Here is a 56,212-nt window from a genome sequence, read left to right as displayed (position 1 = left end):
CTTCTCCAGGACACCCTCGGGGAGGGTGACCGTGCCCGAGGCGAGGGCGATCAGGTCGACGCGGGCGCCGAGCCCCGCCGCGAAGGCGGTGAGCCGCTCCCGGTCGGCCGGGGCGCGCATATCCACCAGGGCGACGATGACATAGCGGTCGCGCGGATAGCGCTCGTGCAGAGCGCGGACCGTGTTGAGGACGGTGTTGCCGGTCGAGAACTCGTCGTCGACCAGGACCAGCGGACCGGCCCCGGCCAGCAGCTCCGGGTTCTCCGGCAGCAGCAGATGGGATGTGTGGTGGGAGTGGGACTCCTCGAAGCCTCCGGCGGCCGCGACACCCGGCACCGGACGGCGGGTGGAGTGCAGATAGGGGGCGAGGCCCAGGCCGTCCGCGACCGCGTGGCCGAGCCCGGTGGCGGTCTCCGCATAGCCGAGGACGACCGCCTTCGCGGCCTCCTCGTCGCCGAGCAGCGCCCGGACCCGGGCGCCCAGGCCGTGCCCGGACCCGTACACCAGGGCCGGTGACTGGGGGACGTGCTTGCCGAGCACGTTGGAGACGAGCAGATGGGCCCGCTTCGGGTTGCGGCGCAGCGCCAGTCCGAGCAGGGAACGCAGCTCCTCGTCCCCGTCGAGCCCGACGCCGAGCCGCTCGGCGACCCATCGTCCCGACCACACCATCGCGTCCGATCCCTCCGTCACCGCGTTCTCCGCCGCCTTGGCCCTGTGTGCCGTACCCGCCATGCCCGGTATGTTCGTCCTATTCGACTTATCTGGTCTGCTCGCCGCGTCCCCGCCGGTGCGCGGCGCCCCGGGACCGGTCATGAAGCGGAGTGCCCGGCCGTGAGCAGCTCCACGAAGCCGACGTCCTCGCGGGCCACACCGAAGGCGGCGGCCCGCAGCAGGGTCCGCTCGGCCCAGGCCCGGTGCGGCTTCACCTCGTTCATCTTGTTCGTGTACGCGGAGCGCATCACCCCTCCGCCGCCGCGCTCCGGGCGGAGGATGTCCTGGGCATCGCTGAATTCTTCGTGGCTGACCACGGAGAGTGCGTGCACGGGCAGAACGTGCGAGGGGTGGATGCACGTCTTGCCCATGAGTCCGTTGGCGCGGTCCAGTTCGATCTCCCTGAGCAGTCCGTCGAGGTCGTGCTCGATCAGGGCGGTGCGCAGTTCGTCGGCGCGGCCCTCCATGAAGGGGCTGCGCCGGAGCTGGGGTTTGAACATCCGCTCCTGGAGGCGGAAGTACTCCCAGACGGGGCCGGTGACGGTGTAGCCGGTGCCGTCGGCGCGGCCGAGGACATTGACGACGTCCGCGATCACGGCCGCCACGATCTGGACGTCGTAGGCGGTCATATCGGGCGAGCGGCGCAGTCCGTACGCGGAGCAGAAGTCGGTGACCCCGAGCCGCAGGGCGAGCACCCGGTCGCGGTATTTGTCGACGGTGGCGGCTATTCCGCCGAGGGTCCGGCGGCGGGTCTCCAGATGGAGCAGCTCCGGGGACTCCAGGACGGGCATGGCGAACAGCCGGTGGCCGCTCGCCGCCTCGGCGGCGGTGAGGGCCTCCAGAAAGGGGGTGCCGCGCTCCTCGGTGAACTTCGGCAGTACGAATCCGGACACCAGGCGAATGGATTCTCCGAACCGTCGAGCCAGATCGGGGATCTGCGAGGGCTCCCGGACGCGGATGAACAGCAGGGGTGGTTCCGCGCCGGCCGCGGCCCGGGCGTCGAGATCGGCGAACTGCCGGACGAGGTTCTCCTCGGCCGCGGGCACCTCCGCGTCGTCGATGGAGTCTTCCAGGCAGACGACCATCGAGACGACACCGGCCGCGACCTGCTTGAGGACATCGTCGGCGAGGCGGGGGCGGGTGGCCGGGCTGTAGAGGGTGGCCCCGAGGGCGGCGGCGAGGATCCCGGCAGGGGAAGCCGCGGTGAATTCGGCCGGTTCACGGTGGAACAGGCGCTGCCGGACGGCAGGCGAGAGCTGTCCGAAATGACGCATCAAAGTCCCCCGTACTGGATGGCGGCCCGCCGGAACGACGTGGCCGGTAATAGTACGTACGAAAGGGTGACGGCGGTTCCCCGACCCGGTGAACGCGGGGTAACGCGGAGTGGTCGTCCGTTCCGTCCGGCGCGGCACCCGGGCGGGACGGACGCCTGCCGTCCGAAGGCCCTTCCGGCCGCCCCGGAGGCCCTTCCGGCCGCGGTGGAAGCGCCTCCTCCGGGAGCCGTACCGGTCCGTGGAAGGGCCCCGGTATGGGCGGTCCGGCCGGGGGCCCGCATTGTCCGCCCGGCCCCGGGGGAGGCAGGATGGCGGGCATGACGCACGCGATGGTGAAGGGCTCGAACTGTGCTCTGGACGCCCCGGCCGTACGGGCGGTGCTGCGGTGGACCCCGGGGACGGGGGTGCCCGATGTGGACGCGTCCGCGCTGCTGCTGGGGGCGGACGCCCGGGTCAGGACCGACGAGGACTTCGTCTTCTACAACCAGCCACGGCACCCTTCCGGCCTGGTGCGCCGGCTGTCGAAGAAGCGGGTCGGGGAGCATCTGACGGACACCGTCGAGGCGGATCTCGCCGCGCTGGACGGCTCGGTCGACCAGATCGTGCTGGCCGCCTCCTCGGACGGCGACACCTTCCGGCTGGTGACCGATCTGCGGATCGCGCTGTACGACGCTTCGACCGCGGACGCGGGTGCGGAGCCGCTCGCGGTGTTCGACGTGATGCCGGAGACCGGCGCGGAGAACGCGATCATCTGCGGTGAGCTGTACCGGCGCGGCGACTCCTGGAAGTTCCGGGCCGTGGCCCAGGGGTACCCGACCGGTCTGGTGGGGCTGGCCACGGCCTTCGGGATCTCGGTGGACGAATCCGAGCCGGCCGCCGCCGCACCGGGGCCGGAGCCGGGGACCATCGCCCGGCCGGCGGTTCCGCAGGCACCGCCGCCCCCGGCCGGACCGCCGGCCGCGAGGCCCGCCCCCGCCCACCGGGTTCCGGCCCGTACCCCCGGCGTCCCCGGCGGGCAGGAGTTGCGGATGCCGCCGATGGGTCCGCAGTTCCTCCGGGTCTGAGGGGAGCCGGGCGGGGCGGCCGGGCGGCCGCGCCGGGGAGTTGTACGGCCCGTGGCGGCCCGGACCGGCGGAGGGCGCCCGGCACCGGGCCCCGGCACCGGTCGCTGCGGTGTCCCGTGCGCAGGGTCCACGGGGGCCGCGGCCCCCGCTTCCGGTGACGGTCCGGGCGACCGGCACGGTCTTCCGCCGGACGGGCGGGGCCGGCGGCTCCCCCGGCCCTGCGGCCGGGTCGCGGCACTCCCCCCGGGCCACCACCCGGGGAGGCCCCCGCCGTGCCCCGAGGGCACGGCGGGAGAGTGTGCGTACCGGGCCTCGCGGGCCGGGCGGGACTCCACGGTGACGGCCCGGTCCCGGTTCTATGCCTTGGTCTTGTAGCCGCGACCCCATTGGAGACCCCATCCGTACAGCCGGTCGAGCTCTGCCTGGAAGCCGTAGACGAACTTCACCTCGCGGCGGACGATCATCTGGCCCTTGACGTTCTCCATGCTGAACACGGCGCAGGAGCGGGCCTGCGGTGCCCGTTCGTCGAGTTCGACGATGACCCGGGGGCCGCTGCTGGGGTAGAGGGTGACGATGGCGTGCGTACGGTCGAAGGCCGGGGTCTGGTCGTAGATGTAGACGAAGAAGAGCAGTCGCTTGATCTCCGCATGATGGTCCAGATTGACGTAGATCGTCTCGCCGGAGCCGGAGCCGAACCGGTCGTCGCCGCTGCCCTTGACGTACGGCGGCTCGTTGGTGGAGCCGAGGAAGCCGCCGAGCGGCTGGACCACGCCCTTGGTGCCGTCGGCGAGTTCGTACAGACAGCCGAGGTCCAGGTCGACGTTGACCATGCCCTGGGTATGGGCCTGGACCACCTCGGGCTGGAAGAGTTTGAAGGGATGCCGGAAGAGCTGTCCGCTCTGCCGGGAGCGGCCATCGATGTCCGAGGTCCGCATCCGCCAGGACAGGTTGACCCGCAGATGGCCGGTGGCCGCGCCCTGTTCGGTCAGGGAGACCGAGGGTCGCCGTTTGGTCAGGGCTATCGCGTTCGCCGCCGCGGTGCCCAGGTCGAACTGGTCCGACCGGCCCCGCAGGAGACCGTCCCAGAAGGCCATGTGTCGCCACCCCCAGTGGTGTGTCGGTGGGCCCCTCGCCCACGAACCGTCCGATGAACCCTTCGTCCCCGCTCTGCGCGCCGGCCGCCGCCCCCTGGCGGGCGCTGCGCGGGGCGGCCCCGGGACCCGAGCCCCGGGGCCGCCCCGCAGAGAGCGTTCCGCAATACTCCGGCCGTCACACCCCGGCTTCGGAGTGTGGCCGGGCCTTTTCGTCCTCGGCGGCCAGCCGCCTGTTGCGCTGGACGGAGGACCAGAAGGACCAGCCGATCAGCACCACACCGATGAGACCGGTGATGATCTCGTTGATCTCGAAACGGATGGTGATCAGCAGGATGGTGGCGAGCGCGCCGATGGCGTAGTGCGCGCCGTGCTCCAGGTAGACGTAGTCGTCGAGGGTGCCCTGGCGGACCAGGTAGACCGTCAGCGAACGGACGTACATGGCACCGACGCCCAGCCCGATGGCCATCAGCACGATGTCGTTGGTGATGGCGAAGGCGCCGATGACCCCGTCGAAGGAGAACGAGGCGTCGAGGACCTCCAGATAGAGGAACATGAAGAAGGCGGCCTTGCCGCCGACCTGGAGGGCCGTGACCCGCTTGCCGCTCTTGCGGGCGGCCTCCTCCGCCTCGTGCTCGCGCTCCTCCTGCTCTTCGAGTTTGTTCTCGAAGTAGCCGGAGAGACCGCCGACGACGAGGTAGGTGATCAGACCGGCGATACCGGAGAGCAGTACGGTCTCGGTCTTGTCCTGCGGTCCGCTGTGGGTGTGCGCCTCGGGGGCCAGGAAAACCGCGCTGACCAGCAGCACGATCAACGAGATACAGACCGACAGCATGTCGACCTTGCCGAGCTTGGCCAGCGGGCGCTCCAGCCGGCCGAGCCACTTGATGTCCCGGTCCTCGAAGATGAAGTCCAGGAAGATCATCAGCAGGAACATGCCACCGAAGGCGGCGATGGACGCATGGGCGTCCGTGACCAGCTGCTCGTACTTCTCCTTGTCGTTGAAGGCCAGTTCGACGGCCTCGACGGGGCCGAGACTGGCCGAGACGGCGACGATCACGACCGGGAAGACGAGCCGCATACCGAAGACGGCGATGAGAATGCCGATGGTGAGGAAGATGCGCTGCCAGAAGGCGTTCATCTTCTTCAGAATTCCGGCGTTGACCACCGCGTTGTCGAACGAGAGCGAGATCTCCAGGATGCAGAGGATCGCCACCAGACCGAAGGCGGTCCATCCGTCGTAGAGAACCGCTGCGGCCAGGCCGAGCGCGGTTACCGCGAACGACCAGCCGAACGTTTTCAGAACCACTGCTACCCAATCGTGTTAAGTGGGGGTCCCCCGAAGCCCCCCGGGCAGCCCGTGGGAGGGTTCTCCCCGCACAGCCAGGGCGAGTTGACATTCCGCCCCGCCCCGTGCGCGGCTTTACGAAACATTGACCCCGAAGTCTAGAGCGATGCCCCGCAGGCCCGATGCGTACCCCTGGCCGACTGCACGGAACTTCCACTCGGCGCCGTAGCGGTACAACTCGCCGAAGATCATCGCAGTTTCGGTGGAGGCGTCCTCGCTGAGGTCGTACCGCGCGAGTTCCTGACCGTCGGCCTGATTGACCACCCGGATAAAGGCATTGCTGACCTGGCCGAACGTCTGACCCCGGTGATCCGCGTCATGGATGGAGACCGGAAAGACGATCTTGTCGACGGCGGGCGGCACCTGGCTGAGGTCCACGATCAGTGATTCGTCGTCACCGTCGCCCTCGCCCGTGAGATTGTCACCGGTGTGCTCGACGGAACCGTCGGGGCTCCTGAGGTTGTTGTAGAAGATGAAGTAGTCGTCCCCCATCACCCGGCCGCTGTTGCACATCAGCGCGCTGGCGTCGAGGTCGAAATCGGCCCCGGTGGTGGAACGCGCGTCCCAGCCGAGCCCGATGAGCACCTGGGTCAGATTCGGTGCGGCCTTGGAGAGGGAGACATTGCCTCCCTTGGCGAGTGTGACGCCCATGATCTTGTCCTCCCCAGAAGACGTATGTCGGCCCTGCATGCCCCTGCCCCGCATGCATGCCCCCCGAAGTCGCGACCGCAACGCGACCGGCCGCGAGAGGACGTCCGGCGCCGCACGCGGAGGGTGCGGCGCCGGACGGTGCGGAGCTGCGGTCAGACGTTCACGCCGAAGTCCTGGGCGATCCCGCGCAGACCGGAGGCGTACCCCTGGCCGATGGCACGGAACTTCCACTCGGCGCCGTGGCGGTACAGCTCGCCGAAGACCATGGCGGTCTCCGTCGAGGCGTCCTCGGTGAGGTCGTAACGCGCCAGCTCGTTGTTGTCGGCCTGGTTGACGACGCGGATGAACGCGTTGCGGACCTGGCCGAAGGACTGCTGGCGGCTCTCGGCGTCGTAGATCGACACCGGGAAGACGATCTTGTCGACATCGGCGGGTACGCCCGCGAGGTTGACCTTGATCTGCTCGTCGTCGCCCTCGCCCTCGCCGGTGAGGTTGTCACCGGTGTGTTCGACGGAACCGTCGGGGCTCTTGAGATTGTTGAAGAAGACGAAGTTCCCGTCGCCGGCGACCTTGCCCTCGGCATTGGTCAGCAGGGCGCTGGCGTCCAGGTCGAAGTCCGCGCCGGTGGTGGTACGGATGTCCCAGCCGAGACCGACCGTCACAGCGGTCAGTCCGGGCGCGGCCTTGGTCAGCGAGACGTTGCCGCCCTTGCTGAGGCTGACTCCCACGAGTCCCTCCATAAGTGATCAGGGGCAGCGCCCCCGTAGTGCGTCGCGTGTCGGATCAACAAGGGGATCCTAATGACCGGTTCCCCCGCGAAACAGGTTCCGGGACGGTCGGCCGTCCGATCCGTCCCGGTTGTTACATCAGGTTTTGCCCGTTCGTCACAGTGCCTCAAGGGCCTTGATGTAGTCGTTCAGGTCCCGGGCGTCCGGCAGGGCGTTCTCCACGCTCCAGCGGACGGTGCCCTCCTTGTCGATGACGAAGGTGCCGCGGACCGCACAGCCCTTCTCCTCGTCGAAGACGCCGTAGGCGCGGGACACATCGCCGTGCGGCCAGAAGTCGGAGAGCAGCGGGTATTCGAGGCCCTCCTGCTCGGCGAAGACCCGCAGGGTGTGGATGGAGTCGTTGGAGACGGCGAGGAGCTGGGTGGTGTCGTTGACGAACCGGGGCAGCTCGTCGCGGAGCGCGCACAGCTCGCCGGTGCAGACGCCGGTGAAGGCGAACGGGTAGAAGAGGAGGACCACGTTCTTCTCACCGCGGTAGTCGGCGAGCCGCACCGTACGGCCGTGGTTGTCCTTGAGGGTGAATTCGGGGGCCTGGGTGCCGACCTCGATGGCCATGACGCGTGGGTTCCTTCCGCCGCTGCCGTTCGGATACGGCCCGGGGCGCCGCTCCCGGTGTCCGGGACGGCCCTGGGCGGGCCCGTACCCGGCACGGCGGCCGGGGCGGGGCCGACTCCAGCCTAGGGCGTGTCCGCGGAGCGGTATCGGGCCGGGGTGGCGGGCCCGGCTCCCCCGGGCCCGGCGGCTCCCCCGCCCCCCTGTGGCTCCCGGCCCCCACGGCTCCCCGGGACCTCGTGGCTCCCCCGGACCGCTCGGGCGCGGCGGGGGTACCCCAGGGCCCCGGAATGCGGCGGACCCCCTCGGGCAAGGCCCGAGGGGGTCCGGTACGCCGTCCGGGGCGCACGGCCGCCCGGCTGGGCGGTCGTGCGGGACACGGGCGGCGGCGAGCGGTGCGGCGCAGACGCCGCGCCGGTCAGCGCTTGGGGGCGATCAGCTTGGTGCCGACCCAGTCCTTGGCGACGCTGATGCTCTTGGTCTGCGACAGTCCGGCCGTCTGAGCGGCGTCGTTGATGTCGCTGGGCTCCACATAGCCGTCCCGCCCCGTCTTCGGGGTGAGCAGCCAGATCAGCCCGCCCTCGTCGAGCAGGCCGATGGAGTCCACCAGGACGTCCGTCAGATCGGCGTCTTCGTCCCTGAACCAGAGGACGACGACGTCTGCGACATCGTCGTAATCCTCGTCCACCAGCTCCTGGCCGATGACGGACTCGATGCCTTCACGGAGATCCTGGTCGGCGTCGTCGTCGAAGCCGATCTCCTGGACCACCTGTCCGGGCTCGAACCCCAGCCTCGCTGCCGGGTTGGTCCGCTCCTCCGCGTGGTCCGCGGTCGCGCTCACGGCTTGCCTCCTGATCATGTTCGGTAGATGCTGCTGCCGCGCGCACGCGGCGTTGGCCGTAGTCCACACGGGCGGGACGGATCGCGCAAGTACCCGGCCGTGCAGACCGCCGAAACGGTGACGTTTGCGCCCGTCTCGACGCAACTCCCGACACGTGCGACGGGCCGCCACGACGCGTTCCGGAGCATTCGGCCGCCTTTGCAGCATACGTCGCATTCCCTCCCGGCTCCCGACGGCCCTCTGCCCCAGCCACCCGAACGGCGTGCGCCGGGAGCCGCGGGCCCCCCGGCGCACGCCGGAATACCCGGATTACCCGTAATAAACAGCATCCCGGCACCCGGATCCGGCCCCCTTGGTTACCTTTCGGTAGAGATGACGTTTCCCGCGCCGAGGTACACGATGGGAGGCGGTGTCGTGTGCCCGGCGCGGCCGGTTACGGCCCGTGACCGTCCCGGCCGGCTCCCGCGGTACGGACGGCACCGCCAGTACGCCCGGATTCTCCGGGACCCCCCGGGGTCCGGGATCCCCGCGGGGCCCGGACCGTCGACCCTCCGAGAGCGAAGGAACAGCGTGGCTTCCGGATCAGATCGCAATCCGATCATCATTGGCGGCCTTCCCAGCCAGGTCCCGGACTTCGATCCGGAGGAGACGAAGGAGTGGCTGGACTCACTGGACGCGGCCGTCGACGAACGGGGCCGGGAACGGGCCCGCTATCTGATGCTGCGGCTCATCGAGCGGGCCCGTGAGCGCCGGGTGGCCGTCCCGGAGATGCGGAGCACCGACTACGTCAACACCATCGCCACCAAGGACGAACCGTTCTTCCCCGGCAACGAGGAGATCGAGCGGAAGGTCCTCAACGCGACGCGCTGGAACGCCGCGGTGATGGTCTCCCGGGCCCAGCGCCCGGGAATCGGCGTCGGGGGGCACATCGCCACGTTCGCCTCCTCCGCCTCCCTCTACGACGTGGGCTTCAACCACTTCTTCCGGGGCAAGGACGCGGGCGACGGCGGGGACCAGATCTTCTTCCAGGGGCACGCTTCGCCGGGCATCTACGCGCGGGCGTTCCTGCTGGACCGGCTCTCCGAGACCCAGCTCGACGCCTTCCGGCAGGAGAAGTCGAAGGCGCCGAACGGGCTGTCCAGCTATCCGCACCCGCGGCTGATGCCGGACTTCTGGGAGTTCCCGACGGTGTCGATGGGCCTCGGTCCGATCAGCGCGATCTACCAGGCGCGGATGAACCGCTATCTGCACGCCCGGGGCATCGCGGACACCTCCCGCTCCCGGGTCTGGGCCTTCCTCGGGGACGGCGAGATGGACGAGCCCGAGTCGCTCGGCCAGCTCTCCATCGCGGCCCGCGAGGGCCTGGACAACCTCACCTTCGTGGTGAACTGCAACCTCCAGCGGCTGGACGGCCCGGTGCGGGGCAACGGCAAGATCATCCAGGAGCTGGAATCGCAGTTCCGGGGCGCCGGCTGGAACGTGATCAAACTGATCTGGGACCGCTCCTGGGATCCGCTGCTGGCACAGGACCGGGACGGTCTGCTGGTCAACAAGTTGAACACCACGCCGGACGGACAGTTCCAGACGTACGCGACGGAGACCGGCGCGTATATCCGGGACCACTTCTTCGGCGGTGACCAGCGGCTGCGCGCGATGGTCGCGAACATGTCCGACGAGCAGATCCTGCATCTGGGGCGAGGCGGTCACGACCACCGCAAGGTGTACGCGGCGTTCAAGGCGGCCGAGGAGCACCGCGGGCAGCCGACGGTGGTGCTGGCGCAGACGGTGAAGGGCTGGACGCTGGGCCCCAACTTCGAGGGGCGCAACGCCACCCACCAGATGAAGAAGCTGACCGTCGACGATCTCAAGCGGTTCCGGGACCGGCTGCACATCCCGATCCCGGACGCGCGGCTGGAGGACGGGCTGCCGCCGTACTACCACCCGGGGCGGGAGTCCGAGGAAATCCAGTACATGCACGACCGCCGCCGCTCGCTGGACGGCTACGTACCGAGCCGGGTGGTGCGGTCGAAGCCGCTGGCGCTGCCGGGCGCGCAGACGTACGCCGGGGTGAAGAAGGGGTCGGGGCAGCAGTCCATCGCGACCACAATGGCGTTCGTACGGCTGCTGAAGGACCTGATGCGGGACAAGGAGATCGGCCGCCGTTTCGTGCTGATCGCGCCGGACGAGTACCGCACCTTCGGTATGGACTCCTTCTTCCCCAGCGCCAAGATCTACAACCCGCTGGGGCAGCAGTACGAGTCCGTGGACCGGGAACTGCTGCTGGCGTACAAGGAGTCGCCGACCGGGCAGATGCTGCACGACGGCATCTCGGAGGCGGGCTGTACGGCGTCGCTGATCGCGGCCGGTTCGTCGTACGCGACCCATGGCGAGCCGCTGATCCCGGTCTATGTCTTCTACTCCATGTTCGGATTCCAGCGCACCGGTGATCAGTTCTGGCAGATGGCCGATCAGCTGGCACGCGGTTTCGTGCTGGGTGCGACCGCCGGACGTACGACTCTGACCGGCGAGGGCCTCCAGCACGCGGACGGCCACTCCCAGTTGCTGGCCTCCACCAACCCGGGCTGTGTCGCGTACGACCCCGCCTTCGGCTTCGAGATCGCCCATATCGTCGAGGACGGGCTGCGCCGGATGTACGGCGCGGACGCGGAGCATCCGCACGGCGAGGACGTCTTCTACTACCTGACCGTCTACAACGAGCCCATCCGGCATCCGGCGGAGCCCGCCGATGTGGATGTGGAGGGCATCGTCAAGGGCATCCACCGCTACCGGGCGGGCGACGCGGGCCGGATCCCGGCGCAGATCCTGGCGTCGGGAGTGGCCGTCCCGTGGGCGGTCGAGGCGCAGCGGATGCTCGCGGAGGACTGGGACGTACGGGCCGACGTCTGGTCCGCGACCTCGTGGAACGAGCTGCGGCGCGAGGCCGTCGCGGTCGAGGAGCACAATCTGCTCCACCCGGAGGAGGAGCAGCGCGTCCCGTATGTCACGCGCAAACTGAGCACCGCCGAAGGTCCGTTCGTGGCCGTTTCCGACTGGATGCGCTCGGTTCCGGATCAGATCTCACGGTGGATCCCCGGTGCGTACACCTCACTGGGTGCGGACGGCTTCGGATTCGCCGACACCCGGGGCGCGGCCCGCCGGTGGTTCCACATCGACGCGCCGTCGATCGTGCTGGCGATCCTCACCGAGCTGTCGCGGGCGGGTCTGGTGGACCGCTCGGTGCTGAAGCAGGCCGTGGACCGCTATCAGCTGCTGGACGTGGCGGCCGCGGATCCGGGTCCGGCGGGCGGCGACGCGTAACGCCTCCCGCTGCGGGCAACCGCCGGTGCCGGCTGTGGTGCTGCTCCCCGCAGGCGCGGGGAGCAGCACGGCCCCGGCGGCGACGGAGCGGCTGCCGTCAGCGTTCCCAGATCCGGAACGCCCTGATCAGATACGGCGAGCGGGGTGCCCAGACCCCGCTGCCGGGGTAGGTGTCGAAGGCGCCGTGCTCGGCGCACTCGCCGGACTGGTAGGTGGTCACCGGGCGGCCCGTGCGATTGGCGAGGGCGGCGGCCGTGGCGCCGGGCGGCAGGGCCGTACAGGAGTCCACGTCGGTCCCGGCCAGCTCGTGGACCCGGCGGGGGCCCCGGAAGTCCTCGTCGGCCCAGAGGCAGAGCGCCCCGGGCGGGCAGGCCGGGAGGAGGGCCGGGGCCGCCGCCGCACCGGCGGGCAGGGGCGCGAGCCCGAGGGCGAGCGCCAGGGCCAGCGCCGGAGGAAGGCTGCCCAGGAGGGTCTTCGTCCGCATTCCCGCACCCTGGCCCCGCGGCGTACCGGGGAGGAAGGACCGGACGGCGACCTCACCCGAACGGGCGAAAGAGGCGGGCGGGCGAGCGCGGCCGGGTGCGCGACGGCCCGGCGGCCCGCCCGTACAGGAACTCGTACCGGACTCGTACAGGCGTCGTCGTACGGGGGCGTACGAGGTCGTACGGAGGGCGCCTTGCACGGTGCCGGGCCGCCGGGCCGCCGGGCCGCCGGGCCGGAACTGAACCGGACCGGACCGGACCGGACCGGGATACGGCAGGGCCCCACCGGAACCGCGCGGGTTCCGGTGGGGCCTTGAGGTTTCCCTGGGCGGGGCCTGCGCGCCGGGACGGGCCCGTGCGCAGGTTCGCCGTACGGCTCAGATGTGGCCCACGCCCGCGCCCGCCTCGGCATTGGCACCGCGCTTGGTCAGCAGGGCGACGAAGACCGCGACCACGGACACCCCGGCGGCGACCAGGCACGCCAGGCCCATACCGGAGATGAAGGTCTCATGGGCGACGTCCGCGATCTTGGCGGCGAGCTCCGGCGGAGTGCCCGGGGCCACCGGCGGCACACCGACCTGGACCGCCTCGGCGGCCTTGTCCAGATCGTGCCCGGCCAGCGGCGGGAGCTGTGCGTCGGCCCAGTTGCCCGGCAGGTCACTGCCGACCTTGGAGGCCATCACGGCGCCCAGGACGGCGGTGCCGAGCGCGCCGCCGATCTGCATCGCGGCCTGCTGGAGACCGCCCGCGACACCGGACAGCTCCATCGGCGCGTTGCCGACGATGACCTCGGTGGCACCCACCATGACCGGCGCGAGGCCGAGGCCCAGCAGGGCGAACCAGACGGACATCAGCCCGCTGCCGGTGTCCTTGTCCAGGGTCGACATGCCGAACATCGCGACCGCGGTCAGCACCATGCCGCCGGCCAGCGGGATACGGGGGCCGGTCTTGGTGATCACCGCGCCCGCCAGCGGGGAGCCGACGATCATCATTCCGGTGAGCGGCAGGAGGTGGAGACCGGCGTCGACCGGGCTGAGTCCGTGCACGTTCTGGAGGTAGAAGGTGACGAAGAACAGTCCGCCCATGAAGGCGATGGCCATCAGCACCATCAGGACCACACCGGCGGACAGCGGCACCGAGCGGAACAGCTTCATCGGGATCAGGGGCTCGGCGACCCGGTTCTCCCACCAGGCGAAGACCGCGAAGAGCACGAAGGACCCGACGATAAAGCCCCAGGTCTTGGCACCGCCCCAGCCCCAGCCTGCCTCCGGGGCCTTGATCAGCGCCCAGACCAGGCAGAACATCGCGGTCGACAGCAGGGCGATACCGGGGATGTCGAAGGAGCGCGAGGCGTTCTCCGCGCGGTGGTCCTTGAGGATCACCAGACCGAGGGCCAGGGCGACGATCCCGACCGGGACGTTGATGAAGAAGACGGACTGCCAGCTCACGTTCTCCACGAGCAGACCGCCGACGATCGGGCCGCCGGCGGTGGAGGCGCCGATGACCATGCCCCAGATGCCGATGGCCATGTTCAGCTTCTCGGCGGGGAAGGTGGCGCGCAGCAGTCCGAGCGCGGCCGGCATCAGCAGCGCACCGAACAGGCCCTGGAGGACCCGGAACACGATCAGCATCGCGATGGAGTCCGAGAAGCCGATCGCGGCGGAGGCAGCGGCGAAGCCGACGACACCGACGAGGAAGGTCTGGCGGTGGCCGAAGCGGTCACCGAGCTTGCCGGCCGTGATCAGGGCCACGGCGAGGGCCAGGAAGTAGCCGTTGGTGATCCACTGGACGTCGGCGAAGGTGGCGTCCAGATCGTCGGCTATCGCGGGGTTGGCGATGGCGACGATGGTGCCGTCCAGGGCGACCATCATCACACCGATCGCCACGGCGAAGAGCGTCAGCCAGGGGTGGCCGCGCAACCCGCCTGCCGGGTCCGGAAGGTCGTTCTCGGGATCCTTCGGCGCCTTGTGGATGGTGGTCTGACTCGTCATTCCGCCAGACTAGTGACAGCCTCTGACAATTCATAATTGATTCTTTTATTCGGAGGCTGTCACTTCGGTCACAGGTACGCTGACCCCGTCCGCGGCACCGGGAAACCGGACGGAGACGGGGTTGGAAGCCCGGGGCCGGCCGTGCCTCCGGGGCGGTGCGGACGGTACGGGGCGGGCAGAGCGCGGGGACCACGGGGTTCCCTCGGTCCGGCCCCGGCGGGCGCAGGCCCAGGGCCCATCCGATCGTCGGGCCCCGAGGACGATCGACGACCAATGAATGAGGGCATGAAGTGACGGTCGGGCCGGCGGGCGCCGGCGGGCTGCGCGAACGGAAGAAGCAGCGGACCCGGGACACCCTGGTACGCGCGGCGCTGGAGCTGTTCACCACGCAGGGTTTCGAGGAGACGACGGTCGACGAGATCGCCGACGCGGCGGACGTCTCCCAGCGCACCTTCTTCCGCTACTACGCGAGCAAGCTGGAGGTCGCCTTCGCCGTACAGGAGATCGTCGAGGACCACTTCCTCGCATCGCTGCGGAGCCGTCCACCGGAGGAGGACCCGTTCGAGGCGATGCGGAACGCGGCCCTCTCCGCCTGGGACACGGTGGAGGAGGTGATCGCGGAGATCGTGCCGGTCGAACTCCATCTGCGGACCTATCTGATCATCGAGTCCACGCCCGCACTGCTGGCCGTCCACATCCGCCGGTCGCTGGCGACGGAGGAGACCCTCAGCCGGATCCTCGGCGAGCGCGAGGGCCTCGACGTCGACACGGACCCGCGGCCGCGGCTCGCGGTGGCGGCGATGAGCGGTGCGATGCGGGTGGCGGGCCGGCTCTGGGGCGAGGGGTCGGACCACAGTGTTCAGGCGATCCGCGAGCTGATCGCGCACTATATGGACCATCTGACACCGACGCTCGTCGGACCGTGGCGGAGCTGACGTGGCAGGGGCGGGCGTCGGCCACACCGAGCATTTCCGGCCATAACCGGAAGCGAGGGTTTCCGGCGGTTGCCCCGGACCGGACGAGGTCGGGGGCATCCGCCGTCCCGGCACCCACCGGCCCACCGCCATGACATTTTCGGTGAAGTAGCGGCCTGACGCGCGTAGAACATCGGAGAGACCGCTCCCTCCCGAAGGGGCGACGCGAGCGCCCCCGACCCCTACGATGAGGCGTATGGGTGATGTACTGGCCGGAATTCAAGCCACATGGGAGTTCACGTCCGACTCCGTGCACATCCGCTTTGAACGGGGACACCGCACGCCGAGGCTGCTCTCGGCGCTCCGCGAACGCCGCATCCCCCACGAGGCGTTGGCGTCGGTGGCGCTCTCCCCGGGCAAGCGGGGGACCATCGTCCTGCACGCCAGACCCCGGCCCGGCGCGGATCCGCTGATGGCCGCGGCGGCGGGCCAGCTGAAGGAGGAGTGCGATCCCTACCGGCTGGTGCTGCCCGCCGACCGGGAGGACGCCGCCGTGTACTACCGAGACGCGCTCCGCGCCGCCCTGCCCGCGGACGCCGCCCGGCCCGCCGCGCGGTACGTGGTGGCCGCGCCCGGCTCGCCCATCGCCTTCAAGGCGCACGACGGCCGGGCCTCCTTCGACGGCCGGTACGTGGACTTCCGCTGGTCGCGCACCGGCGCCTCGTCCGCCAAGTGGAAGGCCGGCGACCAGAGTTTCGCCGTGGGCGAGCTGAGCGGGGTCGAGTGGCGGACACCCGAGAGCCTCGACGGCTATCTGCGGCTGCTGCGCCGGATCCCGGATCCTTCGCCGCCCGCCGGGGCTGCGAAGGATCCGGCGGCGGTGGTCTTCGGGGTACGCAGCGGCTCGGTGCACGAATCGCTGCCGTTCGCCGCGGCGGTACTGGAGTCGGTCCAGCGCTCCGGACCGGCACCGGCGCTCGCGCTGAGCACGGCCCGCCGGGACCCGGCGGATATCGCCGAGCGGATCCGGCACCTCGGGGAGCTGCGGGACGCGGGCCTGGTCACGGACGAGGAGTTCACCTCGAAGAAGACGGAGCTGCTGGCGGAGCTGTGAGCGGTCCGAGGCGGCCGGGGCCGGAGGGGGCCCGCCCCGGGGCCGGACCGGGGCAGGCCGGGCGGCGGACCGGGGCAAGCCGGGCGGCGGGCCGGGGCAGGCCGGGCGGCGGGCCGGGGTAGTACCCGGGTATGACCCCGTACGGACCCCGGGGTATGACGCCGCTGCTCACAGCGCTGCATAGCCTGGCAGGGTGACTCCCTCCTCCCACCAGAGCCCGTTGTGGCCGACCGCCCGCGCGCAGGCACGGCTCGTCCTCAGGGCCCTGCGGACACCGTCCCATCCGGCCACCCCGCTGCTCGGCGATTCCCCCCGGGGTTGGCTGCGCTATCTGCCGTACCTCGTGGTCACCGCCGCGGTCGCCGCGCTGCTGCCGGTCACCGTGAACGTGCTGACCACGGCCTACGGGCTCAAGGCCGATGCGGCCTGGCCGCTGGCCGTCGCCCAGACGGCACCGCTGCTGATGGCGCCGACCCGGCCGTTGCAGGCCTGGTGGCTGGTCTTCACCGCCGACGTGATCGGGGCGGCGTCCCTGATCGGAGCGGACATCGCAGGCAGCCCGTGGCCCTGGCCCCCGCCGGTGGTCATCGGCTATCTGATCCTGATGGCCTTCCTCGGCCTGCGGGAGTCCCGCCCGGCCCTGATCGGGGTCTGGCTGACGACCGGAATCGCCGGATTCGCCTTCGAGCTGCTGCGCTCGGAGCTCAGCGACGGCGTCTGGGTGCTGCTGTTCGTCCTCACCGGAGTGGTGCTCGTGGCCACCGGCGCACTGCGCGAACGCGGCGACGCCCAGCGGAAACTGGCCGCGCAGGAAAGCATCAGCGAGGCCGAGCGGGCCCGGCGCACCCTGCTGGAGGAGCGGACCCGGATCGCCCGGGAGCTGCACGACGTGGTCGCCCACCATATGTCCGTGATCACCGTGCAGGCCGACTCCGCGCCGTACCGGATCCCGGGGCTGCCGGAGCAGGCGCGCGAGGAGTTCGGGACGATCGCGGCGAGCGCCCGGGAGTCCCTGACGGAGATGCGGCGGCTGCTGTCGGTGCTGCGCAGCGCGGACACCGGGGGCGAGCTGGCGCCGCAGCCGGGGATCACCCGGGTACAGCAGCTGGTGGAGGCGACGGTACGGGCGGGGGTGCCCGCGGAGCTGTCGCTGAGCGTCGACCCGGCGCAGGTGCCGCAGGCGGTGGATCTGTCGGCGTACCGGATCGTGCAGGAGGCGCTGGCGAACGTGGTGCGGCACGCGCCGGGTGCGGTGACCCGGGTGTCGGTGGTGTCGGACGGCACGGATCTGACGGTCGTGGTCGTCAACGGGTCCGCCGAATCCCGGGCGGAGCCGCTGGAGCAAGCAGGTACGGGCCATGGGCTGGTCGGCATGCGGGAGCGCGTACGGTTGACGGGCGGCACGCTGGACACCGGTCCGCTGCCGGACGGTGGCTTCCGGGTGGCCGCGCGTCTGCCGCTGACCGCGCCCGGGACGGCGGAGGAGACCGCGTGACCATCCGGGTGATCATCGTCGACGACCAGGCCATGGTGCGGGCGGGTTTCGCGGCACTGCTGTCCGCACAGGCCGATATCGACGTCGTCGGGGAGGCCCCGGACGGCCGGGCGGGGGTGGACGTCGCCCGCTCCGTCCACCCCGATGTGGTCCTCATGGACGTCCGGATGCCGGAGATGGACGGTCTGGCGGCGGCCCGGGCGATTCTCGACCCGCCGGTGGGCGGGATGCATGTGCCGAAGGTGCTGATGCTGACCACCTTCGACGTGGACGACTATGTGTACGAGGCGCTGCGCGCCGGGGCGTCGGGCTTCCTCCTCAAAGACGCGCCCCCGGCGGACCTGATCTCCGCGGTCCGGGTGGTCGCGGCGGGCGAGGCGCTGCTGGCGCCGTCGGTGACCCGCCGGCTGATCGCCGACTTCGCGGCCCGGCGGCCCGCGCCCCGCCGGGACCCCTCACTCAGGCTGAAGGCGCTGACGCCGCGCGAGACGGAGGTACTGGAGCTGATCGCGCGGGGACTGTCCAACCAGGAGATCGCAAGCCGGCTCGTCGTCGCCGAACAGACGGTGAAGACCCATATCGGCCGGGTCCTGGCCAAACTGGACCTGCGCGACCGCGCCCAGGCGGTGATCTTCGCCTACGAGTCGGGGCTGGTCCGCCCCGGCGGCGTTTAGACGCCGCGTTCTCCCCCGGGGCCAAGTCCCGGGGGCGCCGGGCCGGGCGGCGGTGCGCCGGGCCCCGCAGTCGCCGTGCCCCGCAGTCGCCGGGCCCTGTTCCCGGGCCCGGAGAGCGCCCGGCCGGGCGGGAGGCGCCCTCCGGTCACGGGCCACGGGGGGTGATCGCGCAGTTCCCCGCGCCCCCTATGCCTCCGGCATGGTGGGACCCCCGCCTACGCCTTCGACACGGTGAAACCGCCACCTACGCCTTCGACATGGTGGAACGCCCGCCTACGCCTTCGACATGGTGGAACCTCCGCCTACGCCTTCGGCGTCGTGGAACACCCGGCCACGCCTTCGGCGTGGTGAGGCCCCAGCGCCCCCGAGAGCCGCCGGCCGAACCGGAATCCGACCTGCCGCAGCCGACGGGTCGACCCACCCCTACCCCGGTACGACAGTGCGGTTGGCTCTCCGGTGGGACGTGCCGGCCGGTGCCGTCTTCCTACCTTCCTCCCCGGTCGGACCCGCACCGGCGGGCCGCTGAGGGAGGGGAGACGGCGATGCGCCGGTCCGGAAGGCTCAGGAGGAGGCTGCTCGCCGTCGTGCTCGCCGCGGTCTCGGTCGCGGGGACGGCGGGATGGGTATCGGGGAACGCCCAGCAGCCGGTGGTCGGGCCGCCGCCCGGCACCGCCGCGTGGAACGCCGACCGGGCACTGGGCCGGGCGCTGCCCGATCCGGCGAGCGCCGAACCCCGGGAGATCGCCGCCTTCTTCGAGGGGCTCGGGCCGCAGGCGCGGCAGGGGCTGGTGGAGCGGCATCCTCTCGTCGTCGGCAATCTCGACGGCGCTCCGGTGGAGACCCGGTACGCGGCCAACGCCCGGGCCGTGCGCGGCACGGTGTACGAGCGGCTGGCCCGGGACGGGCGGCGGATCCTCGCCTTCGACCCGCGCGGACGCGGACAGGTCGCCGAGGTGTACGGGGACCTGGGGCGGGCCCGGCACATCGCCGTGATCGTGCCGGGGTCGGACATCGACGCGGGCAACTTCGACCGGGCGGGCCGGGGACATCGCGGCCCCTCGGGCATGGCGGCGGCGCTGCACGGGGCCGCGGGCGGCACCACGGCCGTGATCGTCTGGACCGGCTACACCACCCCCGTCGGCGTCGGAGCCGACGCGGCCACCGGCCGGCTCGCCGAGGCCGGAGCCCCGCGGCTGGCCCGCTTCACCCGGGGACTGACCGCGGCCGGCGCCGCCCGGCCCAGCCTGTTCTGCCACAGCTACGGCTCCGTGGTCTGCGGTCTGGCCGCCGACCGGGCCGACGCCTCCGACCTGGTCGCCTTCGGCTCCCCCGGTATGCGCGCGGACTCCGTACGAGAGCTGCGGACCAGCGCCCGGGTATGGGCCGCCAAGGACCCCGACGACTGGATCTCCCGGGTGCCCAACGTCCGCCTCTTCGGGCTCGGCCACGGCGAGGACCCCACCTCGGCCGCCTTCGGTGCCCGCCGGGTGCCGGTCGAGGACGCCCGCGGCCACGACGGCTACTTCGCTCCCGGTACCGATTCCCTCCGCGCCTTCGCCGCCATCGCCCGGGGAGAGGCCCGATGACCGGCGCCGGCGGTGCCGCCCGTACGGCCCCGGAGCGGACGAGCCGGTTCGCCTCGTTCGCCGAGCGCGTCGACCGCCGTACCCCGGCCGGCCGGGACCGGGCGGTGGACGGACTGCGCGCCCTGGCGCTGCTCGCCGTACCGCTCGGCCACTGGCTGCTCGGCGGTCTCGAACTCGGCGACGACGGCGCGCTGCGCAACGCCAGCCCGCTCTCCGCGTTCGGCTTCTTCGCGCCGGTGAGCTGGGTGCTCCAGCTGCTGGGCATCTTCTTCCTGGTCGGCGGCTACGCCTCTGTACGCTCCTACCACCGCCGTACCGGCACCACCACCGCCTGGCTGCGGGGACGGGTGGCCCGGCTGGGGCGGCCGGTCCTCGGTGTCGCCGCCGTCTGGGCCGTGCTGATCCCCGCCCTGTCCCTGCTCGGTGTCCCCGGGACGACGCTGCGCACCGGATCGACCCTGGTGGTCCAGCCCCTGTGGTTCGTCGGCGTCTACACCGTGGTGACCGCCCTGACCCCGTACTGCGTCCGGGCCTCCCGGGCCCTGGGCTGCTGGGCCGCCGCCCCGCTGCTGCTGTCCGTCGCGGCGGTGGATCTGCTGCGGTACGGGCCCTGGGCGGACGGCGTGCCGTCGTGGCTCGGGCTGCTCACGATCCTGCCGGGCTGGCTGTTCGGCTATCAGCTCGGGGTGAGCTGGGGCGAGGGGCGGATCGACCGGGCCCGGGCCCGGGTGCTGCTGTTCGGCGGCGCCGCGCTCTTCGCCGTACTGCTGCTGTTCTTCGGCTATCCGGCGTCGATGGTCGGTGTTCCGGGCGAGGCCAGGACCAATTCGCATCCGCCGTCGCTGCTGGTGCTCGCGCTGGCCGCGGCCCAGAGCGGGGCGGCGATCCTGCTGCGGGAGCGGATCGGGCGGTGGCTGGCCCGGCCGGGGCTCTGGGCTCCGGTCGTGGTGGTCAACCTGTCGGCGATGACGATCCTGTGCTGGCACCAGACGGCGATGCTGGCGGCCGCGGTGCCGGGCTCGTACGCCGGTGAGCTGGCCGGTCTGACCACCGCGCCCGACACCATCGGCTGGGTTCCGGCCCGGATCGCCTGGCTGCCGCTGTTCGCCGTGCTGCTGGTGCTCATCGGACGGTACGCGCGGGTCTTCGAGGCGCCGTGGCGCACCGGCACCCGGGCCGCGGCCGCGCTCCGGGCCCTGGCCGGGCTGCTGGCGGCGGGATTCGCGGTCTTCGCGCTGGGGCCGGGATAGGCCGGAGCCGGACGGACTCGGCCGGGCACCCGTCGCCCGGCCGAGCCGTCTCCGTCCGTCTGTCCACCCGGGCGCGTCCCACTCCCCCGCGTTCCTACTCCCGCGCCGCCGACGTGGACGACATGTCCTGGTAGCGGTCGCCCGCCACCTGTCCCGCGATCGGCTCCAGCAGCGCCAGTTCCTCCGCCGTCAGGCGCAGGAACGTCGCCGCGGTGTTCTCCCGGACCCGCTCCGGGCGCCGGGTGCCGGGGATCGGCACCACCGGCAGCCCGTGCACCTCGGCCCGCTGCTGCACCCACGCCAGCGCGATCTGGCCCAGGGTCGCCCCGCGGGCTTCGGCGATCGCCCGCACCGGCGCCAGCAGGGCCGCGTTCGTGCGGGCGTTGTCGCCGGTGAAGCGGGGCTGTTGGGCGCGGAAGTCCCGGGCGGGCAGATCGGCCGAGGCATCGGTGAAGGAGCCGGTGAGGAAGCCCCGGCCGAGCGGGGAGTACGGGACGAGGGCGATGCCCAGTTCGGCGGCGGCCGGTACGGCCGTACGCTCCACGTCCCGGCTGAACAGCGACCACTCCGACTGGAGTGCGGTGATGGGGTGCACGGCGTGCGCCTCGCGCAGTTCGGGGCCGGTCACCTCGCTGAGACCGATATGGCGGATCTTTCCGGCGGTGACCAGTTCGGCGAGCGCGCCGACGGACTCCGCGAGCGGTACGGCCGGATCGCGGCGGTGCATGTAGTAGAGGTCCACATGGTCGACGCCGAGCCGGTCGAGGCTGGCGTCGATGGCCTGCCGGATATAGGCGGGGTCGTTGGAGATCCCTCGGTAGTCGTCGTCGTCCGTGCGGACGATGGCGAACTTCGTCGCCAGGGTGATCTCGTCGCGGTGGGCGCGGACGAAGGGGGCGAGGAAGCGTTCGTTGGCGCCGCGCCCATAGGCGTCGGCGGTGTCGAAGAGGGTCACCCCGGCCGCCAGGGCCGCGTCCAGGGCGGCGCGGGCGGCGGTCTCGTCGGTGTCGCCGTAGAACTCGCTCATGCCCATGCAGCCCAGCCCCTGGACGCCGACGAGAGGGCCGTCGGCGCCCAGCCGGGTGCGGGCGATCGGGGTGGTTTCGGGGGACGGTACGGCGTTCATGACGGGTCGGTCCTTCCGTACAGTTCGATCTTGTAGTCCAGGAGCGCGAGGGTCTCCTGGAGTTCGGCGATCCGCGCGCGGACGTCGCGGCGGGTGCGCTCCAGCAGTCCGGCACGTTCGTCGACGGTGTCCTCGCCGAGCCGTACCAGCTCGGCGTAGCGGACCATGGAGGCGACCGGCATCCCGGTCAGCCGCAGCTTGCCGACGAACGCCAGCCAGTCGAGGTCCTGGTTGGTGAAACGGCGCTGGCCGGTGTGGGAGCGGTCGACGTGCGGCATCAACCCGATGCGCTCGTACCAGCGCAGAGTGTGCGCGGACATCCCGACCCAGGCGGCGACCTCGCCGATGGTGTAGCGGTCCTGTCCGTCGGGGCGGGGGTGGCCGGGGTGCGGCTTGCACAGGTCGACGGCCGTGTCATCGGGGCCGCTCTCGGTCAGCGTCGTCATATCTTCCACGCTAGAACCTTCGAGTGCGCTCCAAGCAAGCGCAGCCGCCCGGACCCGGTGACCGGACGGGCACGGGCTACCCTCGTGCGCATGCAGAGCCTGGCGACGACCGAGACATGGCCCGTACCCACCGCCGCTGCCGCCGTGGTCCGTGCGGACGGAACGGTAGCCGGACGGTACGGCCCCACGGAGCACCGTTTCCCGCTGGCCTCGGTGACCAAGCCGCTGGCCGCGTACGCGGTGCTGGTGGCGTACGAGGAGGGCGCGGTCGAGCTGGACGAGCCCGCCGGGCCGCCCGGCGCGACCGTACGCCATCTGCTGGCGCACACCTCGGGGCTGGCCTTCGACGAGCACCGGATCAGCGCCGATCCGGGCACCCGCCGTATCTACTCGAACACCGGCTTCGAGGTCCTCGCCGACCATATCGCCAAGGCGACGGACATCCCGTTCGCCGAGTATCTGCGGCAGGCGGTGCTCGAACCGCTGGGGATGACGGCGACGGCCCTGGAGGGCTCGGCGGCGAAGGACGCCGTGTCCACGGTGGACGATCTGGTGCGCTTCGCGGCGGAGGTGCAGGCGCCGCGGCTGCTGGACGCCCGGACGGTACGGGACGCGATGACGGTCGCCTGGCCGGGGCTCGCGGGGCTGCTGCCCGGGTACGGGCGGCAGACGCCGAACGACTGGGGGCTCGGTTTCGAGATCCGGGACGGCAAGGCACCGCACTGGACGGGCGCCTCGTCGTCGCCGCGGACCTTCGGGCACTTCGGCCAGTCGGGTACGTTCCTGTGGATCGACCCGGACGCGGGGGCGGCGTGCGTGGCGCTGACGGACCGGCCGTTCGGCGCCTGGGCGATCGAGGCGTGGCCGCGGTTCACCGACGCGGTCCTGGCGGAGCTGCGGGGCTGAACCGCTCGCGCGTCACGTCGAGGCCCCCCGCGCGCCTGCCCCTGACCGGGCCCTCGCCCGCTGCGGGAACAGCCCCATTCGGCGCGTGGCCGAGCGGGTCTGTTCACTGTCCGGGAACTAACTGATCTCGTCCTCGGGGGACGGTCCGGCGCCCACTTCGCGTAAGGCGTCACCCGGGTGGTTTCGGTCGTGGCCGTATGCGGCGGCGTTGTTCTGCCGTCCAGCGAGGCTGGCGAGGCTGATCGCCAGGCCGCGGAAAGCGGCGAGGGCTCGGGGAAGGCTGCCGGTGCGGGCCCGGCCGGCGTCTTCGCCGAAGGTCACTCCTCTGCGGCCCCTGGGCCATTGTGGGGCCTGGCTATCCGAAGATCTTGACCAGGGCCCACAGGGAGAAGGCCCAGCCTCCAACCACCACGGCAGCGATCAGGACCGCTGCCAGGGTGGCGGCGATTGGTAACGGAGGTTCCGGTTCCGGCTCCTTGGGAGGTGGGTGCCCTTCCCCGTGGGCCTGAGCGAGACACGCGGCACAGCTCGGGTTGAACGTCATCCCGCGCCTCCCCTCTCAGGTCGTGTACTCCAGCTCGGTTCTGGAGGCCGCCTGCACGGCCGCCATGAGCGCATCCGTGTCGAGCGATTCCAGGTACGTTATGAGGGCGTCTCGCGCACCCCGAAGCTGCTCCGCCAGGGCCGCAGTGCCAAGCTGCCCCGGCAGCACAATCCGCCGGAACTCGGGGTCCTCGATCAAGCCCGCAGTGAGCTTCTCCATGAGCCACAGAGGTGTACGTTCCCTGATCGCAAAGGTCAGGTGCACGCTCGCCTCAAAGCCTTCCGGCACATATGCGTTGTGCACCCATCCACGCGGGAGAAGAAGGGACTGCCCCGCCTCAAGGTCGATACGCAGGTCTGGCCCTTCGGCCTCCCAAGTGGGTATGAACTCGGGACGCCAGACCCTGAAGCTCTCGTTGTAGGACCGCATCGGGGCCTCTACCGGAGGCCGCCAGAGATCCCACCGCTTGGCCCCAGAGAGCTGCACGATCACAGCCATCTGCTGATCCCAGTGGTGCTTCAGCCCCTGATTCCCGGACGGAGTCAGGAAGGCGTGCACGTAGTTCGAGTAGCCCGTCTCCGTCTGAATGCCCTGCGAGATCCTGGCCACCGAAGGTAGGACCCTCTGAAGGTTCCCGATTCTGATCGTGTACCCACCGTTGTAGAGCTTCTGGAGCTTGACTGCGTCGGTTCTCCCCTCTTCTCGCGTGAACGCCTTCGAGTTCAGCGAAGGATTCGGAACGCGTACAGCCGCGATCTCCTCCGCAGGAAGGCAACCCATGGTCATGTGCTCGAAGAGGTGTGGTGCGCTCACGTACGTCTCAAGCACACGGTCCTCTCGGACGTACACTTGCGGCTGAGCCGGCCAAGTCGAGAGAAGGTCATTTACCCCTTGTTCGGGGAGCAAGAGACGCAGCGACACGGCGCTCCCTCCTCACACAGTCGGGTTGAACGGACAGGGGATGTCCGGGTGGAATCGGTTGGGGCAGCAGACCACGGAGAACGAGGCCAGGTTCTCGGAAGCGAGGTAGTGCACCCAGCTCACGTCGACCCCTCGCGGAAGCACGTCTTCGGCGTACTCCAGCTTCTCTTCCAGGCTGCTGTATGCCTTGAGGCCGTCCGCCCGCTCAAAGGGAGGGTTCGCCTCGTAGACCTTCGTCAACCAGGCCAGTGCAGCACCGAGGTCCGACCAGGTTCGCTCGCCGGAAGCGAGCTGCTTCTTCATGAGCCAGTAGCCGGTCATGGTCGGCGGCACGTCGCCGTTCTGGAACTCGGAGGCGGCTTCGCGGTAGCGGTTGAGGAGATCGACCTGCTGCTTGTTCTCAAGGTCGAGAACCGAAGGAGCGCCGTTGGGATGTGGAGGCCTGCGTCCTCCCTCCTGGCCGTACACCTTCGATGGGCCGATCCAGGGGCCGCACCCGTGCCAATGACCGCTCCAGCTCATCTTGACCTTTCAGGGAGAAGGCCGCGCCGCCACGGGAACGGCCCGGCATGGGGAGGGAAGGTGAGGTTCTACGAGGCGAGGGGGAGCCCGCGCTTCTTGGCCCAGCCGATCGCGAGCTTGTCCAGCTCGGCGCCGGTGAAGCGCAGCTCTCGGCCCACGCCCTCGGGCTTTGAGTCACGGATCACGAACCCGTCAGCCACGCCGGGGATGGCCGCGACGTCGGCGCACGCCTCGTGCTCGCCCGACAGGTTGCCGCCGCAGATCAGCTCGAACGTGGCGTCTCCGATGGGCACTTCGTACAGGTTCCGCATAGGGAGTTCACTCTCCTGGTGCATCGACTGTGCGGAGATGCGGTCTCCGCTCCGTCACACACCCCAGACTGGTTCAGACCACTTCGCGGGGATCAGCCTGGGGGAACTGCCCCTCCCTTGGCCGTGCGTCTTCCAAGCAAGGGAGGAGCGTCTAGGAGGCGCTGGGGAGCATGCGATGCGGGATGATTCCGCTCGTGTCGATCGGACGGTACTCAAACGTCCGCCCGGTCGCGGTGCAGAGCGCGTGGTGGTCGAAGTGGAGCGCCCGGCCGCTTTCGCGCTGCGCCCGCACCATGTTCTTGATCGGGTAGAAGACTCCGGAGAAGCCGCTTCCCAGCAGTTCAACTTCCGATGCACCAACGGCGCTCGGCCCTCGCATATCCATCACCTCTCGGCTGCCAGAACCAGTGAGCTGAAGGTAGAGAGAGCGGAAGGCCGAAGTCCAAGAACTTGCACTCGCTTGCAGATTTTCACCTCAGGGCGTTGATCGCCTCCGCGATCAGGCTCCTGGCCTGCAGTCCGTAGTGCGCCATCGACGCCAGCTCAGTGAACATCCGGGCGTAGAGGTCGATCTCACTGGGCTGTTTGATGGTCACTTGCGCGGTGGCCAGCTCGATGATCACGACCTCTTCGTCGAAGATCCAGAAGCCTTCGAGGGGCCACATCACGCGCTCGGACGAGAAGGGCACGATGCCCAGGCTGACGTGTTGCATGGTCGCTACTGTCAGAAGATGTCCAAGCTGCGCGGCCATGACTTCGGAGGTCCCAAACCTGGCTCGAAGGGCTCCTTCCTCAAGGAGGATGCCGAACCTTCGTGCCGCGTCCTGGAGGACCCGTTGCCGGCCCATGCGAACCTCAACGGCTGATTCGAGGTCGTCTGGTAGCCCTCGGAACGTGCTGATGCCGCCCATGATTGCTCGGGCGTACTCCTTGGTCTGCAAGATGCCGGGGATGACGCCCGGCTCGTAGACGCGGAAGTGAGTGGTCCTCTCGTACAGCGGTACGTGGGCCTGCTGCACCTGCCGCATGCCTGATCTCTGCATCCGGGACCACTGGATGTACATCTCCTCGATGCCATGGATCACTGCCAGCAAGTCCGGGAAGACCTCCGGCTTGCCACAGAGGTCCGCGTACGCACGCAGGTCGCCATCAGAGGGGTTCGTCTTGGCGTTCTCGATTCGGGACGCCTTGGACTCGTGCCACCCGGCACGGGACGCGAAGTCCCGTGCCGTCTTGATGCCTGCGGCTACTCTCATCTCCTTCAGACGCTTCCCAAGCGCCCTCCGGGCCTCCTGCACCGAGGAAGAAGGGGAGCTGAACTCCGGCATGGCCGTTCGAGTCAGCTCGGCCGGTACTCCGCGTGGGGTGTCGCCCGATCCCACACCGCCTCGAAGGCGTTGACGCACAGGTCGATGACCTTCCGGTCCGTGGTCATCTCGCAGTCGGCAACGTCCAGCTCCCCATCCCCATCGAAGTGCAGGATGAGAGCCTTCTCGTTGTCGAAGACCCAGAAGTCGTTCCCAGGGAATGGGATGTCCGTGGCCAGACGCCGGGACAGCCAGCCGATCTGCTCGCCCGCCTCAACGTTGGCGTCGGACACGTGATACTCAAACTTGATGTAGTCCGACTCGGGTACGGAGAAGACGCGCGCTCGACGGAGGACGGCACCCCGGTCCGTAGCAGACCTTACCCATTTCAACCAGGGCCGCTGCTCGGGGTCATTGTCCTCGGGAAGGGCCCGATCCCCGGCCTTCCACGCGACGTAACTCGGGTCCGAGAGCATGTAGGCGTCGCGCATCTCAAGGTGGATGGCGGACCTCTTGGTAGAGGCCAACAGCTCCTCAAACGACGGGATCTTCGCCATCCTTCTCCTCTACCTCCGGTGTCATCTCTTGGAAGAACTTGATCACACGCCTCGGGATCTCGACTGCGTCCTCGTGGTCGGGGATGCCCATCGTGGCGCGCTTCCCCGCGTCCAGTACCTTCCATCCCTGGACGATGTAGTTGTCCGTCTCGTCGTCGAGGTAGATGGTGGGCGAGCCGCCGTCCTTACTCTCCGGATCCTTGCCGAGCATGCGCAGAGCCATGATGTCCTCCGTCGCCGGGAGTTGACGATCTCTATGAGAGCTTGCCCCTAACTCGCCCTGTGCCGCACATAACTTGCACGAACTTGCAGAGATTCCAGGCCGGAAGAGCCGGCGGACGCGCGCCGACCCTTCGGCTTCACTGGTGCCGGCCATCGACCGTCAGAGGGGACTGCCATGTGCCCCCGCGCCCGGCGGCACGGCTCCCCCGGGCCAGGGACTCCTGCGGGCCGACAACCCGTAGTCCCCGGCTGGTCGCGCAGTTCCACCCCTACGCTTGGCGGTGTGCGACGCTCGGGCGGCGAGCCCGCCCCCGGCCGGGAACTGTGCAGGGCCGACTGACGGCCGTCCGTAGTTGCTCGCGCCCCCAAACACCCTGCCCGCGCCCTGCCGGAAATGAGGAACCTTCTGGTGGGCAATCAGTCCAGGGGCGATACGAGCAAAAAAAGGGCCCTGGGGGTCCCCCCACGCCGCCAGGCGCAGGTGGGGGATCCCTCCCATGCCCTTGGGCATGGGGGGAGGAACTGCGCGACAAGCCCTATCCGGGCCACAACCGGGAAACGGCCCCCGCAGGGCTCGGGGCAGGCCCCCCTCCCGCACCCCGGGCTTCAGCCCGGCATTCCCGGGAACTCCCAGATCAGAATTTCCGCCGCGGCGTCCGGGCCCGCCGTCAGCGTCAGGCCGCTGGTCTCCGTCAGACGGGCCGAGTCGCCCGGGTGAAGGGTGTCGTCCCCGAGGGTGACCGTGCCGTGGACGATGTGGAGGTACGCGGCCGATGCATCGGGGACCCCGGCGCGCTCCCCCGGCCCCGGGCGGCGGACATGGAGTGCCGCGCCCGCGCGGGGCAGCGGGTACGGCGACCCGTCGGCGAGGCCGCGGACCACGTCGTACGCGGGTGTCCCGCCCGGCTCCAGCGGCAGCAGCCACATCTGGACGAAGACCAGCGGTTCGGGACCGGCGTTGCGCTCGATGTGGCGGACGCCGTCGCCCGCGCTCAGCCACTGCACGTCACCGGGGCGGACCACGGTGGTGTGCCCGGCGGAGTCCTCGTGCGTCAGCTCGCCCCGCGCGACCCAGGTGACGATCTCCGTATGGCTGTGCGGATGCTCGGTGAACCCGGCGCCGGGGGCGAGCCGCTCCTCGTTGCAGGCGATGAGCGTGGCGAAGCGGAGGTTCCCGGGATCGTAGTGCGGTCCGAAGGAGAAGGCGTGCGCCGTCTCGATGCCGGTGCCGGGCTCCCCGCCCGGATAGCGCTGTGCGGCGCGGCGTACGTCGATCACGTGCCCCACGGTAGCCTGCGCGACGCCCCGCGGGATCCGCCCCGGCGGGCCGTCCCGGTCCGCGGATAAGGCAGTCTTGTCACGTGCCCGAACCTGGATCGAACGACGCCCACTCCCACTCCGCGACCCTGAAGCGACTGGAGCAGTCCTCCGGGCGGCTCGCGGCCAACGCCATCGCGCGGATGGACGAGACCCTGCCGTGGTACCGGGCGATGCCCCCGGAGAACCGGTCATGGATCGGTCTGGTCGCCCAGGCCGGTATCGCGGCGTTCACCGAGTGGTTCCGGCACCCCGAGACCCCGCAGGCCATCTCGACGGACGTGTTCGGCACCGCTCCCCGGGAGCTGACCCGGGCGATCACCCTGCGGCAGACCGTGGAGATGGTGCGGACCACGATCGAAGTGATGGAGACCGCGATCGACGAGGTCGCGGCCCCCGGCGACGAGGCGGTGCTCCGCGAGGCACTGCTGGTGTACGCCCGGGAGATCGCGTTCGCGACGGCCCAGGTGTACGCGCAGGCGGCGGAGGCCCGGGGCGCCTGGGACGCCCGGCTGGAGTCGCTGGTGGTGAACGCGGTCCTGTCGGGCGAGGCCGACGAGGGCGCGGTGTCGAGAGCGGCGGCCCTGGGCTGGAACGCCCCGGAGCATGTGTGCGTGGTGCTGGGCACCGCACCGGACGGGGACAGCGAGCTGACGGTGGAGGCGATCAGGCGGGCCGCCCGGCATGCCAAGCTCCAGGTGCTGACGGGGGTGCTGGGCGACCGTCTGGTGGTGATCGCGGGTGGTAGCGACAGCCCGCTGGCCGTGGCGAAAGCCCTGATCGGACCGTATGCGGCCGGTCCCGTGGTGGCCGGCCCCGTGGTGCCGGACCTGCTGGCCGCGACCCGCTCGGCGCAGGCGTCCGCCGCGGGCCTGAAGGCGTGCTCCGCCTGGCAGGACGCCCCGCGTCCGGTGCTGGCCGACGATCTCCTGCCGGAGCGGGCGATCGCCGGGGATCCGGCGGCCCGGGAACAACTGGTGGAGGAGATCTACAGACCGCTGGAGGAGGCCGGCTCCGCCCTGCTGGAGACCCTCAGTGTCTATCTGGAGCAGGCCAGCAGTCTGGAAGGCGCCGCCCGGATGCTCTTTGTGCATCCCAACACCGTGCGCTACCGGCTGCGACGTGTGACCGATGTCACCGGATGGTCACCCTCCGACGTCCGTTCGGCGTTCACTCTGCGAATCGCCCTCATTCTCGGACGCTTGGCCGATGGAGATCAGCAAGCCTAGACTTTTGTGGGACACCAACAATTCCCCTGGCGGTTCTTCGTCCCTGTCCCCACGGGCGTCGGGGACGGCATACAAGAGAGAGTGGGAGAGTGCTCGTACTCGTCGCTCCCGGCCAGGGCGCTCAGACGCCCGGCTTTCTGACCCCCTGGCTCGAACTCCCCGGCGCCGCCGACCGCCTGCTGGCCTGGTCCGCGGCCATTGACCTCGACCTCGTCCACTACGGCACCAAGGCCGACGCGGACGAGATCCGGGACACCGCCGTGGCCCAGCCGCTGCTGGTGGCCGCCGGGTTGCTGGCGGCGCATGCCCTCGACGGGGTCCGTCCGGACGTGGTCGCGGGCCACAGCGTCGGCGAGATCACCGCCGCGGTGCTCGCCGGGGTGCTCGACGAGACCTCCGCGCTGCAGTTCGTCCGGGCCCGTGGTCTGGCGATGGCCGAGGCCGCCGCCGTCACGGAGAGCGGTATGGCCGCCATGCTCGGCGGCGAGCAGGACGTGGTGGTCGGCCATCTGGAAGGACTCGGACTGACGCCGGCCAATGTGAACGGTGCCGGGCAGATCGTGGCCGCGGGTACGGCGGAGCAGCTCGCCGCCCTGGCCGAGAACAAGCCGGAGGGGGTGCGCCGGGTCGTCCCGCTGAAGGTGGCGGGCGCCTTCCACACGGCCCATATGGCACCCGCGGTGGCCGTGCTGGAGGCGAAGGCGGCGGAGCTGACCGTCGCCGACCCGAAGACGGCCTATGTCTCGAACCGGGACGGCGCCGTCGTCACCGGCGGTGAGGAGGTCGTCGCCCGGCTCGTCGGGCAGGTGGCCAATCCGGTCCGCTGGGACCGGTGTATGGAGACCTTCCAGGAGATGGGGGTCACCGCGCTGGTGGAACTCTGCCCCGGTGGCACGCTGACCGGGATCGCCAAGCGTGCCCTGCCGGGGGTCAAGCCCCTGGCCCTGAAGACGCCGGCCGATCTCGACGCGGCCCGTGAACTGATCGCCGAGCACACCGGCCCGGCGGCCTGAAGCGGCCCGGTCCCGGACAAGGAGAGCCGTACACATGGCGAAGATCAAGCCCAGCAAGGGCGCTCCGTATGCGCGGATCATGGGCGTCGGCGGCTACCGGCCCACCCGGGTCGTGCCCAATGAAGTGATCCTGGAGACGATCGACTCGTCGGACGAGTGGATCCGGTCCCGTTCCGGTATCGCGACCCGCCACTGGGCCTCCGACGAGGAGACCGTGACCGCGATGTCCCTGGAGGCGTCGGGGAAGGCGATGGCGGACGCGGGCGTGGAGCCGCACCAGATCGGCGGAGTCATCGTCGCGACGGTGTCGCACTTCCAGCAGACCCCGGCCGTCGCCACCGAGATCGCCGACCGGCTCGGCACCGTCAAGCCCGCGGCCTTCGACATCTCGGCCGGCTGTGCCGGCTTCGGGTACGCCCTCACCGTTGCCAAGGGCATGATCACCGATGGCTCCGCGGAGTACGTCCTGGTGATCGGGGTGGAGCGGCTGAGTGATCTGACCGATCTGGAGGACCGGGCCACGGCCTTCCTGTTCGGTGACGGCGCGGGCGCGGTCGTCGTGGGTCCCGCCCAGGAGCCGATGATCGGCCCGACGGTCTGGGGCTCGGAGGGCGACAAGTCCGACACCATCAAGCAGACCGTGCCGTGGACGGACTACCGCGACGGCACGGTGGAGCGGTTCCCCGCGATCCGGCAGGAGGGCCAGGCGGTCTTCCGCTGGGCCGTGTTCGAGATGGCGAAGGTCGCCCAGCAGGCGCTGGACGCGGCCGGGATCACCGCCGACGATCTCGACGTCTTCATTCCGCACCAGGCCAATATGCGGATCATCGACTCGATGGTGAAGACGCTGAAGCTGCCGGACCATGTCACGGTCGCCCGGGACGTGGAGACCACCGGCAACACCTCGGCCGCCTCGATTCCGCTCGCGATGGAGCGGCTTCTGGCGACCGGGCAGGCCAAGAGCGGCGACACGGCGCTCGTCATCGGCTTCGGGGCGGGTCTCGTCTATGCAGCGACGGTCGTTACCCTCCCCTAGTCACCGGAACTTCCGGACCGGCGGACGGATTCTCCGGACGCCTTCCCTCTGACACAGAATCAATCGAAGGAGCGCCACATGGCCGCCACGCAGGAAGAGATCGTCGAGGGCCTCGCCGAGATCGTGAACGAGATCGCCGGGATCCCCGTCGAGGACGTCAAGCTCGACAAGTCCTTCACCGACGACCTGGACGTGGACTCGCTCTCCATGGTCGAGGTCGTCGTCGCCGCCGAGGAGCGCTTCGACGTCAAGATCCCCGACGAGGATGTCAAGAACCTGAAGACCGTCGGCGACGCCGCGCAGTACATCCTCGACCACCAGGGCTGATCCTCGCCCAGGTTCGGGCGCTTGTCGCCGCCCCCGGTGGCGCCGAGAAGATTCAGCACCCCCTACACGTGGAGAAAGAATTCCGATGAACTCGACCAATCGCACCGTGGTCGTCACCGGTATCGGCGCAACCACACCGTTGGGTGGCGACAGCGCATCGACCTGGGAGGGCCTGGTCAGCGGGCGCTCCGGAGCCAAGGCTCTCGACCATGAGGGCTTCGCCGAGCTGTCGGTCCGGATCGCCGCTCCGGCGGCGGTCGACCCGTCCGAGGTACTGCCCCGGCCGGTCGCCCGCAGGCTGGACCGCTCGGCGCAGTTCGCGCTGATCGCGGCGCGGGAGGCCTGGGCCGACGCCGGTTTCGAGACCCCCGCCGGTGAGGACTCCGAGGTCGACCCGGACCGGCTGGGCGCGGTCATCGCGTCCGGTATCGGCGGGGTCACCACCCTGCTCGACCAGTACGACGTGCTGAAGGAGAAGGGCGCGCGCCGGGTCTCCCCGCACACCGTGCCCATGCTCATGCCGAACAGCCCGTCCGCCAATGTCGGCCTGGAGGTCAACGCCCGGGCCGGGGTGCACACCCCGGTATCGGCGTGTGCGTCCGGCGCGGAGGCGATCGGGTACGCGGTGGAGATGATCCGTACGGGCCGTGCGGACATCGTCATCGCGGGCGGTACGGAGGCGGCGATCCACCCGCTGCCGGTGGCCGCGTTCGCCAATATGATGGCGATGTCGAAGAACAACGACGAGCCGGAGAAGGCCTCGCGGCCGTACGACACGGCCCGGGACGGCTTTGTGCTCGGCGAGGGCGCGGGTGTCGTGATCCTGGAGTCCGCGGAGCACGCGGCCCGGCGCGGCGCGAAGAAGATCTACTGCGAGGTCCTCGGCCAGGGGCTCTCCGCCGACAGCCACCACATCGCCCAGCCCGAGCCGACCGGCCGGGGTATCGCGGCGGCGATGCGCGGGCTGCTGGAGACCACGGATCTGAAGCCCGAGCAGATCGCGCACCTCAACGCGCACGCCACCTCCACTCCGCTGGGTGACGTCGCCGAGGTGAAGGCGCTGCGCCAGGTGCTCGGTGACGACCTCGACCATGTCGCCGTCTCGGCGACCAAGTCGATGACGGGTCATCTGCTGGGTGGCGCGGGCGGTGTCGAGACGGTGGCGACGGTGCTGGCGCTGTACCACCGCACCGCCCCGCCGACGATCAACATCGACGAGCTGGACCCGGAGGTCGACGCGGACATCGTGCGCGGCGAGGCCCGGGCGCTGCCGCGGACCACGATCGCGGCGATCAACAACTCGTTCGGCTTCGGCGGCCACAACGTGGTGCTGGCGTTCCGCTCGGTGTGAGATCCGACGACGGCCGGCCGTCCAGGGCTCGTACGGCCCCCTTCGGGGGGTGGTACGGGCCCTTCGCCGTACCAAGGGCCCGGCGGTGGGATCAGACGACCTGGTGCAGCCAGCGGACCGGGGCGCCCTCGCCCGCGTACCGGAAGGGTTCCAGTTCGTCGTCCCACGGCTTGCCGAGCAGTTTGGCCAGCTCCGCCTCCAGGACGGTCTCGCCCCGGGCGGCCCGGACCATGGCGGCCCGCAGCCGGTCCTCGGGGATGAGGATATCGCCGTGGATACCGGTGACGGCATGGAAGATGCCGAGGTCGGGGGTGGCGCTGTACCGCTCGCCCTCGGCGGTGGCGCACGGTTCGGCCGTGACCTCGAAGCGCAGCAGATGCCAGCCGCGCAGCGCGGAGGCCAGTTTGGAGGCCGTGCCGACCTCGCCGCGCCAGGACAGTTCCGCTCTCCAGGTGCCCGGGGATGCGGGCTGCCGGATCCAGTCGAGCTGCACCCGTACGCCGAGCACACCCGCCACCGCCCATTCGACGTGCGGACAGAGCGCGCGTGGAGCGGAGTGGACGTAGAGAACGCCGCGTGTCGTCACCGGGACCTCCAGTGTGGGACGAGGATCGCCTTCCCAGCGCTCTCAGTAAACAGCATCAGGAGTGAATCTCCACAAAAGGGACAGTATGTGACGTGATGTAATTTACCGGAGCCGATGGGCACGATGCCTCAGGACCGACGGGGAAAAGCTACCGTGAGTGGGTGCCCATGGGGTGACGTAATGTCGGTCCGGCGGGCTGTACGCACCAAGCTTTCACTCGGCAGGACCTCGGGGGCATCGACACGGAGGGGACACCGGGATGCACGACCGGCACTCGGCGGCGCGGACGACCGGATACGGAACCAGCGGGGGGACGGACGGCGGGGACGGAACCGGAACGGGGGATCCGGGAGCGGACGCGGGAACGCCGGACGCGCGTCCGGCCCGGCGCCGGGGGCGGGCCGCCGCCGCTGCGGGGGTGAGCGCGGCCCTCGTCCTGACCGCCGTCCTCACGGGCTGTGACAGCTCGTCGGACTCGGACGACGGGACCAGGACCAAGGGCGCGGCCGTCAAGAAGGCCCCGGAGTTCGTCTGGGACCGCAGCCCCGGGACCATCGCCGCGGTGGGCGACTCCATCACCCGCAGCTTCAACGCCTGCTCGGTGCTCGCCGACTGCCCCGAATCGTCCTGGTCCACCGGCACCGACTCCCGGGTCCGCAGCCTGGCACTGCGGCTGATCGGCGATCCGGCCACGGTCTCCCAGCGGACCTGGAACTATGCGAAGACCGGCGCCGAGATGGCGGATATCCCGGCCCAGATGACCAAGGCAGCGGCCCGGAAACCGGAACTGGTGACGGTGCTGGTCGGCGCCAACGACGCCTGTTCGGACTCCGCCGATCTGATGACCCCGGTAGAGGATTTCCGCGCGTCGTTCACCGGTGCCCTGAAGCAGCTGCGGACGGTGTCGCCCAGGAGTCAGGTGTACGTGTCGAGCGTGCCCGATCTGAAACGGCTCTGGGAAACCGGGCGGGAGGATCCGGTCGGCCGGCAGATCTGGAAGCTCGGTATCTGCGCGTCGATGCTGAAGGACTCCGAGGATCTGGGCCCCGAGGCCACGGCGCGCCGGGCCCGGGTGCAGGAGCGGGTGGTCGCCTACAACACGGTGCTGAAGGACGTCTGCGCCACGGATCTGCGCTGCCGTTACGACGGGGGCGCGGTGTTCTCGTACGCCTTCGAGGGCGACCAGCTCAGCCGCTGGGACTGGTTCCATCCGAGCCGGAACGGGCAGAGCAGGCTGGCGGAGATCGCGTACCGGAACATCACGGGGGCCGCCGCACCGAAGTGAGCCCGGCGGACCGGGCGGACGCCGGGTAGCCGGGCGTTTCCCCCGAACGGCCCTTACCGGTCCTCACCGGCCGTTCCGGTGCACCCGGTATGCGGTGGCGGCGGATCGCGTAGCCAGAGTCCGGGCCGGGGGGTGATACTTCCGCCACCCGTACAACGGAAGGATCACCTCCTTGTCGCCGTCGCCGCTCTTCCCGATACCCGTACGCGTCCCCGCCGTGTCGGCAGCCGCCGCCGCGGCGCTGCTCTCCCTGGCCCTGGCCGCGCCCGCCCAGGCCGCGCCCCCGGGCTCCGCCTCCCCCGCCGCGCCGGCTCCGGCCACGGTCGAGGAGGCGCGGCTGGACCGGGCCGTACCGCAGGAGCTGCTGCGGCGCGGCGGCTTCGGCACGGTGGCACCGGCGTTCGCCCGGAGCCTGGCGCGGGCGGGCTCGTACCACCAGGCTGCGAAGGCGGCCACGGGGCACGGGGCGGCGCTCTGGCAGCGGGCCGTCGACCGGGCCCAGGGGCGCGGCCCGCTGGCCGGCGATCTCAGCCGGGACGACGACCGCCCGCTGTACTGGGCGCGGCTTGCGATGGTCCGTGAACTGCGGCTGTGGCAGCCGTCGTTCGGCCTCGGCGGCACGGAGCGCGCCGGACTGCTGGACCGGCTGGAGCGGTCATCGCGCGGCCAGGACTCGCTGCGCTTCCCGGACGGCCACGGCAAGGGCAAGGGGTTCAAGCGGATCCTGATGACCGGCTTCGACCCGTTCACACTCGACCGGGACATCCGGATCAGCAATCCGTCGGGGGCGACGGCGCTCGCCCTGGACGGAACGGTGATCCGCACCGCCGAAGGACCGGCCCGGGTGGAGGCCGCCGTCTTCCCGGTCCGCTGGGCGGACTTCGCCGACGGTACGGTCGAGCGGACCCTCCGGGCCCAGTTGCCGAAGGCGGACCTGTTCACCACCGTCAGCCAGGGGCGGCCCGGCCGCTTCGACATCGAGCGCACCAACGGCGCCTGGCGCGGCGGCTTCGGCGACAACGACAATGTGTCGCGGCTGGAGACGGTCCCGGTCTCCGATCCGGCGACGCAGCCGCAGTGGACCTCGTCGACGCTGCCCGCCGCGGCCGTCGTCGCCGCCCCCACCGGCCGCTTCCCGGTGTACGACAACACCTCGGTGACCGAGATCCCGGCGGGCGGTACCGCGCCCGTGGACCGGCCGGGCGGCCCGACCCCGGGCTCCACCGCGCGGGCGGGCGGCGGCGGCAACTACCTGTCGAACGAGATCGCGTACCGGGCGACCCTGCTCCGCGACCGGCTGGGGCTGGACATTCCCGGCGGCCATGTCCACACCCCGGTCCTGGCGTTCGGCGCGGGCAACACCACGGAGCTGACCGACCCGGTCTTCGTACAGAACCGGCTCGACATCATCGCGCAGGTCAGGGAGATCATCCGGGTGGCGGCCGAAGCCGACGGCTGAGCCATGATGGCGGTATGAAGATCGCAGCGGCGCAGTTCGCGCCGGTACCCGGTGAGCCGGTGGCCAATGTCCGTACGATCGCGGAGCTGATCCGTGAAGCGGCCGGGCAGGGCGCCCGGCTCGTGGTGTTCCCCGAGTTGTCGACGACGGGCTACTTCACCCGGCGGCCGGCGGAGGAACCGGATCCGGTCCTCGGCGAGGACGACGAGCGGTGGGGTCCGGTGCGCGAGGCCTGCCGGGCGGGCGGGACGGCGGCCGTGGTCAACGCGGCCGTACGGACACCGTCCGGGCGGCCCGCGGTCGCGACCCTGGTCTTCGGTCCGGACGGCGCGCTGCTGACCCGCTACGACAAGGTGCATCTGCACGGTGTGGAGCGGGAGATCTTCGCGGCGGGCGGGCAGGACGGCGGTTTCGATCTCGACGGCGTCCGGTTCGCCCTTGCGACCTGCTACGACAACCGGTTCCCCGAGGTGGCCCGCCGCGCCCGGGAGTCGGGCGCGGCGGCTTGTCTGGCGAGTTCGGTGCTGGAGCTGGGCAACGACTCGTTCGAGACGGTGTATCCGGTACGGGCCCGGGAGAACGGCCTGTACGTGGTGCTGGCCAATGCCCTCGGGGTGAACGACTGCGGCGACTGCCGGGGCGACAGCGCGGTCTGGGGGCCGGACGGCACCCGGCTGGCGGCGGCGGGCTCGGCGCCCGGGGTGCTGGTGGTGGACCTGCCGCTCTGACGGCGGGCCGGCCCCGCCCGGTCAGTGCGGGGGCTGCTGCGGGGCCCGGTCCGGGTGCTGGTACGACACCGGGCCGCCGTACCCGGCGCCGGGCGGCGTCGCCGGCTTGTCCAGCGCGGCTCCGGGCCCGGCTGTGTTGTCGGTGTAGGTGTCGGTGTCGGCCGGGTGATCGGTATCGGGGGCGGGCGGGACCGGTGCCAGTTCCCGGGCCATCAGGGTCGCCCCCGCAACGGCGCCGGGCATCAGGAAGACCGCGACGAACGGCACCAGGAAGGCGAGCGCCAGCGGTACGCCGAAGCCGAGCGTCAGCATCCGGCGGCCGCGCAGCAGGCGCAGCCGGTCCTTGAGGAGCATGCGGCGGCGCTGGAGGGCCACCGCGGTCAGCTCCTCGGCCAGGAAGTAGCCCGTGACACAGAAGCCGAGGACCGGGACGACGGTCTGTCCGAGGACCGGGACGAAACCGAGGGCGAAGAGGACGATCCCGTACACCGCGACCCTCAGGACGATCCGCACCGAATCCCGGGCGGAGATCCACAGATCGCGCCAGAACGAGTTCCCCGACTGCGGGACCTCGCCGCCCTCGCTGCGGTCGACCTCCTCGGACAGCGACTCGTAGAAGGGCTGGCCGACCAGGAGGGTGACGGCGGTGAAGGTGATCACGGCGAGGAAGAGGCCGAGTCCGAGGGTCAGCGCGGTCAGGGTGCCGCGGAAGATGCCCAGCCAGGGCGAGGACCAGCCGTCGGCGAAGGGCGTCGTCCAGGCCACGAAGTCGTCGGCGCCGAAGGCCAGGCCGACGAGGGCGCCGAGGTAGAGCACCAGGGTCAGCAGTCCGGGGAGCAGCCCCAGGCCCAGCCGGCGGCCGCGGCCGCCGACCCAGCGCTGGCCCTTCATCAGATAGCCGAAGCCCTTGCCGAGATCGTTCATGGCGGTGAGCCTATCCGGCCCCCGTCGCGCTCCTGTTCGGATGTTGTCCGGCCCCGGTCACGGCGTCCGGTCTGCGTCCGGTCTGCGTCCGGTCACGGCGTCCGAGCATGGCTGAAAACCGAATACGTGGCTTATACCTCTTGATTGTTCCGGAGCTGAACCGGTAGACCGCTGCGTACCGATTGCTTCTGGCGCATGCGGCACATCCGTGTACCTGCGTCACAGCGTCGACCCCCGATTCCGGAGGAACCACGCATGGGCATACCCAGACCTGTTCTGGTCACCACCACGGCGCTCGCCGTCGCCGTGCTTCTCGCACCCGTACCGGCGGCGGCTCTGCCCGGCAAACCGGCCGCACCCGGTCTGCCGGGCCAGCCGGGCGGCCCCGATCCGCTGCGCGACGAGGGCACGACCGACTCCGCGCTCTCCCGGGCCCCGCTGGCCGCGGCCCGTAACGCGCTCTCCCTGCCCACCCCGTCCTTCCACCGCACCGAGGGCTATCCGCGGCGGACGACGCTGACGGCGCCGCCCGTGGACCCGGCCGACAAGTCGGTCAAGCTGGGACTGGTGCCCTACCACTCCATCGCCCCGAAGCTGAACGAGCTGCAGGCGCTCGGCAACCGGGTCAGTGTGGAGATCGCGGGCCGCTCGGCGACCGGGCGGGAGCTGTACCTGGTCACCGTCACGGCACCCGAGAGCGCCCGCGAGGTCCGTGAGCAGGAGCGGATGCGGGAGCGAATAGAGAACTCCCCGGCCTCCGCCGCCCGGGACAAGGACATCAAGAAGGCGTACAAGACGCCCGTCTTCATCAACAACAACATCCACGGGAACGAGTGGGAGGGCACGGACGCGGCCCTGAAGCTCATCGAGGAACTGGCGAAGGCCAAGGACGCCAAGACCCTCTCCCTGCTGGCGAAGAACCGCATCTACCTGAACGTCACCGCGAACCCGGACGGCCGGGTCGCCGGGACCCGGGCCAACGCCAACGGCTTCGACCTCAACCGCGACTTCATCACGGCCACGCAGCCCGAGACGCGGGCGATCCGGCAGCTCGCCATCGACAAGCAGCCCGCGGTCATGCTGGATCTGCACGGGTACGTCAACGGCACGCTGATCGAACCGACGACCCCGCCGCACGGCGAGAACTACGAGTACGACCTGTTCCTGAAGAACGCCTACGCCAACGCCCTCGGCATGGAGAAGGCCGTCAACGGGCTGGGCTACACGGCGGAGAAGGACGGCGTCCGGCCGGTCGAGATCCCGTTCCGGGACTCGGCCGAGGGCTGGGACGACTGGCCGCCCATCTTCACCCCGCAGTACATGCCGTTCCAGGGCGCGGTGGCCTCGCACACCATCGAGTTCCCGCTGCGGGTCAACGGCAGCTCCTACGACACCCTGCCGGTGGCGGAGCTGCGCCGCCGCTCCGCGATCAACACCGCGATCGCGGGCGCCGCGATGCGCGCCACGCTCGACTTCACGCAGACCAACCGCGCGCAGGTGCTGGCGGACCAGATCGAAACGTTCCGGCGGGGTGCCGCGGGCGAGGCCCAGCGGCCGGTCTCGGAGGAGACCGTGCCGGGTGTGCCGGGGATCGGCCCCGAGGACGTCTACACGACCACCTTCCCGCGGGCATACGTCATTCCGGCGGGGTCGGGTCAGCGCAGCGGGGTCGCGGCGGCCCGGCTGGTGGACCATCTGATCGCCAACGACGTCCGGGTGGAGCGGGCCGTACTGCCGTTCCGGGTGGGCCAGAAGGTCTATCCGGCCGGTTCGTACGTGGTCGACATGCGGCAGCCCAAGCGCGGCATCGCCAATGTGATGCTGGCGGCGGGCCGGGACATCAGCGCGGACGTGTCGACGATGTACGACATCTCCGGCTGGAGCCTCGGACTGCTCTGGGGTGCTTCCGTGGACCGGGTCGAGCGCGGTGATCTGCGCGTGGCCGCCCGTCCGGTCGCCGCGGCGGCGCCGAGCGGATCCGTCGCGCCGTGGGGCGATCTGAAGCTGAGGCTCGACGACCCGAAGGAACTGGCGGCGCTCAACTCCCTGCTGGGCCAAGGTGTCGCGGTACGGCGTACGGACGACGGTGCGGCGATCGTGCCGGCTTCGGCCCGCAGGGCCGCGGCGGTGGCGGCGGACCGCTTCGGGGTCGCCTTCACCTCGACACGGGAGCGCGGGGTGGCACCGCTGAAGCGGACCCGGGTGGCCGCGGCGGTCACCTCCGGCGAGCAGTTCGCGCTGCGGGAGATGGGCTTCGACGTGGTACCGGTGTCGACCGCGACGCTGAACGCGGGCTTCGACTGGACCGGCGCGGAGGCCCTGGTCGTCTCGACCGGGCTGAGCTGGTCGGGGCTGACCCCGGCGGCGCGGGACGCCTTCGCCGCGAGCGGCGCGGGCTTCGTCGGACTGGGCGCGGCGGGTGCCGCGTTCGGCAACGGCGCCGGGCTGATCACCGCGACGGCCGTGGAGGGCAACGGCGACGCCAACGGTGTCGTCAAGGTCTCCAATGCGGGCGGTGCGCTGACCGGCGGGGCGCCGGGGCACTCCTTCGTCTACTCCCCGGTGTGGTTCACCGGTCTGGGCGACGGCGTCCGCGCCGACCAGTCCTACGGCACGGGCAATCCGCTGGTGTCGGGCCACTGGCGGGCCCTGGCCGACGGCACGGGCGGTCCGGCGGACGCGGCCGGGAAGCCGTCGGTGGTCAGTAAGGGCTCGGCGGTGCTGATCGGCACCGAGCCGCTGTTCCGGGACCACCCGAAGGGCGCCTTCGCGGTGGTGGCACGGGCGCTGCTGACGCGCTGACCCCCGCGGCAGCGGGAGAACGCCGTCTCCACACCGCTGCCGGTGCTGCCCTTCCGGGCGGCACCGGCAGCGACGGGACTGTGCTCCGATGACGGGGCACGGGCCACAGGCCTACGGGCCTGCGGGTTGTGCGTGACGCGGTATGCGTTGCGCGCTGCGTGTTACGCGGCCTTGAGCGTCACCGTGATATTGCCGCGGGTCGCCTTCGAGTACGGGCAGACCTCGTGGGCCTTCTCGATGAGTTCGAGGGCGCGCGCCTCGTCGACGTTCGGCAGGTGGGCGGATATCCCGACGATGATGCCGAAGCCCTCGTCGTTCTTGCCGATGCCGACCTCCGCGGTGACCGTCGCACCGCTGATGTCGACACCCTCCTGGCGGGCCACCACGCCCAGCGCGCCCTGGAAGCAGGCGCTGTACCCGGCGGCGAAGAGCTGCTCCGGGTTGGTGCCCGCGCCGGAACCGCCCAGCTCCTTGGGCGGGTTGACCACGACGTCGAGCTGGCCGTCGTCGGTGGAGACCCGGCCGTCGCGGCCGTTCTCCGCGGTGGCGACGGCCGTGTAGACCACATCGGACTGCTGGATGGGCATCTGCTCACTCCTTCTGTGGTGCGCCGCGGTGCGCGCCCACAACCGCAACGCTCGTGCCCGCGACCCTATCCGGGTCAGCCGGTCAGTGAAACGATCATCTTTCCGGTGTTGTCGCCGCGGAGCACGCCGAGGAAGGCGTCGAAGCCGTTCTCGATGCCTTCGACGACGGTCTCGTCATGGACCAGTTCCCCGGTGGCCAGCCAGCCCGCGGTGTCCCGGACGAAGTCCGGCAGCAGGTCGGAGTGGTCGGTCACGATGAAGCCCTGGAGACGCAGACGCTTGGTGACGGCCAGGGTGAGGTTGTTCGGGCCGGGGGTGAGCTCGGTGGCGTTGTAGACGGAGATGGCGCCGCACAGGGCCGCGCGGCCGTAGTCGTTGAAGGCGCCGAGGGCGGCCTCCAGATGGTCGCCGCCGACATTGTCGAAGTAGACGTCGATACCGTCGGGCGCGGCCTCGGCGAGCTGGGCCGCCACCGGGCCGCTCTTGTAGTTGAAGGCGGCGTCGAAGCCGTACCCCTGGACGAGCCGCTCGACCTTGGCGTCGGATCCGGCGGAACCGATCACCCGGGAGGCGCCCTTGAGCCGGGCCATCTGGCCCACGAGGCCGCCGACCGCTCCGGCGGCGCCGGAGACGAAGACCGCGTCCCCCTCCTTGAAGCCGGCCACCCGGAAGAGCCCCGCATAGGCGGTGAGGCCGGTCATCCCGAGGACGCCGAGATAGGCGGAGGCCGGGGCCAGCGAGGTGTCGATCTTCCGGGCTCCGACCGCCGGGACGTCGGCGATCTCGCGCCAGCCCAGCCCGTGCGTCACGGTGTCGCCCACGGCGAAGCCCTCGGCGCGCGAGGCGATCACCTCGCCCACCGCACCGCCGTGCATGGGGCGGTCCAGCTCATACGGAGCGGCGTACGACTTGGCGGCGCTCATCCGGCCCCGCATATACGGGTCGACGGAGAAGTGGGTGTTGCGCACCAGGATGTGCCCGTCCGCGGGCTCGGCCACGGGGACTTCGCGCAGGGCGACGAGATCCTCCGTCGGCCAGCCGTGCGGTCGGGCGGTGAGGTGCCATTCACGGCTGGTCGTGGGCAGTGCGGACATGCGGCTGACCTCCTGTGATCTCAAGAAGCGCCTATGCTTCACGAGGGAAAAGTTTCACGTTCTAAAGCAATTATTGCCCTGGATATTTCATACTGTCAAGTATCGGAGTAGGCTGATCGCCATGCCCACTGAGCGCGCCGCCACCCCTGACGTCCTTACCGCCGAGAACGGCGCCTCGGGCGAGGTCATCGACCTGATCGGGGACGTCGTCTGGCGCTATGTGACGGCGTTCGAGCACGCGGCCGCCGAGCAGTCGCTGACGATCGCGCAGGCGAAGGTGCTGGGCCTGCTGACCCGGGAGCCGCTGCCGATGCGGCAATTGGCGGACCGGATGGCGTGCGAGCCGTCGAACATCACCGGGATCATCGACCGGCTGGAGCTGCGCGGACTGGTGGAGCGGCACCCCGATCCGCACGACCGGCGGGTCAAGTTCGCGGCGGCGACGGACCAGGGGGCGGAGATGACCGAGCGGCTGTGCGAGTCGCTCCGGGCGGCCTTCGCGCGGGAGCCACTGGCCGGGCTGAGCCCGCTGGAGCGGACGATGCTGGGGAATCTGCTGAAGCGGCTGCTCGGCGAGGGCACTGCCGTCTAGCGCCCCGGCACGGTACGGCCCGCCGACGCCCCCGGTACGGGTGGGTACGGGTCCCTGCCCGGGTGCGTACGGGTCCGGTTCCGGCCGTACGGCCCGGTCCCGGGCGGTCCGGGTGTCGGCGCCGCCGCCGGGGCGGAGGGCTGCGGTCACGGGCGCGGCAGGTTCACAGACACCACCACAGGAACGGGCTGCACGTCTCGGTCGGGGTGGGGCTGGGTGTCGGGGTGGGGGTCGGCTGCGGAGGCAGGGACGGCGGGGGCTCCGGTGTCTCCGAGCCCCCGGGCCGGGGTCCTGGACCGGCGGAGGGCCCCGGCGGTGTGGCACCGGTCGGCCGCGGCTCGGCCGGCTCCGTCCCCGGCGGTTCCTCCGGGGCCGCCGGGCGGCTCGCGACGGGCCCGGTCGCCCGCCCCGAGGCCGTTGCCGCGGGCCGGCCGGAGCCCCGCGATCCGGACACTTCTTCGGGCCGTCCGCTGGGTTTCCCCGGCGGCTCGGGGGCCGCGTCGTCCTGGGTGCCTTCGGGCCGGGGCAGCGGTTCGACCCGGCCGCTCTCCTCTTCCTTCACCGTCGCCGACGAACCGTCGCCGCCGCTCTCCACGGCACGTTCGGCCAGGCTCAGCGCGCCCCCGGCCAGCACCAGCCCGACCACCCCGGCCAGGACGTTCCGTCCCCGTCTGCGGCGAGCCCGGCGCCCGGCGGCCCGGGGGCCCACGGCGGCCCCCCGGCCGGTCCGGGTACGGCTGCGACGGGACCGGCCGCCCGCAGCGGCGGCCCGCGCCGGGGCATCCGTACCTCCGGAGCCCTGCGCACCCCAGGAGATCTCGCCGAGTTCGATGACCTCGCCCCCGGAAGCCCCGGCTCCGCCGGCCGGCCGGGATCCGCCGGGGCGCTCGGGGGGTACGGGCCGTTCGCCGGACCGGGCTTCCGGTCCGGGCCCGGGACCGCGCAGCTGCCAGGCCGGGGTCCCGCACCCGGCGCAGGCGAGGGCTCCGTTGAGATGTCGTCGGCACTGGTGGCAGTAATCCATGGCGCCCGCAGGCTATGGGCCGTCCCCGCCCAGAAGTGAGGGACCGTGTGAGGATCCTGTGGGAACTCTCCCCGCACGGGTGAATTCAGGCCCATAAGGTTGACGTCCGTGACCGTGCACTGTCTCTCGGTCGCCGGGTGGGGGGTGCAGCGCGGAGACCGGGAGCCGGATCCCGGACCCGTCACATCCGTGTTCCGGCGCTGCGAACGTCGGCCAGGATGGCGCGCATGACCCCATCCGCATCACCGCCGCCCCCTCCGCCCCCGCCGCCCTCGTCGTCATCGTCGTCATCGTCGTCATCATCGCCGTCATCGTCCTTCGGCCCCCTCGACTTCCAGCTCGTCCTGCTCCGCCGGATGGCCGACCACCAAGCCGCCCTCGTCGAGGACGCCCGCCGTGAACTGGGCGTTTCGGCGGCCCGGATGCGCGAGGCCAACAGCCGCTGGCAAGCCATGCTCCGCTCGCGCTCCTCCCGCGGGGCACTGGCCCGCTACCGCTCGGTCCTCGGCCCGCCCGAGACGTCCGCCCGCCGCTCCATGGCCGATCTGGAGTGGGAGGAGCACCGGTGGCCGGTCCCCCTCTGGCCGGATCTCCGGTTCGAGGTGACCACGACCGTCGGGGGCGGCACGCTCTGGAACGAGTGGCTGGTACGGGCCCCGGGCGCGCCCTCCCCCGTACTCCGTACGGCCGACGATCTCACCCCCTGGTCGTGCACGGTGGACGAGGCGTCCCGGGCGTTCGGCCCGGCAGCTCCGATGGAGGGATCCGCCCCGACACGCCGGCAGCTGTGCTTGACGCTGCCGGGCGGGGAGCGCCGGATCGCGGAATTCGCCTGGGGCCTGTACCAACGCCTTCTGTGAGCCGTTCCGGATGACGCCCCGTCAGAGGCGGTGGTAACCCGGGCGGACCACTCGGCGCGCGCCGGGCCCACCACGGACGGACGATACGAGGGCGACCCGTACCGCAGCACCCCACCCCACCCAGCCCCGCGTATCGCACGCACCGCACATACCGCCTCGGGAGGATCGTCGTGAGCGTCAGTCTGGAGCAGTTGCGCCGTTGCCATGTCGGGGTGGACCTCGGAGCCGCCCGCACCCGGGTCTTCGTCAAGGGTGCCGGTCTCGTGGTAGACGAACCGAGCGTGGCCGCCGTGAACACCAGGACCGGTTCCCTGATCGCCGTGGGCGCGCTCGCCGAGCAGATGACCGGCCGCACCCCCCACTACATCCGGGTGGTCCGGCCGGTGTCCGGCGGGACGGTCGTGGACGTGGAGATGGCGCAGCGCATGCTGCGGCATCTGCTCGGCGAGAAGCTCCGCCGCCGGCTCCGCCGCAAGCCCCGGCTGCGGGCCGCCGCCTGCACCCCGCACGACGCCGATCCGCTGGCCCAGCGCGCCGCCGTGGAGACCCTGGTGGGTCTGGGCGCCCGCCGCGTGGAACTGGTCGACACCCTGATCGCCGCGGCCGTGGGCTGCGGACTGCCCGTCGAACAGCCGACCGCCACCATGATCATGGTGTGCGGGGCGGCGACCACGCAGGTCGCGGTCCTGTCCCTGGGGTCGATCGTGACCGCCGAACGGCTGCCGGTGGGCGGAAACGCGATCGACGCGGCGGTCATCCAGCATCTGCGGACCCAGCACGAACTGATGCTGCCCAGCCAGTCCGTACGCCCGCTCCAGCTCGCCCTCAGCGGCAACGGGCTGACCTCCCTGGGGCCGGAGGTGACGGAGATCCACGGCCGGGACGTGGCCACCGGACTCGCCCGTACGGTCCACGTGGACACCGCGGCCGTACGGAACGCCATCCACACCCCGCTGACGTCCGTACTCGACGGTATCGGGAAGGTGCTGCGGGACTGCCCGCCGGATCTGGTCGCCGACCTCGCCGACCGGGGGATCACCATGGTCGGCGGCAGTGCGCTGCTGCCCGGACTCGACCAGATGCTGCGGGACGCCACGGGAATGCCGGTGGAGATTGCCGAACGGCCGGACGTGTGTGCGATCCTCGGCCTCGGCGCGATGATGGACGGCCGGATCCAGCCGCTGGTGCTCAATCCGCTGGCGGAGGTCGCCGAGTAGCGGCCGGGCCGGCGGAAGCGGAGTCCGGAAGGCAGTCGGCCAGGCAGTCGGAAGGGCAGTCGGAAGGGGACGGGAGCCGGTGAGCGACGGACCGGACGACGTCGGCGGTACGGCTCCGCCCTCCGCGTCGCGGCCGGGCGACCGGCAGCCGGACGCCGTGAGGCCGGACAGCCCGCGGCCCGGTGCGGCCCGGCCGGACAACCCGCCGCCCGACACCGTACGGCCGGACGATCCGGCCCCTGGTGCGGCCCGGCCGCCCGAAGCCCCGGACGAGGCATCGCCCGACGACGTACCGGCGATGCCCGTCCTCCTGGAGGCGCTGCTCAGCCTCGGCACCGATCTGGAACTCCCCGCGACCCTCCAGCACATCGTCGATTCGGCGGCCTCCCTCACCGGGGCGCGCTACGGCGCCCTCGGGGTGATCGACCCGGACCGCGGCACCCTCTCCGACCTCTACACCTGCGGGATGAGCGACGAGGAGCGGGAGCGGATCGGGCGGCTGCCCGCCGGGGACGCGGGCATCGTCGGGCTCCTCATCCGCGATCCCCGGCCCCTGCGGATCGACGATCTCACCCGGGACCCGCGCTCCTCGGGCGTACCGGAGGGACATCCGGCGATGCGGTCCTTCCTCGGGGTCCCGGTCCGTGTCCACACGGAGGTCTTCGGCAATCTCTACCTCACCGAGAAGCACGGCGGCCCGTTCACCCCGGAGGATCTGGCGCTGCTGCGGGTGCTGGCCTCCCGCGCCGGTATCGCGATCGGCAACGCCCGGCTGTACGAGACGGCCCGCCAGCGGGAGCGGTGGATCGAAGGGGCTGCGGCCGTCACCAACGCCCTGCTCACCGGCAGCAGCGCCGAGGACGCCCTGATGACCGTCGCCGAGCAGGCCCGGAACCTCGCCGGGGCCGCGGCGGGCGTGGTGCTCCAGCCGACGGCCGACGGCGGTATGGAGATCGTCGCCGCGTCGACGGCCGGGGCGGCACCGGACGACATCGTGGGCACCACGATCGCGCCCGGCTCCCCCGTCCTCGTCCAGCTCCTCGGCGGCGAGCCGGTGTTCGTCGAGGATTCGGCGACCGATCCGCGGATGACCACGCACGTCCGCACCCGCTTCGGGCCGTCGATGATGCTTCCCCTCCAGTCCGGCGGCCGGCTGATCGGCACCCTGGCACTGCCCAGGAGCCGTAACGGCCGCCCGTACAGCTCCCTCGAAAAGCTGCTGGCCTCGCAGTTCGCCTCACAGGCCGCGCTGGCGCTGGTGATGGCGGACACCCAGCACAACCGTGAGCGGCTCGCCGTCTTCGAGGACCGCGACCGGATCGCCCGCGATCTCCACGATCTCGTCGTCCAGCGGCTGTTCGCGACCGAGATGATGCTGGAGTCGACCCGGCGGCGGGCGGGCCCCGGCGAGGCGGACGAGCTGATCGGCCGGGCCGTGGACGAACTGGACTCCACCATCCAGGAGGTCCGCACCACGATCTTCGCGCTCCAGCAGCCGCCCGCGGAGGCGCCCACCGGTTTCCGCGGCCGGGTGCTGCGCGAGACGGCGGGCGCGGCGGCGCTGCTCGGCTTCCCGCCGTCGGTCCAGTTCCGCGGGCCGGTCGACACGCTGGTCCGCGCCCCTGACGGGGAGCGGCTGATCGCCGCCCTGCGGTCGGCGCTGGCCGCCGCCCACCGGAGGCCGGGCGTCGGCGCGGTCGAGGTGGTGGTGGACGCGGCGGCCCGTCTCGCCGACGGCAGCCCGGCGCTCCGGCTCACCGTCGGCGACGATATCGCGCCCGGTGAACCGGCGGTCTGGGAGACCCGCCGCGCCGGCTGATCCTCCGGGCCCGCGGCCGACCCGTGGCGGCGGCCGCGGGCCCGGACCGCGCTCAGCCCGTGGCCGGCCCGCAGTCGGCCCACGGCCCCGGGTCGGCCCGCCACCGGCCCGCCCGCGCTCAGCCCGCGCGCAGCAGGCTCAGCACCTCGACGCCCCGTTCCAGGGCCTCGTCCGGCCCCGAGGTGACGTGGTGGAAGTCGAGGAAGCAGCTGTCGGCGCCGGAGTCGCGGAACTCGGCCAGGTTCCGTGCGAGATCCTCGTCCCGGGCTCCGGGTTCGACGTTGTGGCGGAGATGCCGCTGGAGGGCGTCGGGGTCCCGGCCCGCTTCCTCCGCGGCGCGGCGGGCGAGGTCCCACAGCCCGCTGCCGGTCCGGCCCGGGGTCGCGATCCCGGCCCAGCCGTCCGCGCGGCGGCCGATCCGGCGCATCGTCGCGGCGGAGAAGCCGCCGAGGAGGACCGGCGGCGGTGACTGGGCGGGCCGCAGGCCGACGTGGGAGGGCGGGATCGTCCACTGCGGGCCCTGGTGGGCGAAGGTCTCCTCGGTCCAGTAGCCGTGGAGGATGTCGAGGATCTCGTCGAGCAGCAGGCCGCGCCGGGTGAAGTCGGCGTTGACGGCCGTGTACTCGTCGCGCATCCAGCCGATGCCGAGACCGGCGTCCAGCCGGCCGCCGCTGATCCGGTCGAGGGAGGTGAGGGCGCGGGCGAGCAGCAGGGGCGGGTACCAGGGGGCGTTGAGGGTGCTGGTGCCGAGCCTGACCCGTTGGGTGGCGGTGGCGGCGACCGTCAGCACGGTGACCGGGTCGAGGAAGGTGGTGAACCCGGGCGGGTAGGGGTTCTCCTTGCTGAAGCCGGGATAGAGGTCGCTCGGGGCGACCGGGGTGAGCGCGCGGTCGCCGACCCACAGCCCGTCGAAACCGGCTTCCTCGGCGTCCCGGGCGAAGCCCGCGATCAGCTCGGGCCGGGCGTGGGTTCCGTACTGCGGCAGTGCTATTCCTGTACGCATACCCTCAGCATGATCACCCGGAGGGCGGGAACGCACGGGGTTTCGCGGACGAGTTCACCCGTGTGCCCGGCCGCCGGGCCGCGCGCGTACCGGGTCCGCAGGCGGGAGGCCCCGGTGCCGTCGGGGCGGCCCGGGGTTCGGACGCGGCGGCCCGGGGTTCGGACGCGGCGGTCCGGGGTTCGGACGCGGCGGTCCGGGGTTCGGACGCGGCCCGGGGTTCAGACATGGCGCCCGCGTCTCGCCGAGCGCAGGGCGATCCGGGTGCTCGTCCGCTCCGCGCCCGTCTCCTTTTTGATCGTACGCAGCAGCGCGTCCAGTTCCGCCGGGTTCGCCACCCGGGCCCGGACGAGGTAGTCGTACGCGCCCGTGATGTGCACGGCCTCCTCGATGCCCGCCAGCCCCACCACCGCCTGTTCGAAGGCGTCGTTGGTGACGCCGATGCGGAGCGTCAGGTCGATGAAGACGGTCAGCCCGGTGCCCGATTCGGCCGCGGGGTCGACGACGGCGGTGAAACCCGCGATGACGCCGTCGCGGACCAGGCGCCGGACCCGGTCGGCGGCCGCGTTGGCGCTCAGGCCGACCCGTACTCCGAGATCGCGGTAGGAGATCCGCGCATCCGTTCGCAGTACACCGAGGATTTCGCGGTCGAGAGCGTCCATTCCACGATTCTCGCAGTGAACACCGGATGCCGGCGGCACGAGCCGCTCCTCCGCCCGCAGGCTGCCGCCGCATGGACGAACCGATGGAGGCGGGCATGGAGCAGTATCTGACGGCCGCGGCGGCGGGGGCGGTGGCGGGACTGGGGGTCGCGGTGCCGCTGGGCGCGGTGGGGGTGCTCGTCGTCCAGCAGGCGATGCGCGACCGGCGCGCGGGGGCCGCTGCGGGGGCGGCGGTCGCGGTGGTCGACGCGGGGTACGCGGCGCTGGCGACGGCCGTGGGCCCCCTGGTGGCCGCCGCCCTGGCGGGTGTGGAGGCCTGGGTGCGGCTGGTTGCCGCGCTCGTCCTGGCGGTCATCGCCGCCCTGGGGCTGCTGGCGTCCCGACGACGGCCCGCTCCGGACATCCGGGGCACCACCGGCTCCCCCGGCAGTCCCGGCACTCCCGGCACTCCCGGCACTCCCGGCACGACGGAAGCAGCGGGTGAGGAACACGCGGGCGCCGCGCGGGTCTTCGTCCGGTTCGCCGCCCTCACCTTCGTCAACCCCACCACCGCCCTGTACTTCGCGGCACTGACCACGGCCCAGGGCAGCGCGCTGCGCGGCGGCGCGGCCGGTGCGGTCTTCACCTTCGGGGTGTTCGCCGCCTCCCTGCTCTGGCAGCAGACGCTGGTAGCGGCGGGCGGCTTCGCGGGGCCGAGGATCCCGGACCGGGCCCGGGTCTGGACGTTCCGGGCCGGATACGGACTGGTGGCGGGGTACGCGATCACCGTGGCGCTGCCACTGCCCGCGCTCTGACCCGGCCCCGCTTCATACTGCTGCCGGATCCGGCGCCGGCGGGATGCGTGTACGCGTACGGGCGGATGTCACAGCTGGCCGGGACCGCCCCCGCGAAGTCCAGGAGAAGGCCGGGGTCGGGGACTGACGGGGGTCCACCGGGCCGGAGGCGGGCGCAAGAATGGGCGGGACGCCCGGCACCCGGCTACCGATGGAGGACGACCCGACGTGACGGATCAGGCGAGGGACCTTGCGAGGGACCGCAGAGCGACGGATGCGGAAGGTACGCCGACGGGCCGGGAGGCCGCGGGAACGGCAACGGGCCCCGACCGCAGGCCGGCCGGGCGCGAGACTGCGGGCGTCGCCGACGGTACGGCGACCGGCCGCGCCGCCGCAGGCCCGGCACACCCCGCACACCCCGCACCGGATGCACCGGACGCCCGGGAGACCGGCGGCGGCGATCCGCGCGGCAGTCTCCTCCCCGCGCTGCGGACCTCCCCCGGACGCCCCGCCCTGCGCTTCGGGGAGCGTGCGCTGACGTACGGACAGCTCGCGGACGCCGCCGGGGCACTGGCCGCGCGCATCGAGGGCGTCCCGCGGGTGGCCCTGTGGGCGGCCCCCACCCTGGAGACCGCGGTCGGTACCGTGGCCGCCCTGCTCGCCGGGGTCCCGGTCGTACCGCTGAATCCGAAGACGGGCGAACGGGAACTGGCCCATATCCTCGCGGACAGCGCCCCGGCGCTGGTGCTGGCGGCGGCCGGGGACGAACTGCCCGCCGCCCTGGGAGCGCTGGAACGGGTCGACGTCAACGCGACCGCGACCGCTCCCACCGGCTCGCCGCCCGTCCCCGCGGGCCCGGAGCCGGAGCCCACCGCCCCGGCGATGATCGTCTACACCTCCGGTACGACCGGCCCGCCCAAGGGCGCCGTACTGCCCCGGCGGGCCATCGCCGCCAGCCTGGACGCGGTGGCGGACGCCTGGGCGTGGACCGGTGACGACGTCCTCGTCCACGGACTGCCGCTGTTCCACGTCCACGGGCTGATCATCGGGGTCCTCGGCCCGCTGCGGCGCGGCGGCGCCCTGCGCCATCTGGGCCGGTTCTCCGTCGGCGGGGTGGTCCGGGAACTCGCGGACGGCGGGACGATGCTGTTCGGCGTGCCGACCATGTACCACCGGCTCGCGGAGGCGCTCGACGGGAATCCCGCCCTGGTGGAGGCATTGGCGGGGGCCCGGCTGCTGGTGTCGGGGTCGGCCGCGCTGCCGCTGCCCGACCACACCCGGATCACCACCGCGACCGGCCGCCGGGTCGTGGAGCGGTACGGCATGACGGAGACGCTGATGAACACCAGCGTCCGGGTCGACGAACCGCGGCCCCGGCCGGGTTCGGTCGGGACGCCGCTGCCCGGGGTCGAACTGCGGCTGGTCGACGAGGCCGGGGCGGAGGTGACCGCGTACGACGAGGAGACCATCGGTGAGATCCAGGTCCGCGGCACCAACCTCTTCTCCGGCTATCTCAACCGCCCCGAGGCGACGGCCGCCGCGTTCGACGGCGACTGGTTCCGCACCGGCGATATGGCGGTACGCGACGCGGACGGCGCGGTACGGATCGTCGGCCGCAAGGCCACCGACCTGATCAAAAGCGGCGGCTACAAGATCGGCGCCGGTGAGATCGAGAACGCCCTGCTGGACCATCCGGGGGTACGGGAGGCGGCGGTGACCGGGGAGCCGGATCCCGATCTCGGCGAGCGCGTGGTCGCCTGGATCGTTCCGGCCGCCGCCGGCCCGGGGGCACGCCCGTCGCCCGAAGAGCTGGTGGCCCATGTCGCCCGGCAGCTCTCCCCGCACAAACGGCCGCGCGAGGTGAGATTCCTCGACGCACTGCCCCGTAACGACATGGGCAAGATCATGAAGCGGGCGCTGGGCGCACGGGCGGCGGAGAGCTGAACCCCGTACGCCTCCGCCACGCCACGCCACGCCACGCCACGGAGCCGTCACCGTCACCGCCCTTGCTGTTACAGCTGTGGTGCGGAGGCGCCGTACGGTCAGAGCAGTACCGTCACGACCTCCGTGGCCTTCACGCTCGTCCAGACCTGCGCCCCCTCCGCAAGCCCCAACTCGGCCGCCGCCTGCGGGGTGATCTCCGCGACCAGGTCCGGCGCCAGGGCCGAGACCACCAGCACCCGCAGTCTGCCGCCGGACGCGGTGATCTCCCGTACCGTCCCCGGCCAGACGTTCCGCGGACTCCCCGCGGGCCGCTCCCGGTGGACGGCGACGGACTCGGGGGCGATGACGGCGAGCACCTCGGCCCCGGCGGGCGGCGGTTCGGCGACGACCAGCCGGCCGCCGTCCCGCAGGGTCAGGGACCCGTCGGCCGCGGCGGTGCCCGGCCAGGCGTTGCGGCCCAGCATCCGCGCCACCCACGGGGAGCGCGGACGGCGGGTGACCTCGGCGGGCGGGGCGTCCTGGAGCGCTTCGCCGCCGTCGAGGACGAGGACGCGGTCGGCGAGCGACAGGGCCTCGACCGGATCGTGGGTGACGATCAGACAGACCCCGCCGAAGGAGTCGAGATGGCGGCGGAGGAGATGGCGCACCCGGGCCCGGGTGGTCTGGTCGAGCGCGGCCAGCGGTTCGTCGAGGAGCAGCAGTTTCGGCCGGGCGGCGAGCGCGCGGGCCAGCGCCACCCGCTGGGCCTGTCCGCCGGAGAGCTGGGCGGGCCGGTGGTGGGCGAGCCCGCCGACGCCGAGCCGGTCCAGCCACTGCCGGGCCTCGCGGCGGGCTTCGGCGCGCGGGACGCCGTGGGCGCGCAGCCCGTAGGCGGTGTTGCCGAGGGCGGTCAGATGCGGGAAGAGGGCGCCGTGCTGGGGAACCCAGGCGACGGAGCGGCGGTGCGGCGGGAGGCCGGTCACATCGTCACCGCCGAGACGGAGTGCGGCCCTGGCCCGGGGGGTCAGCCCGAGCAGGGCCCGGAGCAGGGTCGTCTTCCCGGCTCCGTTGGGGCCGACGACGGCGACGGTGGTGCCGGGGGCGGCGTCGAGGCTGAGCCGGGTGAATCCGGTGACCTCGGCGTGCAGGGACCACCGCGGTCCGGCGTCCGGGGCCGGGGCACCGTCCACACCCCCCGCTTCCTCCCCCCTGTCGGGTTCGGGGACGTCCGCGGGCACCGCCTCGGCACGGTCGGCGCCCGCGCCTCCGGTCCACCGCCCGCGCAGGGCGATCAGTACGGCCATGGCGATGGCGAGCAGCAGCAGCGATACCGAGGTGGCCGCCGCCGGTTCCTCCTGGAGCAGCAGATACACCTGGAGCGGCAGGGTCTGGGTCACTCCCGGCAGATTGCCCGCGAAGGTGATCGTCGCGCCGAACTCCCCGAGGGCCCTGGCCCAGGTGAGCGCGGCGCCCGCGATCAGCCCGGGGGCGGCCATCGGCACGGTGACCGTGAAGAACACCCGGAGCGGGGAGGCGCCGAGTGAGGCGGCGGTCTCCTCGTACTCGGGGCGCAGCCCGTTCAGCGCGCCTTCGAGACTGATGACGAGGAACGGCATCGCCACGAAGGTCGCGGCGACCACGGCGCCCGAGGTGTGGAAGGGGAGGGTGATTCCGAAGGTGTCCTCCAGCCAGGGCCCGAGCAGTCCGCGCCGGCCGAAGCCGAGGAGCAGCGCCACACCGCCGACGGTGGGCGGCAGGACCATCGGCAGCATCACCAGAGTGCGGATGAACGCCTTGCCGGGGATGCCGGTCCGGGCCAGCAGCCAGGCAAGCGGCACTCCGAGCAGCAGGGAGAGCCCGAGCGCCCAGCCCGACACCAGGAGGGAGAGTCCGAGGGCCTCGGTCACTCCGGGGCTGGTCAGATGGGTGCCGAGTGCGGCCCATTCGGTCCGGGCGAGGATGCCGATCAACGGCAGCAGCAGGAAGGCGACGGCGAGCAGCGCGGGCAGGGCGAGGACGACGGGCACCCCGCCGGGACCGGGCCCTCGGCGGGCGCCGGTCGCGGCGGGGCGGTACGAGCGGGGTTTCCCGGACACGGCCTACGGCTGCTGGAAGCCCGCGCCGCTCAGGATCCGCTGCGCTTCCGGCCCCTTGAGCCACTCCACGAAGGCCGCGGCGGCGTCCGCGTTCTCGGTGGTCTTCAGGGTTGCCGCCGGGTACTGGGCGACGGCGTTCTGGGCGTCGGGGATCTCGATCGCGTCGACCTTGTCCGCGGCACCGGCCGCGTCCGTCTTGTAGACCAGCCCGGCGTCGGCCTCGCCCAGTTCGACCTTGCTGAGCACGGCCCGGACGTTCGGCTCCTGGGACACCGCCTTCACGGTGAGCTTCTGGGCGTCGAGGATCTGCCGGCTGTAGCGCCCGACGGGCACCTCGGGCGCGGCGAGCACCACCTTGAGCCCGGGGTCCGTGAGGTCCTTGAGGGAAGCGACCTTCTGCGGGTTGCCCTCTTCGACCGCGATGACGAGCCGGTTCCTGGCGATGATCACGGGGGTGCCGGTCTCGCCCGTCAGCCCGTCCATGGTCTTGGTGTCGGCGGTG

54 protein-coding genes (2 of these 54 running past the window's edge) are annotated in these 56,212 nt (G+C 71.6%); 24 read left to right on the top strand and 30 right to left on the bottom strand.

What is annotated here, in order from left to right; translation table 11 throughout:
• Positions 1-732 carry the start of a phosphoribosyltransferase gene (locus ACIQ9E_RS21080; protein ID WP_403709159.1) on the bottom strand. 1,911 nt of this gene lie to the left of the window's left edge, so 732 of the gene's 2,643 nt are visible here — the first part of the coding sequence; the start codon lies at positions 730-732; its stop codon lies off the left edge, out of view.
• A gap of 77 nt (positions 733-809) precedes the next feature.
• Positions 810-1,985: an HpcH/HpaI aldolase/citrate lyase family protein gene (locus ACIQ9E_RS21075; RefSeq protein ID WP_403709157.1), complete on the bottom strand. Its 1,176-nt coding sequence runs from the start codon at positions 1,983-1,985 to the stop codon at positions 810-812.
• Between the two features lie 317 nt (positions 1,986-2,302).
• Here ACIQ9E_RS21075 and ACIQ9E_RS21070 point away from each other — a divergent pair, with 317 nt between their 5' ends.
• Positions 2,303-3,049, top strand: a complete 747-nt coding sequence (locus ACIQ9E_RS21070; protein WP_403709155.1) for a TerD family protein — start codon at positions 2,303-2,305, stop codon at positions 3,047-3,049.
• 356 nt (positions 3,050-3,405) lie between these two features.
• On the opposite strand, the gene ACIQ9E_RS21065 is transcribed toward ACIQ9E_RS21070, so the two are convergent.
• From ACIQ9E_RS21065 to ACIQ9E_RS21040, 6 genes are all read right to left on the bottom strand, one after another.
• Positions 3,406-4,143, bottom strand: coding sequence for a Tellurium resistance (locus tag ACIQ9E_RS21065; protein ID WP_403709153.1), 738 nt, complete (start codon positions 4,141-4,143; stop codon positions 3,406-3,408).
• 175 nt (positions 4,144-4,318) lie between these two features.
• A complete protein-coding gene (locus ACIQ9E_RS21060) occupies positions 4,319-5,449 on the bottom strand; it encodes a DUF475 domain-containing protein (RefSeq protein ID WP_403709151.1) in 1,131 nt (376 codons plus the stop codon).
• Between the two features lie 114 nt (positions 5,450-5,563).
• Entirely contained in the window at positions 5,564-6,139 is a 576-nt protein-coding gene (locus ACIQ9E_RS21055) for a TerD family protein (RefSeq protein ID WP_403709149.1), read from the bottom strand.
• A gap of 152 nt (positions 6,140-6,291) precedes the next feature.
• Positions 6,292-6,867, bottom strand: coding sequence for a TerD family protein (locus ACIQ9E_RS21050; protein ID WP_403709147.1), 576 nt, complete (start codon positions 6,865-6,867; stop codon positions 6,292-6,294).
• A 156-nt stretch (positions 6,868-7,023) separates the two neighbouring features.
• Complete coding sequence (locus tag ACIQ9E_RS21045) at positions 7,024-7,482, bottom strand: peroxiredoxin (protein WP_403709145.1); 459 nt, start codon at positions 7,480-7,482, stop codon at positions 7,024-7,026.
• Between the two features lie 415 nt (positions 7,483-7,897).
• On the bottom strand, positions 7,898-8,320 hold the full coding sequence (locus ACIQ9E_RS21040; protein ID WP_006349481.1) for a DUF3052 domain-containing protein: 423 nt from the start codon (positions 8,318-8,320) through the stop codon (positions 7,898-7,900).
• A 570-nt stretch (positions 8,321-8,890) separates the two neighbouring features.
• On the opposite strand from ACIQ9E_RS21040, the gene aceE reads away from it, so the two are divergent.
• Entirely contained in the window at positions 8,891-11,638 is a 2,748-nt protein-coding gene (gene aceE / locus ACIQ9E_RS21035; RefSeq protein ID WP_403709143.1) for a pyruvate dehydrogenase (acetyl-transferring), homodimeric type, read from the top strand.
• A 97-nt stretch (positions 11,639-11,735) separates the two neighbouring features.
• Here aceE and ACIQ9E_RS21030 read toward each other — a convergent pair whose 3' ends face one another.
• Entirely contained in the window at positions 11,736-12,122 is a 387-nt protein-coding gene (locus ACIQ9E_RS21030; protein WP_403709141.1) for a peptidase inhibitor family I36 protein, read from the bottom strand.
• A 375-nt stretch (positions 12,123-12,497) separates the two neighbouring features.
• A complete protein-coding gene (locus ACIQ9E_RS21025; RefSeq protein WP_403709139.1) occupies positions 12,498-14,111 on the bottom strand; it encodes an MFS transporter in 1,614 nt (537 codons plus the stop codon).
• A 290-nt stretch (positions 14,112-14,401) separates the two neighbouring features.
• On the opposite strand from ACIQ9E_RS21025, the gene ACIQ9E_RS21020 reads away from it, so the two are divergent.
• The 6 genes from ACIQ9E_RS21020 to ACIQ9E_RS20995 all read left to right on the top strand — a co-directional run bounded on the left by ACIQ9E_RS21020 (position 14,402) and on the right by ACIQ9E_RS20995 (position 21,144).
• Positions 14,402-15,046, top strand: coding sequence for a TetR family transcriptional regulator (locus ACIQ9E_RS21020; protein ID WP_403709137.1), 645 nt, complete (start codon positions 14,402-14,404; stop codon positions 15,044-15,046).
• 235 nt (positions 15,047-15,281) lie between these two features.
• Positions 15,282-16,139 carry a DUF4429 domain-containing protein gene (locus tag ACIQ9E_RS21015; protein ID WP_403709135.1) on the top strand — a complete coding sequence of 286 codons (858 nt, stop codon included), beginning with the start codon at positions 15,282-15,284 and terminating at the stop codon, positions 16,137-16,139.
• A gap of 193 nt (positions 16,140-16,332) precedes the next feature.
• Positions 16,333-17,634: a sensor histidine kinase gene (locus ACIQ9E_RS21010; RefSeq protein ID WP_403709133.1), complete on the top strand. Its 1,302-nt coding sequence runs from the start codon at positions 16,333-16,335 to the stop codon at positions 17,632-17,634.
• Positions 17,631-18,308, top strand: coding sequence for a response regulator (locus tag ACIQ9E_RS21005; protein WP_403709131.1), 678 nt, complete (start codon positions 17,631-17,633; stop codon positions 18,306-18,308). Before ACIQ9E_RS21010 ends, ACIQ9E_RS21005 begins: the two co-directional genes overlap by 4 nt.
• A gap of 542 nt (positions 18,309-18,850) precedes the next feature.
• Positions 18,851-19,894 (top strand): alpha/beta hydrolase, encoded by a 1,044-nt coding sequence (locus tag ACIQ9E_RS21000; protein ID WP_403709129.1) that lies wholly within the window; start codon positions 18,851-18,853, stop codon positions 19,892-19,894.
• A complete protein-coding gene (locus ACIQ9E_RS20995) occupies positions 19,891-21,144 on the top strand; it encodes an acyltransferase (protein WP_403709127.1) in 1,254 nt (417 codons plus the stop codon). The genes ACIQ9E_RS21000 and ACIQ9E_RS20995 overlap by 4 nt, the downstream gene beginning before the upstream one ends.
• 94 nt (positions 21,145-21,238) lie before the next feature.
• Here ACIQ9E_RS20995 and ACIQ9E_RS20990 read toward each other — a convergent pair whose 3' ends face one another.
• Both ACIQ9E_RS20990 and ACIQ9E_RS20985 read right to left on the bottom strand, forming a co-directional pair.
• Entirely contained in the window at positions 21,239-22,270 is a 1,032-nt protein-coding gene (locus ACIQ9E_RS20990) for an aldo/keto reductase (protein ID WP_403709125.1), read from the bottom strand.
• A complete protein-coding gene (locus tag ACIQ9E_RS20985; RefSeq protein ID WP_403709123.1) occupies positions 22,267-22,716 on the bottom strand; it encodes a MerR family transcriptional regulator in 450 nt (149 codons plus the stop codon). The genes ACIQ9E_RS20990 and ACIQ9E_RS20985 overlap by 4 nt, the downstream gene beginning before the upstream one ends.
• A 90-nt stretch (positions 22,717-22,806) precedes the next feature.
• Here ACIQ9E_RS20985 and ACIQ9E_RS20980 point away from each other — a divergent pair, with 90 nt between their 5' ends.
• Positions 22,807-23,622, top strand: coding sequence for a serine hydrolase domain-containing protein (locus ACIQ9E_RS20980; protein WP_403709121.1), 816 nt, complete (start codon positions 22,807-22,809; stop codon positions 23,620-23,622).
• 117 nt (positions 23,623-23,739) lie between these two features.
• Here the strand turns inward: ACIQ9E_RS20980 and ACIQ9E_RS20975 are convergent, their stop codons facing one another.
• The 9 genes from ACIQ9E_RS20975 to ACIQ9E_RS20935 form a co-directional block, all read right to left on the bottom strand.
• Entirely contained in the window at positions 23,740-23,943 is a 204-nt protein-coding gene (locus tag ACIQ9E_RS20975; RefSeq protein WP_403709119.1) for a hypothetical protein, read from the bottom strand.
• Between the two features lie 238 nt (positions 23,944-24,181).
• On the bottom strand, positions 24,182-24,994 hold the full coding sequence (locus ACIQ9E_RS20970) for a JmjC domain-containing protein (protein WP_403709117.1): 813 nt from the start codon (positions 24,992-24,994) through the stop codon (positions 24,182-24,184).
• A gap of 105 nt (positions 24,995-25,099) precedes the next feature.
• A complete protein-coding gene (locus ACIQ9E_RS20965; protein ID WP_403709115.1) occupies positions 25,100-25,609 on the bottom strand; it encodes a hypothetical protein in 510 nt (169 codons plus the stop codon).
• 68 nt (positions 25,610-25,677) lie between these two features.
• On the bottom strand, positions 25,678-25,944 hold the full coding sequence (locus ACIQ9E_RS20960; RefSeq protein WP_403709113.1) for a DUF397 domain-containing protein: 267 nt from the start codon (positions 25,942-25,944) through the stop codon (positions 25,678-25,680).
• Positions 25,945-26,071: 127 nt separating this feature from the next.
• Positions 26,072-26,299 (bottom strand): hypothetical protein, encoded by a 228-nt coding sequence (locus ACIQ9E_RS20955; RefSeq protein ID WP_403709111.1) that lies wholly within the window; start codon positions 26,297-26,299, stop codon positions 26,072-26,074.
• A 91-nt stretch (positions 26,300-26,390) separates the two neighbouring features.
• Positions 26,391-27,248, bottom strand: coding sequence for a helix-turn-helix domain-containing protein (locus tag ACIQ9E_RS20950; RefSeq protein ID WP_389890195.1), 858 nt, complete (start codon positions 27,246-27,248; stop codon positions 26,391-26,393).
• An 11-nt stretch (positions 27,249-27,259) separates the two neighbouring features.
• Entirely contained in the window at positions 27,260-27,784 is a 525-nt protein-coding gene (locus ACIQ9E_RS20945; protein WP_389890198.1) for a DUF6879 family protein, read from the bottom strand.
• Positions 27,762-28,007 carry a hypothetical protein gene (locus ACIQ9E_RS20940; protein WP_389890201.1) on the bottom strand — a complete coding sequence of 82 codons (246 nt, stop codon included), beginning with the start codon at positions 28,005-28,007 and terminating at the stop codon, positions 27,762-27,764. The genes ACIQ9E_RS20945 and ACIQ9E_RS20940 overlap by 23 nt, the downstream gene beginning before the upstream one ends.
• 605 nt (positions 28,008-28,612) lie before the next feature.
• Positions 28,613-29,284 (bottom strand): pirin family protein, encoded by a 672-nt coding sequence (locus ACIQ9E_RS20935; RefSeq protein ID WP_403709108.1) that lies wholly within the window; start codon positions 29,282-29,284, stop codon positions 28,613-28,615.
• Between the two features lie 83 nt (positions 29,285-29,367).
• Here ACIQ9E_RS20935 and ACIQ9E_RS20930 point away from each other — a divergent pair, with 83 nt between their 5' ends.
• The 5 genes from ACIQ9E_RS20930 (at position 29,368) to fabF (ending at position 34,279) form a co-directional block, all read left to right on the top strand.
• Positions 29,368-30,552, top strand: coding sequence for a CdaR family transcriptional regulator (locus ACIQ9E_RS20930; RefSeq protein ID WP_006349464.1), 1,185 nt, complete (start codon positions 29,368-29,370; stop codon positions 30,550-30,552).
• An 89-nt stretch (positions 30,553-30,641) separates the two neighbouring features.
• Positions 30,642-31,565: an ACP S-malonyltransferase gene (locus ACIQ9E_RS20925; RefSeq protein ID WP_403709106.1), complete on the top strand. Its 924-nt coding sequence runs from the start codon at positions 30,642-30,644 to the stop codon at positions 31,563-31,565.
• 34 nt (positions 31,566-31,599) lie between these two features.
• Positions 31,600-32,601 (top strand): ketoacyl-ACP synthase III, encoded by a 1,002-nt coding sequence (locus tag ACIQ9E_RS20920; RefSeq protein WP_403709104.1) that lies wholly within the window; start codon positions 31,600-31,602, stop codon positions 32,599-32,601.
• Positions 32,602-32,679: 78 nt separating this feature from the next.
• Complete coding sequence (locus ACIQ9E_RS20915) at positions 32,680-32,928, top strand: acyl carrier protein (RefSeq protein WP_366262872.1); 249 nt, start codon at positions 32,680-32,682, stop codon at positions 32,926-32,928.
• Positions 32,929-33,013: 85 nt separating this feature from the next.
• Positions 33,014-34,279, top strand: coding sequence for a beta-ketoacyl-ACP synthase II (gene fabF / locus ACIQ9E_RS20910; RefSeq protein ID WP_389890211.1), 1,266 nt, complete (start codon positions 33,014-33,016; stop codon positions 34,277-34,279).
• Positions 34,280-34,370: 91 nt separating this feature from the next.
• Here fabF and ACIQ9E_RS20905 read toward each other — a convergent pair whose 3' ends face one another.
• Positions 34,371-34,865, bottom strand: a complete 495-nt coding sequence (locus tag ACIQ9E_RS20905; protein ID WP_403709101.1) for a DUF3145 domain-containing protein — start codon at positions 34,863-34,865, stop codon at positions 34,371-34,373.
• A gap of 259 nt (positions 34,866-35,124) precedes the next feature.
• Between ACIQ9E_RS20905 and ACIQ9E_RS20900 the strand changes: the two genes are divergently transcribed.
• The 3 genes from ACIQ9E_RS20900 (at position 35,125) to ACIQ9E_RS20890 (ending at position 38,337) form a co-directional block, all read left to right on the top strand.
• Complete coding sequence (locus tag ACIQ9E_RS20900) at positions 35,125-36,150, top strand: SGNH/GDSL hydrolase family protein (protein WP_403709099.1); 1,026 nt, start codon at positions 35,125-35,127, stop codon at positions 36,148-36,150.
• A gap of 196 nt (positions 36,151-36,346) precedes the next feature.
• On the top strand, positions 36,347-37,609 hold the full coding sequence (locus ACIQ9E_RS20895; protein WP_403709391.1) for a pyroglutamyl peptidase: 1,263 nt from the start codon (positions 36,347-36,349) through the stop codon (positions 37,607-37,609).
• A gap of 14 nt (positions 37,610-37,623) precedes the next feature.
• Entirely contained in the window at positions 37,624-38,337 is a 714-nt protein-coding gene (locus tag ACIQ9E_RS20890) for a carbon-nitrogen hydrolase family protein (protein WP_403709097.1), read from the top strand.
• A gap of 21 nt (positions 38,338-38,358) precedes the next feature.
• On the opposite strand, the gene ACIQ9E_RS20885 is transcribed toward ACIQ9E_RS20890, so the two are convergent.
• A complete protein-coding gene (locus ACIQ9E_RS20885) occupies positions 38,359-39,261 on the bottom strand; it encodes an EI24 domain-containing protein (RefSeq protein WP_403709095.1) in 903 nt (300 codons plus the stop codon).
• Between the two features lie 255 nt (positions 39,262-39,516).
• Here ACIQ9E_RS20885 and ACIQ9E_RS20880 point away from each other — a divergent pair, with 255 nt between their 5' ends.
• Positions 39,517-42,063 carry a M14 family zinc carboxypeptidase gene (locus ACIQ9E_RS20880; protein ID WP_403709093.1) on the top strand — a complete coding sequence of 849 codons (2,547 nt, stop codon included), beginning with the start codon at positions 39,517-39,519 and terminating at the stop codon, positions 42,061-42,063.
• Between the two features lie 161 nt (positions 42,064-42,224).
• On the opposite strand, the gene ACIQ9E_RS20875 is transcribed toward ACIQ9E_RS20880, so the two are convergent.
• Together ACIQ9E_RS20875 and ACIQ9E_RS20870 are read right to left on the bottom strand one after the other, a co-directional pair.
• Positions 42,225-42,650 (bottom strand): organic hydroperoxide resistance protein, encoded by a 426-nt coding sequence (locus ACIQ9E_RS20875; protein ID WP_403709091.1) that lies wholly within the window; start codon positions 42,648-42,650, stop codon positions 42,225-42,227.
• A gap of 74 nt (positions 42,651-42,724) precedes the next feature.
• Positions 42,725-43,744, bottom strand: a complete 1,020-nt coding sequence (locus tag ACIQ9E_RS20870; protein ID WP_403709089.1) for an NADP-dependent oxidoreductase — start codon at positions 43,742-43,744, stop codon at positions 42,725-42,727.
• Between the two features lie 121 nt (positions 43,745-43,865).
• On the opposite strand from ACIQ9E_RS20870, the gene ACIQ9E_RS20865 reads away from it, so the two are divergent.
• Positions 43,866-44,336 carry a MarR family winged helix-turn-helix transcriptional regulator gene (locus tag ACIQ9E_RS20865; RefSeq protein ID WP_403709087.1) on the top strand — a complete coding sequence of 157 codons (471 nt, stop codon included), beginning with the start codon at positions 43,866-43,868 and terminating at the stop codon, positions 44,334-44,336.
• Between the two features lie 163 nt (positions 44,337-44,499).
• Here ACIQ9E_RS20865 and ACIQ9E_RS20860 read toward each other — a convergent pair whose 3' ends face one another.
• A complete protein-coding gene (locus ACIQ9E_RS20860; protein ID WP_403709085.1) occupies positions 44,500-45,360 on the bottom strand; it encodes a hypothetical protein in 861 nt (286 codons plus the stop codon).
• A 227-nt stretch (positions 45,361-45,587) separates the two neighbouring features.
• Between ACIQ9E_RS20860 and ACIQ9E_RS20855 the strand changes: the two genes are divergently transcribed.
• The 3 genes from ACIQ9E_RS20855 to ACIQ9E_RS20845 all read left to right on the top strand — a co-directional run bounded on the left by ACIQ9E_RS20855 (position 45,588) and on the right by ACIQ9E_RS20845 (position 49,256).
• Positions 45,588-46,220 (top strand): hypothetical protein, encoded by a 633-nt coding sequence (locus ACIQ9E_RS20855; protein ID WP_403709083.1) that lies wholly within the window; start codon positions 45,588-45,590, stop codon positions 46,218-46,220.
• Between the two features lie 170 nt (positions 46,221-46,390).
• On the top strand, positions 46,391-47,437 hold the full coding sequence (locus ACIQ9E_RS20850; protein ID WP_403709081.1) for a rod shape-determining protein: 1,047 nt from the start codon (positions 46,391-46,393) through the stop codon (positions 47,435-47,437).
• Between the two features lie 298 nt (positions 47,438-47,735).
• On the top strand, positions 47,736-49,256 hold the full coding sequence (locus tag ACIQ9E_RS20845; RefSeq protein ID WP_403709389.1) for a GAF domain-containing protein: 1,521 nt from the start codon (positions 47,736-47,738) through the stop codon (positions 49,254-49,256).
• Positions 49,257-49,374: 118 nt separating this feature from the next.
• On the opposite strand, the gene ACIQ9E_RS20840 is transcribed toward ACIQ9E_RS20845, so the two are convergent.
• Together ACIQ9E_RS20840 and ACIQ9E_RS20835 are read right to left on the bottom strand one after the other, a co-directional pair.
• Positions 49,375-50,259 (bottom strand): TIGR03619 family F420-dependent LLM class oxidoreductase, encoded by an 885-nt coding sequence (locus ACIQ9E_RS20840; RefSeq protein WP_403709079.1) that lies wholly within the window; start codon positions 50,257-50,259, stop codon positions 49,375-49,377.
• 218 nt (positions 50,260-50,477) lie between these two features.
• Positions 50,478-50,918, bottom strand: coding sequence for an Lrp/AsnC family transcriptional regulator (locus ACIQ9E_RS20835; protein ID WP_403709077.1), 441 nt, complete (start codon positions 50,916-50,918; stop codon positions 50,478-50,480).
• Positions 50,919-50,989: 71 nt separating this feature from the next.
• Between ACIQ9E_RS20835 and ACIQ9E_RS20830 the strand changes: the two genes are divergently transcribed.
• Both ACIQ9E_RS20830 and ACIQ9E_RS20825 read left to right on the top strand, forming a co-directional pair.
• Positions 50,990-51,712 carry a hypothetical protein gene (locus tag ACIQ9E_RS20830; protein WP_403709075.1) on the top strand — a complete coding sequence of 241 codons (723 nt, stop codon included), beginning with the start codon at positions 50,990-50,992 and terminating at the stop codon, positions 51,710-51,712.
• A gap of 465 nt (positions 51,713-52,177) precedes the next feature.
• Complete coding sequence (locus tag ACIQ9E_RS20825; RefSeq protein WP_403709387.1) at positions 52,178-53,635, top strand: acyl-CoA synthetase; 1,458 nt, start codon at positions 52,178-52,180, stop codon at positions 53,633-53,635.
• A 98-nt stretch (positions 53,636-53,733) separates the two neighbouring features.
• On the opposite strand, the gene ACIQ9E_RS20820 is transcribed toward ACIQ9E_RS20825, so the two are convergent.
• Positions 53,734-55,641 (bottom strand): ABC transporter permease, encoded by a 1,908-nt coding sequence (locus ACIQ9E_RS20820; protein ID WP_403709385.1) that lies wholly within the window; start codon positions 55,639-55,641, stop codon positions 53,734-53,736.
• A 72-nt stretch (positions 55,642-55,713) separates the two neighbouring features.
• A protein-coding gene (gene modA / locus ACIQ9E_RS20815; protein ID WP_403709073.1) for a molybdate ABC transporter substrate-binding protein crosses the window boundary here: on the bottom strand, positions 55,714-56,212 show its 3' portion. The gene runs 305 nt beyond the window's last position; only the last 499 of its 804 coding nucleotides appear in the window; the start codon falls outside the window, past its right edge; the stop codon is at positions 55,714-55,716.

This window comes from Streptomyces sp. NPDC094448 (assembly GCF_044763775.1).
Taxonomy (GTDB): domain Bacteria; phylum Actinomycetota; class Actinomycetes; order Streptomycetales; family Streptomycetaceae; genus Streptomyces.
Note: the sequence above shows the minus strand (reverse complement) of the source record. Positions and strands in the feature narration are given on the sequence as shown.

Bases quoted from the DNA above. Each gene is read 5' to 3' on its own strand.
- ACIQ9E_RS20840 (WP_403709079.1), bottom strand. From the start codon at position 50,259: ATGCGTACAGGAATAGCACTGCCGCAGTACGGAACCCACGCCCGGCCC.
- ACIQ9E_RS20950 (WP_389890195.1), bottom strand. From the start codon at position 27,248: ATGCCGGAGTTCAGCTCCCCTTCTTCCTCGGTGCAGGAGGCCCGGAGG.
- ACIQ9E_RS20955 (WP_403709111.1), bottom strand. From the start codon at position 26,299: ATGCGAGGGCCGAGCGCCGTTGGTGCATCGGAAGTTGAACTGCTGGGA.
- ACIQ9E_RS20985 (WP_403709123.1), bottom strand. From the start codon at position 22,716: ATGACGACGCTGACCGAGAGCGGCCCCGATGACACGGCCGTCGACCTG.
- ACIQ9E_RS20915 (WP_366262872.1), top strand. From the start codon at position 32,680: ATGGCCGCCACGCAGGAAGAGATCGTCGAGGGCCTCGCCGAGATCGTG.
- ACIQ9E_RS20885 (WP_403709095.1), bottom strand. From the start codon at position 39,261: ATGAACGATCTCGGCAAGGGCTTCGGCTATCTGATGAAGGGCCAGCGC.
- ACIQ9E_RS20865 (WP_403709087.1), top strand. From the start codon at position 43,866: ATGCCCACTGAGCGCGCCGCCACCCCTGACGTCCTTACCGCCGAGAAC.
- ACIQ9E_RS21070 (WP_403709155.1), top strand. From the start codon at position 2,303: ATGACGCACGCGATGGTGAAGGGCTCGAACTGTGCTCTGGACGCCCCG.
- ACIQ9E_RS20900 (WP_403709099.1), top strand. From the start codon at position 35,125: ATGCACGACCGGCACTCGGCGGCGCGGACGACCGGATACGGAACCAGC.
- ACIQ9E_RS20980 (WP_403709121.1), top strand. From the start codon at position 22,807: ATGCAGAGCCTGGCGACGACCGAGACATGGCCCGTACCCACCGCCGCT.
- ACIQ9E_RS20855 (WP_403709083.1), top strand. From the start codon at position 45,588: ATGACCCCATCCGCATCACCGCCGCCCCCTCCGCCCCCGCCGCCCTCG.
- ACIQ9E_RS20965 (WP_403709115.1), bottom strand. From the start codon at position 25,609: ATGAGCTGGAGCGGTCATTGGCACGGGTGCGGCCCCTGGATCGGCCCA.
- fabF (WP_389890211.1), top strand. From the start codon at position 33,014: ATGAACTCGACCAATCGCACCGTGGTCGTCACCGGTATCGGCGCAACC.
- ACIQ9E_RS20920 (WP_403709104.1), top strand. From the start codon at position 31,600: ATGGCGAAGATCAAGCCCAGCAAGGGCGCTCCGTATGCGCGGATCATG.
- ACIQ9E_RS20875 (WP_403709091.1), bottom strand. From the start codon at position 42,650: ATGCCCATCCAGCAGTCCGATGTGGTCTACACGGCCGTCGCCACCGCG.
- ACIQ9E_RS21055 (WP_403709149.1), bottom strand. From the start codon at position 6,139: ATGGGCGTCACACTCGCCAAGGGAGGCAATGTCTCCCTCTCCAAGGCC.
- ACIQ9E_RS21015 (WP_403709135.1), top strand. From the start codon at position 15,282: ATGGGTGATGTACTGGCCGGAATTCAAGCCACATGGGAGTTCACGTCC.
- ACIQ9E_RS21000 (WP_403709129.1), top strand. From the start codon at position 18,851: ATGCGCCGGTCCGGAAGGCTCAGGAGGAGGCTGCTCGCCGTCGTGCTC.
- ACIQ9E_RS21030 (WP_403709141.1), bottom strand. From the start codon at position 12,122: ATGCGGACGAAGACCCTCCTGGGCAGCCTTCCTCCGGCGCTGGCCCTG.
- ACIQ9E_RS20835 (WP_403709077.1), bottom strand. From the start codon at position 50,918: ATGGACGCTCTCGACCGCGAAATCCTCGGTGTACTGCGAACGGATGCG.
- ACIQ9E_RS20870 (WP_403709089.1), bottom strand. From the start codon at position 43,744: ATGTCCGCACTGCCCACGACCAGCCGTGAATGGCACCTCACCGCCCGA.
- ACIQ9E_RS20945 (WP_389890198.1), bottom strand. From the start codon at position 27,784: ATGGCGAAGATCCCGTCGTTTGAGGAGCTGTTGGCCTCTACCAAGAGG.
- ACIQ9E_RS21045 (WP_403709145.1), bottom strand. From the start codon at position 7,482: ATGGCCATCGAGGTCGGCACCCAGGCCCCCGAATTCACCCTCAAGGAC.
- ACIQ9E_RS20990 (WP_403709125.1), bottom strand. From the start codon at position 22,270: ATGAACGCCGTACCGTCCCCCGAAACCACCCCGATCGCCCGCACCCGG.
- ACIQ9E_RS20880 (WP_403709093.1), top strand. From the start codon at position 39,517: ATGGGCATACCCAGACCTGTTCTGGTCACCACCACGGCGCTCGCCGTC.
- ACIQ9E_RS21065 (WP_403709153.1), bottom strand. From the start codon at position 4,143: ATGGCCTTCTGGGACGGTCTCCTGCGGGGCCGGTCGGACCAGTTCGAC.
- ACIQ9E_RS21025 (WP_403709139.1), bottom strand. From the start codon at position 14,111: ATGACGAGTCAGACCACCATCCACAAGGCGCCGAAGGATCCCGAGAAC.
- ACIQ9E_RS20830 (WP_403709075.1), top strand. From the start codon at position 50,990: ATGGACGAACCGATGGAGGCGGGCATGGAGCAGTATCTGACGGCCGCG.
- ACIQ9E_RS20860 (WP_403709085.1), bottom strand. From the start codon at position 45,360: ATGGATTACTGCCACCAGTGCCGACGACATCTCAACGGAGCCCTCGCC.
- ACIQ9E_RS20940 (WP_389890201.1), bottom strand. From the start codon at position 28,007: ATGGCTCTGCGCATGCTCGGCAAGGATCCGGAGAGTAAGGACGGCGGC.
- ACIQ9E_RS20995 (WP_403709127.1), top strand. From the start codon at position 19,891: ATGACCGGCGCCGGCGGTGCCGCCCGTACGGCCCCGGAGCGGACGAGC.
- ACIQ9E_RS20845 (WP_403709389.1), top strand. From the start codon at position 47,736: ATGCCCGTCCTCCTGGAGGCGCTGCTCAGCCTCGGCACCGATCTGGAA.
- ACIQ9E_RS20890 (WP_403709097.1), top strand. From the start codon at position 37,624: ATGAAGATCGCAGCGGCGCAGTTCGCGCCGGTACCCGGTGAGCCGGTG.
- ACIQ9E_RS21075 (WP_403709157.1), bottom strand. From the start codon at position 1,985: ATGCGTCATTTCGGACAGCTCTCGCCTGCCGTCCGGCAGCGCCTGTTC.
- ACIQ9E_RS20960 (WP_403709113.1), bottom strand. From the start codon at position 25,944: ATGCACCAGGAGAGTGAACTCCCTATGCGGAACCTGTACGAAGTGCCC.